Annotated in this window: 48 protein-coding genes (2 of these 48 running past the window's edge); 23 read left to right on the forward strand and 25 right to left on the reverse strand. The window is 35.7% G+C overall.

The window, feature by feature from the left end; translation table 11 throughout:
• From CG11_RS07295 to CG11_RS07315, 5 genes are all read left to right on the forward strand, one after another.
• On the forward strand, window positions 1-276 hold the final stretch of the coding sequence (locus tag CG11_RS07295) for an MBL fold metallo-hydrolase (RefSeq protein WP_052594634.1). The gene continues 384 nt to the left of window position 1, outside the view; 276 of the gene's 660 nt are visible here — the last part of the coding sequence; its start codon lies beyond the left edge, outside the window; its stop codon occupies window positions 274-276.
• 165 nt (window positions 277-441) lie between these two features.
• Window positions 442-1464 (forward strand): thiamine-phosphate kinase, encoded by a 1023-nt coding sequence (gene thiL / locus CG11_RS07300; RefSeq protein ID WP_052594636.1) that lies wholly within the window; start codon window positions 442-444, stop codon window positions 1462-1464.
• A 29-nt stretch (window positions 1465-1493) separates the two neighbouring features.
• Window positions 1494-1964 carry a hypothetical protein gene (locus tag CG11_RS07305; RefSeq protein WP_052594638.1) on the forward strand — a complete coding sequence of 157 codons (471 nt, stop codon included), beginning with the start codon at window positions 1494-1496 and terminating at the stop codon, window positions 1962-1964.
• Window positions 1965-2044: 80 nt separating this feature from the next.
• Entirely contained in the window at window positions 2045-3226 is a 1182-nt protein-coding gene (locus tag CG11_RS07310) for a hypothetical protein (protein ID WP_052594641.1), read from the forward strand.
• Between the two features lie 40 nt (window positions 3227-3266).
• A complete protein-coding gene (locus tag CG11_RS07315; protein WP_052594644.1) occupies window positions 3267-4337 on the forward strand; it encodes an IS4 family transposase in 1071 nt (356 codons plus the stop codon).
• Between the two features lie 70 nt (window positions 4338-4407).
• Here CG11_RS07315 and CG11_RS07320 read toward each other — a convergent pair whose 3' ends face one another.
• From CG11_RS07320 to sucC, 4 genes are all read right to left on the reverse strand, one after another.
• Window positions 4408-5175, reverse strand: coding sequence for a hypothetical protein (locus tag CG11_RS07320; protein ID WP_052594647.1), 768 nt, complete (start codon window positions 5173-5175; stop codon window positions 4408-4410).
• Window positions 5159-6034 carry a hypothetical protein gene (locus CG11_RS07325; RefSeq protein WP_052594648.1) on the reverse strand — a complete coding sequence of 292 codons (876 nt, stop codon included), beginning with the start codon at window positions 6032-6034 and terminating at the stop codon, window positions 5159-5161. Before CG11_RS07325 ends, CG11_RS07320 begins: the two co-directional genes overlap by 17 nt.
• 196 nt (window positions 6035-6230) lie before the next feature.
• Window positions 6231-8381 carry a M43 family zinc metalloprotease gene (locus tag CG11_RS07330; RefSeq protein ID WP_081909490.1) on the reverse strand — a complete coding sequence of 717 codons (2151 nt, stop codon included), beginning with the start codon at window positions 8379-8381 and terminating at the stop codon, window positions 6231-6233.
• Window positions 8382-8590: 209 nt separating this feature from the next.
• Entirely contained in the window at window positions 8591-9802 is a 1212-nt protein-coding gene (gene sucC / locus CG11_RS07335; RefSeq protein WP_052594652.1) for an ADP-forming succinate--CoA ligase subunit beta, read from the reverse strand.
• A gap of 1068 nt (window positions 9803-10870) precedes the next feature.
• Between sucC and CG11_RS07340 the strand changes: the two genes are divergently transcribed.
• From CG11_RS07340 to CG11_RS07360, 5 genes are all read left to right on the forward strand, one after another.
• Window positions 10871-13150, forward strand: coding sequence for a bifunctional (p)ppGpp synthetase/guanosine-3',5'-bis(diphosphate) 3'-pyrophosphohydrolase (locus CG11_RS07340; RefSeq protein WP_052594654.1), 2280 nt, complete (start codon window positions 10871-10873; stop codon window positions 13148-13150).
• 228 nt (window positions 13151-13378) lie between these two features.
• Entirely contained in the window at window positions 13379-13852 is a 474-nt protein-coding gene (locus tag CG11_RS07345; RefSeq protein ID WP_052594655.1) for a Fur family transcriptional regulator, read from the forward strand.
• 211 nt (window positions 13853-14063) lie between these two features.
• The gene (locus CG11_RS07350) at window positions 14064-14435 is read left to right on the forward strand and encodes an STAS domain-containing protein (protein ID WP_052594657.1); all 372 of its coding nucleotides are present in this window, start codon (window positions 14064-14066) and stop codon (window positions 14433-14435) included.
• A gap of 13 nt (window positions 14436-14448) precedes the next feature.
• A complete protein-coding gene (locus CG11_RS07355) occupies window positions 14449-15000 on the forward strand; it encodes a hypothetical protein (RefSeq protein WP_052594659.1) in 552 nt (183 codons plus the stop codon).
• A gap of 434 nt (window positions 15001-15434) precedes the next feature.
• Window positions 15435-16718: an adenylosuccinate synthase gene (locus tag CG11_RS07360; RefSeq protein ID WP_052594661.1), complete on the forward strand. Its 1284-nt coding sequence runs from the start codon at window positions 15435-15437 to the stop codon at window positions 16716-16718.
• A gap of 146 nt (window positions 16719-16864) precedes the next feature.
• On the opposite strand, the gene CG11_RS07365 is transcribed toward CG11_RS07360, so the two are convergent.
• The 3 genes from CG11_RS07365 to CG11_RS07375 all read right to left on the reverse strand — a co-directional run bounded on the left by CG11_RS07365 (window position 16865) and on the right by CG11_RS07375 (window position 19212).
• Window positions 16865-17989: a hypothetical protein gene (locus tag CG11_RS07365; protein WP_052594664.1), complete on the reverse strand. Its 1125-nt coding sequence runs from the start codon at window positions 17987-17989 to the stop codon at window positions 16865-16867.
• A gap of 135 nt (window positions 17990-18124) precedes the next feature.
• Window positions 18125-18433 carry a hypothetical protein gene (locus CG11_RS07370; protein ID WP_052594666.1) on the reverse strand — a complete coding sequence of 103 codons (309 nt, stop codon included), beginning with the start codon at window positions 18431-18433 and terminating at the stop codon, window positions 18125-18127.
• 167 nt (window positions 18434-18600) lie between these two features.
• Window positions 18601-19212: a phosphopantothenoylcysteine decarboxylase gene (locus tag CG11_RS07375; protein ID WP_052594668.1), complete on the reverse strand. Its 612-nt coding sequence runs from the start codon at window positions 19210-19212 to the stop codon at window positions 18601-18603.
• Window positions 19213-19360: 148 nt separating this feature from the next.
• Here CG11_RS07375 and CG11_RS07380 point away from each other — a divergent pair, with 148 nt between their 5' ends.
• Window positions 19361-20638, forward strand: coding sequence for an SH3 domain-containing protein (locus tag CG11_RS07380; RefSeq protein ID WP_052594670.1), 1278 nt, complete (start codon window positions 19361-19363; stop codon window positions 20636-20638).
• Between the two features lie 15 nt (window positions 20639-20653).
• Window positions 20654-21319 carry a DUF547 domain-containing protein gene (locus tag CG11_RS07385; protein WP_052594672.1) on the forward strand — a complete coding sequence of 222 codons (666 nt, stop codon included), beginning with the start codon at window positions 20654-20656 and terminating at the stop codon, window positions 21317-21319.
• Here CG11_RS07385 and CG11_RS07390 read toward each other — a convergent pair.
• The 5 genes from CG11_RS07390 to CG11_RS07410 all read right to left on the reverse strand — a co-directional run bounded on the left by CG11_RS07390 (window position 21306) and on the right by CG11_RS07410 (window position 28193).
• Window positions 21306-22628: an anthranilate synthase component I family protein gene (locus tag CG11_RS07390; RefSeq protein ID WP_063833041.1), complete on the reverse strand. Its 1323-nt coding sequence runs from the start codon at window positions 22626-22628 to the stop codon at window positions 21306-21308. The genes CG11_RS07385 and CG11_RS07390 overlap by 14 nt on opposite strands.
• A 157-nt stretch (window positions 22629-22785) precedes the next feature.
• On the reverse strand, window positions 22786-23544 hold the full coding sequence (locus CG11_RS07395; RefSeq protein WP_052594674.1) for a DUF4290 domain-containing protein: 759 nt from the start codon (window positions 23542-23544) through the stop codon (window positions 22786-22788).
• An 8-nt stretch (window positions 23545-23552) separates the two neighbouring features.
• Window positions 23553-25394: a glutamine--fructose-6-phosphate transaminase (isomerizing) gene (glmS, locus tag CG11_RS07400; protein WP_052594676.1), complete on the reverse strand. Its 1842-nt coding sequence runs from the start codon at window positions 25392-25394 to the stop codon at window positions 23553-23555.
• Between the two features lie 372 nt (window positions 25395-25766).
• Window positions 25767-27110: a DUF4270 family protein gene (locus CG11_RS07405; RefSeq protein WP_081909491.1), complete on the reverse strand. Its 1344-nt coding sequence runs from the start codon at window positions 27108-27110 to the stop codon at window positions 25767-25769.
• Between the two features lie 279 nt (window positions 27111-27389).
• Window positions 27390-28193: a glycogen/starch synthase gene (locus CG11_RS07410; RefSeq protein WP_052594679.1), complete on the reverse strand. Its 804-nt coding sequence runs from the start codon at window positions 28191-28193 to the stop codon at window positions 27390-27392.
• A 250-nt stretch (window positions 28194-28443) separates the two neighbouring features.
• Here CG11_RS07410 and panC point away from each other — a divergent pair, with 250 nt between their 5' ends.
• From panC to CG11_RS07450, 8 genes are all read left to right on the forward strand, one after another.
• Entirely contained in the window at window positions 28444-29295 is an 852-nt protein-coding gene (gene panC / locus CG11_RS07415; protein ID WP_052594681.1) for a pantoate--beta-alanine ligase, read from the forward strand.
• Window position 29296: 1 nt separating this feature from the next.
• Window positions 29297-33415 carry a DEAD/DEAH box helicase gene (locus tag CG11_RS07420; RefSeq protein ID WP_052594683.1) on the forward strand — a complete coding sequence of 1373 codons (4119 nt, stop codon included), beginning with the start codon at window positions 29297-29299 and terminating at the stop codon, window positions 33413-33415.
• A gap of 304 nt (window positions 33416-33719) precedes the next feature.
• On the forward strand, window positions 33720-34427 hold the full coding sequence (locus tag CG11_RS07425) for an inorganic pyrophosphatase (RefSeq protein ID WP_052594684.1): 708 nt from the start codon (window positions 33720-33722) through the stop codon (window positions 34425-34427).
• A gap of 169 nt (window positions 34428-34596) precedes the next feature.
• Window positions 34597-35406: an inositol monophosphatase family protein gene (locus CG11_RS07430; RefSeq protein WP_052594686.1), complete on the forward strand. Its 810-nt coding sequence runs from the start codon at window positions 34597-34599 to the stop codon at window positions 35404-35406.
• 141 nt (window positions 35407-35547) lie between these two features.
• Complete coding sequence (locus tag CG11_RS07435; protein WP_052594688.1) at window positions 35548-36519, forward strand: polyprenyl synthetase family protein; 972 nt, start codon at window positions 35548-35550, stop codon at window positions 36517-36519.
• Window positions 36520-36889: 370 nt separating this feature from the next.
• Complete coding sequence (locus CG11_RS07440; protein WP_052594689.1) at window positions 36890-37729, forward strand: hypothetical protein; 840 nt, start codon at window positions 36890-36892, stop codon at window positions 37727-37729.
• Between the two features lie 204 nt (window positions 37730-37933).
• Window positions 37934-38410, forward strand: coding sequence for an RNA polymerase sigma factor (locus CG11_RS07445; protein WP_052594691.1), 477 nt, complete (start codon window positions 37934-37936; stop codon window positions 38408-38410).
• A 21-nt stretch (window positions 38411-38431) separates the two neighbouring features.
• Complete coding sequence (locus CG11_RS07450; protein ID WP_052594692.1) at window positions 38432-39928, forward strand: hypothetical protein; 1497 nt, start codon at window positions 38432-38434, stop codon at window positions 39926-39928.
• 55 nt (window positions 39929-39983) lie between these two features.
• Here CG11_RS07450 and CG11_RS07455 read toward each other — a convergent pair whose 3' ends face one another.
• Together CG11_RS07455 and rplS are read right to left on the reverse strand one after the other, a co-directional pair.
• Window positions 39984-40400: a hypothetical protein gene (locus tag CG11_RS07455; protein WP_052594693.1), complete on the reverse strand. Its 417-nt coding sequence runs from the start codon at window positions 40398-40400 to the stop codon at window positions 39984-39986.
• 466 nt (window positions 40401-40866) lie between these two features.
• Complete coding sequence (gene rplS, locus CG11_RS07465; RefSeq protein WP_063833043.1) at window positions 40867-41295, reverse strand: 50S ribosomal protein L19; 429 nt, start codon at window positions 41293-41295, stop codon at window positions 40867-40869.
• Window positions 41296-41659: 364 nt separating this feature from the next.
• Between rplS and CG11_RS07470 the strand changes: the two genes are divergently transcribed.
• Window positions 41660-43009 carry a WD40 repeat domain-containing protein gene (locus CG11_RS07470; protein ID WP_052594695.1) on the forward strand — a complete coding sequence of 450 codons (1350 nt, stop codon included), beginning with the start codon at window positions 41660-41662 and terminating at the stop codon, window positions 43007-43009.
• Window positions 43010-43108: 99 nt separating this feature from the next.
• Here CG11_RS07470 and dnaK read toward each other — a convergent pair whose 3' ends face one another.
• Window positions 43109-45025, reverse strand: coding sequence for a molecular chaperone DnaK (gene dnaK / locus CG11_RS07475; RefSeq protein ID WP_052594696.1), 1917 nt, complete (start codon window positions 45023-45025; stop codon window positions 43109-43111).
• Between the two features lie 309 nt (window positions 45026-45334).
• Window positions 45335-46456 carry a hypothetical protein gene (locus CG11_RS07480; RefSeq protein WP_052594698.1) on the reverse strand — a complete coding sequence of 374 codons (1122 nt, stop codon included), beginning with the start codon at window positions 46454-46456 and terminating at the stop codon, window positions 45335-45337.
• 529 nt (window positions 46457-46985) lie between these two features.
• Here CG11_RS07480 and panB point away from each other — a divergent pair.
• Window positions 46986-47801: a 3-methyl-2-oxobutanoate hydroxymethyltransferase gene (gene panB, locus CG11_RS07485; protein ID WP_052594700.1), complete on the forward strand. Its 816-nt coding sequence runs from the start codon at window positions 46986-46988 to the stop codon at window positions 47799-47801.
• A 516-nt stretch (window positions 47802-48317) separates the two neighbouring features.
• Window positions 48318-49376, forward strand: coding sequence for an endolytic transglycosylase MltG (gene mltG, locus CG11_RS07490; protein WP_052594701.1), 1059 nt, complete (start codon window positions 48318-48320; stop codon window positions 49374-49376).
• 197 nt (window positions 49377-49573) lie between these two features.
• Here mltG and CG11_RS07495 read toward each other — a convergent pair whose 3' ends face one another.
• The 9 genes from CG11_RS07495 to CG11_RS07535 all read right to left on the reverse strand — a co-directional run.
• Window positions 49574-49909: a hypothetical protein gene (locus CG11_RS07495; RefSeq protein WP_063833044.1), complete on the reverse strand. Its 336-nt coding sequence runs from the start codon at window positions 49907-49909 to the stop codon at window positions 49574-49576.
• Window positions 49910-50257: 348 nt separating this feature from the next.
• Window positions 50258-50839: a DUF420 domain-containing protein gene (locus CG11_RS07500; protein ID WP_052594703.1), complete on the reverse strand. Its 582-nt coding sequence runs from the start codon at window positions 50837-50839 to the stop codon at window positions 50258-50260.
• Window positions 50840-50910: 71 nt separating this feature from the next.
• Complete coding sequence (locus CG11_RS07505; protein WP_052594704.1) at window positions 50911-51606, reverse strand: hypothetical protein; 696 nt, start codon at window positions 51604-51606, stop codon at window positions 50911-50913.
• 244 nt (window positions 51607-51850) lie between these two features.
• Window positions 51851-52288, reverse strand: a complete 438-nt coding sequence (locus CG11_RS07510; protein ID WP_052594705.1) for a cytochrome C oxidase subunit IV family protein — start codon at window positions 52286-52288, stop codon at window positions 51851-51853.
• Between the two features lie 60 nt (window positions 52289-52348).
• Complete coding sequence (locus CG11_RS07515; RefSeq protein ID WP_052594706.1) at window positions 52349-53356, reverse strand: cytochrome c oxidase subunit 3; 1008 nt, start codon at window positions 53354-53356, stop codon at window positions 52349-52351.
• A 55-nt stretch (window positions 53357-53411) separates the two neighbouring features.
• Window positions 53412-53990: a cytochrome c oxidase subunit 3 gene (locus CG11_RS07520; protein WP_231512767.1), complete on the reverse strand. Its 579-nt coding sequence runs from the start codon at window positions 53988-53990 to the stop codon at window positions 53412-53414.
• 3 nt (window positions 53991-53993) lie between these two features.
• Window positions 53994-54893: a heme o synthase gene (gene cyoE, locus CG11_RS07525; protein WP_231512768.1), complete on the reverse strand. Its 900-nt coding sequence runs from the start codon at window positions 54891-54893 to the stop codon at window positions 53994-53996.
• Between the two features lie 75 nt (window positions 54894-54968).
• On the reverse strand, window positions 54969-56822 hold the full coding sequence (locus tag CG11_RS07530; RefSeq protein WP_052594708.1) for a cbb3-type cytochrome c oxidase subunit I: 1854 nt from the start codon (window positions 56820-56822) through the stop codon (window positions 54969-54971).
• Between the two features lie 56 nt (window positions 56823-56878).
• Window positions 56879-57671: the 3' portion of a cytochrome c oxidase subunit II gene (locus tag CG11_RS07535; RefSeq protein ID WP_052594710.1), read on the reverse strand. 674 nt of this gene lie beyond the right edge of the window; only the last 793 of its 1467 coding nucleotides appear in the window; its start codon lies off the right edge, out of view; it ends in the stop codon at window positions 56879-56881.

A 57671-nucleotide genomic window follows, 5' to 3' on the forward strand; every position in this document is an offset into this window, starting at 1 on the left:
ACACTACATGTTTTGTTCACCCCTGGGCATTCTCCCGCCTCCGTTTCTTTTTATTGCAAAGAAGATAACTTTATCATTGGTGGAGATGTTTTATTTCAAGGTAGCATTGGACGAACTGATTTGCCAGGAGGTAATATGGACACCTTAATGAACAGTATTTTTAAGCACTTCTTGACCTTACCAGATAATACAACTGTTTACTCTGGTCATGGAAGCCCAACTACCGTTGGAGCAGAAAAGAAGCATAATCCTTTTATTTTGCAATATGCGAAATAGATTGTAGTAGATTAAAGTAGTAGTTAATAGTAGTTAGCTACGCTCATGAGGGCGCAAGCTTAGTTTTTTACTTTTTCACCAAAAAGACAAAAAAGCAACGAACTATTGAGTTAACTATGCTGCTAACTATTGTCAAAGAATAGAAATTATAAAATAAGAATAAACATGGCAAGAACAGAACTTAGCGATTTAGGAGAATTTGGATTGATAGAATTCTTGACCAAAGACGTCAACCTAAAAAACAAATCATCCATACGAGGTATTGGCGACGATGCCGCTATTGTCGATCATGGAACTCAAAAAACAGTTATTTCTACAGACTTGTTGGTAGAAAATATCCACTTTGACTTGGTGTACACACCGCTCAAGCACTTGGGATACAAAGCTGTCGTTGTAAATTTATCGGATATTTATGCAATGAATGCCCGACCGACACAAATTACAGTTTCTTTAGCAATTTCCAATCGTTTTTCCGTAGAAGCGGTGCATGAAATCTACAAAGGTATTCATGCGGCTTGTGAATTGTATGGTGTGGATTTAATTGGAGGAGACACTACCTCTTCCGTCCAAGGACTAACCATTAGTATTACCGCATTGGGAGTAGCCGATGAAGACAAATTGGTTTATCGAGATACGGCTCAAGTTGGTGATTTGGTTTGTGTAACAGGCTTTTTAGGAGGTGCTTATGTTGGTTTGCAATTATTGGAGCGAGAAAAACAAATTTATTTGGAAAATCCTAATATGCAACCAGACTTGGAGAATAAAGATTATATCGTTGGGCGTTTGTTGAAACCAGAGGCTCGAAAAGACATTTTTGAATTTTTCGAAAAAGCTAACTTGCTACCAACCTCCATGATTGATATCTCTGATGGTTTATCTTCTGACTTGTTGCATATTTGTCGCATGTCTGATGTTGGTGCTTTTATAGAGGAAAAAAGTTTGCCCATTGCACAAGAAACCTCTGTCAAAGCAATTGATTTCAAACTGCCTCCTACGACTTGTGCTTTGCATGGTGGCGAGGACTACGAGCTTCTTTTTACAATCAAACCTGAGGATGCTGAAAAGATTCGATATAATATGGACATTCGCATCATTGGAGAAATTACAAAACCTGAAGATGGCATCAATCTACATACATCAGGTGGAAGCATTAAGGAATTGATTGCTCAAGGATGGCGCCATCATTAGAGTAGTTTTTTAACAAAACCAACAAAAATATGTGTATATTTCATGTGACCAGCAACACGAATTCTTTTAAAGAATTCTTGGAGCAACACCCAGAATTACCTGTTTACCAATCGCATGAGAAAGGGGACAAACCTAAAATAGCCGCTCAAGACTCTATTCATACCGACTATGGATTTTCTTGCGAAGTTAGCGACCGTTCTTGGGATGATATGGAGGGACAAATTGTTGATATGATTAGTTTCTTAGAAGTCTATACTCCTTACTTGGTCAAATTGGGTCAGAGTCATCAAATTGACGACTGGCGCTTTGATCTTCCTTACGAATGCGAGTTAGAAGAAACAAAATTTACCCAGTGCAACTATTTACCCCCAAAACTAATTCGTTTAGCGGGTGCGCTCAATATTGGCATTGAACTATCTCTATATTGGCCCAGCAATGACAACATAGATGATATAGATGTAGAAGAAGAAGTTTCGGCTAACTCAAATACAGATGATTAAGTAATTTCATTCAAAATAAAGACAGCAAATAAGGTAGTTTCACTTTGTTTGCTGTTTTTTCTTTCACAACTCCACTTCGCATGACAAAGCTCTCTTCTGAAGAAATTTCAAAAATTCCTGATTTATTGCTTAGTTTGGATGATAATAACCAAAATATTGCACTTCAACTATTAGAATTACATCCTTATGCCATTCCTAAGCTGTTAATTCCTATCGAAGTTTTCCTCGCCTTTTATCCTGAATCCCAACTTATCAACCTTGTACAACAAGTACTTCCCAGCTTTCAATTAGAAAAATCGCCTATTTATCTACTTCATTTGATTCTAAATAATGGCGATTACACTCATACGGATAAGAATCTATTCAAACGATTTGCCATTAACGAACTTAATTATAGACCATGGCTGCTTAAAACACCCGCTAGAGCAGCTGTCTATGCAGAAGTTGGTACTATTTTTTGTCAACATAGCGATTTATTTGAAAAAGGACTACACTATTACGAATTGGCGATTAACAACGGTGCCAAAACTAGCCATATTATGCTCTGTTATTTAGCTTCCTTACAAGAAAAATATACTGCTAACTCAACATTAGAAATACACAAAACACAAATTATTACTCATTATAATCAAATTTATCAGGAACAGCCGCATCAAGATATTCTTTACAATTTAGCCTCTTTTTATCAACACGATTTGAATGATAAATTAGCTGCAATAGAAACATGGAAACGCTGCATTCAGCTTTACCCTAAGTTTAATCGTGCTATTTTTGCATTGGCTCATTTTCTGTTTGAAGAAAACAAATGGGAAGAAGCCAAAAATTTCGCTTTGAAGAGTTTACACCTTACCCTATCTGGTGTTTATTATAATTTAGATGAAACATATTATCTATTAGGAGCTATTGAATGGAAAGGCTTTCAGAACTTGCCAGCAGCAGAGACTTACTTTGAAAAAGCATTGGAAGAAAATGAATTTTACTACCAACCTCTACAAGCACTGATGGAATTATCCTTAGAAAATGAGGAGTATACGAAAGCCGTTCGATGGCACAAACTTGCCTTACAAGAAAGCCCTTTTGATATTCCATTAATGCTACAAATAGCTGAATTATACCTTGAAGTTTATGATTTGGAACAAGCAAGACTGTACTATTCTGAAATATTGGAACTCAATGCTGCTTATCCGCCCGCTTTAGAAGGTTTGAAAAAAATAGCTAAGTACAGGACAAAAAATGGAGAAATTGAAAAATTAGTAAATTAGTAGTTGCGAAATCACTATTTACAAACTTCAATAACTCCGAATGAAAGATACAGAAAAAGTTCTTAAAGATATATTATCTGATCATTTTGCTGGTCAAAGTCAGCGATTGACCATGTTGAGTAAGCTGGTTATTTCCATAATAAAAATGAGCAGCATTAGCTATGCTCAACTTTCGCTGGTATTGAACCCTTTTGCAAAACGAGAATCTAATTTCAAAAGGATTCAACGTTTCATGAAAGAATACAAATTCTGTCGTAAGTGCTATATTCAATTAGTTTGGAAACTCATTGTTTTTAGTAATCAGTGGGTAGCTCTGAGCATTGATAGAACCAATTGGAAATTTGGGAAAATCAACATCAATATTTTACTAATAGGTATTAGCTATAATGGAACAGCAATACCACTTATTTGGACTCTATTAGACAAAAGAGGTAACTCTTCTCAACAGGAACGGATAGATTTAATGCAAAGCTTGATGAGTCATTTAACAATAAAGCAAAAAGGGCAAATCAAATATTTGTTAGCAGACCGTGAGTTTATTGGTAATCAATGGATAAGCTATTTAAAATCTTTGCCTTTAATTTTTATTATTAGAATCCGAAGTAACAGTTTGATGCGAAAGTTTGGACAAATAAAAGAAGTAAAAGTTGGCAAATACTTTAGCCAATCAACTTTTAAAGCTTTGAGAAAACAAAGAATACTTTTCAAGCACCAACTTTATATTGGAGGTCAGAAACTAGGTAAATCTGAATGGCTTATTTTGATAAGTAACAAACCTATTTCAAAAGGTAAAAGAATTTATCAAGAACGCTGGGGAATCGAAGTTTTTTTCTCAGCTTGTAAAACAAGAGGATTTAATTTTGAGGATACTCATGTAACAGCACCATCTAGATTATCCAGTCTACTATTTCTTGTTGCAATAGCCTTTGTTTGGTCTTATAAAACAGGAGAATGGTTAATCAAAAGAGGGGGTAAAATTCCAATAAAAAAACTAAAAACTCGAAAAGCTAAACTCTTTAGTATTTTTAGATTTGGCTTAGATTATATCAAAGAACGTTTACTTAACTTTTTAACTTTATTTCAGGAATTAAAACTTTTGTCCTGTACTTAGAAAAAATAGAACAATTATGATTTCTGAGTCATAACCCTCAACTGATAGAAACCTAGTTATTCTAAATGCCTTACTCTCCTTCTTTTTTGATAAAATCTGAATTTAAAGGTGGATTTGGGGGGTTATTTTCTATTGCTTTATACTCAATTAATGATGTGGTGATTAGAACCAGCATTGGGCTTAAAACTAGATTTACTAATATAAAAAGAATGGGTGTTAAAACAATTTCACCAAAATCACTTCCAAAAATAAATCGGAAGCTCTCCATCAGACCATAAACAAAAAAGGACTGAAACTCTTGAATTAATGCAAACAAGATAATCGCTAAGAAAAATGCTTCTACCATCAGTTCAAAAAAAGGAATATTTTTATCCATTAACTGCCTGATTACAAACAACAAAATCAAGGCGACAGAAAAATTGCCCACAATTTCAACAAATCCTCCTACAGACATAAAAAAAGTATAACTTCCTAATGTATTTTGATAGGCAAATAATACAAAACAACCGACAACAATTAATCCTCCCAACAACAAAAAGACGCCCATATTTTGAGCTAATGTTTGCCAAAACTTCAAATTACTACGATGGTCTCTTTTTAAGGTTGCTACACATGGTAAGCTAAGTAGCAGTAAATAAGCATAGATATAATGTATGTTATCCAGCTCTGTCAATGTAATTAAAATATGCATATCAAAGAGATAAATTCCTCCTACAATCGACACACCTAAAAATAAACACAGTAATCCAAAGCTAATATAAAAGGCACTGTTTCCAATGTAACTGTCTTTATAGTTATCAACGACCTCCCTAAAGACATAATTAAGCTTCTTGTTCATTCTTAAAATAAATTAGGGTTTGAGAATAAAAAATACCAATCAATGTCAACCAAAGAAAGCTGTATAACAAAATACTTATAAAACCTAACAAAGCATTTATATTGACAACCTCTGCAAAAACGGCAATAATAACGGCTAGTACAGTGCGAATAATTCTGCCAACATACCTCCCAATACTAGGAAGAACAATCGCTCCGACAACAATCCCAATCCATTTCCCGTTTGCTTGCCAAAACTGTTCAAATGAAAGCCCTAACCATTTTAGGTACAATAACAACAATAATAAATAGGGTACCATTCCTAAAATCCAGTAATAAGTATACCCTACCAATATTAGTACATCGTACAAGAAGTTGCCAATGAGGTTACCAATTATTTGTATAACAATAAGTAATACAACCATCTGAAAATAACGAATGCGGACACTTTTCTCTATATATTGTAATACTTCTGTTAAACGCCCTTGTTTATGTTCTATTGGTACATCTAGTACATTATCCATACTAGGAGTACTATTCCTTGTACCTGTTTTTGGCAACCCTGTATGATGCCAATACACGCCTAAAAAGAAACTATTTAAAATCGTTAATTCATAAAAAAAACTTCGAGTCATGCCCAACAAGTAGATAATTACACTGTTCTCATTGTCAGAAAAATCTAGTATATCAACATCAACAATAGACTTGAAGCTATAATAATTATTAACATCAAACGCTAATAGCAATACACATTCATGTAAAAAGAAACTTTCTAATAAAGTGACTAAAATAATTTTTGCAATCAAACTTCTCGATTCTACAAGTGCTGCTTTCCAATGTTGAGTTGTTTTATTAAATCCTATTTTTAGGGCTGTTTTCATGTATTACTATTAATTTAGTAGTTAGCTACGCTGCTACTTCGTGGTCGTTAATTAGCTCCCTACGGTCGTGAACTCGCATAACTCGGTTCGCTGCTACTGCGTGGTTTCAACGAACTATTGTTAATTATAACGTTATGATTTTCCTAATCTTTAAATTTTCATGGCATTAATTTCCTTATCGAACAGCTTAATAAGCCTATTTCAAGACTACTTTTTGCATCATTCTTGTTCCTCCGCCTGCCACCTGTATGTAGTAAACCCCTGATGTCAAATCAGAAAGGTTTAATTTATAATTTCCACCAATCACATTTTCATCTCGTAGCTGCCCTACTTCTTGTCCTAAAGCATTGTACACCGTAATAACAAGAGCTGCTTGTTTGGGCAACTGGATATCAACATTTAATTGACCTGTTGTTGGATTGGGATATATATTTAGGTTGCCTTTAGTTTGGTTTAAGGTTGTTACGTTTAGTCCAGGCGTATTCGTAATGTTAATATCATCTACGTACAAATTATTTTCATAATCGCAAACATGCTCAAATTGAATTTGAACATTAGAGGCATTCTTATAAACCGACAAATCAATGGTTTCCTTCCTCCAATCTCCAGTCGTTGGAACAAATTCCGAGGCTTGCAGATTGGCAACAGTTGCTAAAGCAGTGCCTGCTTTTTCATAGATTTTCGTCCAAGTCTGCCCACAGTCATCAGAAGCCCAAAGACGCAAAGTATCACTAAAACCAGAGGCAGAATACAAGGCATAGGCTAATTCAAACGTCATGGTTACCGTAGATGAATTGCTCATATTAAGAGCAGGCAGTGAAATCCAATCTTTTTCACCATTGGCAGGATAATCCCAATTATCCATGAACATAGAAGCACCTCCTGTTTTTGATGCTACTGTTGTTCGTGCCCAAGTAACATCATTGTCAGGGTTAGATGCACTCCAACCTACAGCAGGAAAAGTAGCTCCTTCAAAACCTTCTGAAAACGGTAAGGCTAGTCCTCCAACAGAGACCGTAAAAGGCGTTGAGCTTTGGTCGTTATTCGAGTCTCCATCTGCATTGCCATTGGGCAAGGAAGTCCAAACGGTTATCATATGAGCACCATTTGTTACTGTTTGTTGTGGCAACTGAACCAAAGCCGTTTGTGTTGTTGGCAAATTTCCTGTCCAGTTTTGAGTCATCACCATGCCCCCATCAATTTGGTAGTTAATTACAGCAGAAGTCAAGGGAGATGCTCCATAATTTTTAATGGTCACCTCTGGTACAAAAGAATTCGTACACATTGCTCCACTAGGATGGTTAATGGCAGAAATTCCAGCATCATGGCTAGCAATAACACAAGCTTGTGATGTCAATAAGCCAGGTCGAGCAACAGCAATAGCAGCTCTCATCCTAGTTTTTTGTCCAGCAGTAAACGAATTCATACAATTGTCATTCACATAATCCATAAAGTTCATAAACATATCAGCAGATCCACAAGACGTAGCAGGGTGTGTGGGGCAACCACTGTATGCTTGATCTTGCAAAGGAGTATCGGTCACTCCATCATCTTGATTGCAGCCTCCATTTCCTGGTCCCCAAACATGTTGCAAATTCAACCAATGTCCTACTTCATGAGTAGTTGTTCGACCTCCATTGTAAGGTGCTGTTGCTCCTGTTTTACCAAAATATTGATATCCAATAACAACTCCATCGGCACCATTAGGTGCACTTCCGGGCGTGTACGTGAATCCCAAAACTCCACCGCCAAGTTCGCAAACCCATATATTTAAGTATTTATTGGGGTCCCATATATCGATCCCTCCTGCCGCTGTGGAGTAATAAGCACTACCATTGCCAATATTATTAACAGACGTTTGAGTTCGTGTAATCCCTGTTGTTGCATTATTGTTAGGATCTTTGGTCGCTAGACAAAACTCAATCTCTGTATCGGCGACAACCCCAGCAAAGGTAGTAGGAACATTACTTGCATCGGCGTTTGTTCTTCTATAATCTTCATTCAAAACCTGCAATTGTTCATAAACTCGTTGGTCTGAAATATTCTGTGCCGCTGTTCGGTATACGATGTGTACCACAACAGGAATAGTATAAACAGGTGGTGCATTTCTCCCTTTAAATGCAAGCTTTTCTTGCTCTATGTAGCGATTGATTCTTGCTTCTGTCACAGCCTTTCGTTTTCTAAGAACAGCATTTTTTTGAATAGCTTCTGCTACTTTTTCATTGGTAAAACAACGAGTAACTTTCTTAGACTCTGCTGCCAAAGTAGCAACAACATCGTTTGGCTGCCCCCACAATGAGAACGTCTGTAGGAATAGAATGCAAATAACTGGGAATAACTTTTCCATAAAATGCTCTGTTTAACAGTCGATAAGTAATTAATAAATGGCGGTCTATATATGGTTATTTTTTACAAAATAAGCTTTTTCATTCCAATAGCCTTTCTTTATCAAGCATTTTTTAACTTTAATACATTCTAAAAAGCTATTTTTTGTTCAAAAAAAAAGGTTGCTACCAATTGGCAACAACCTTTAATTTTTATTTTATTAGATTCTTTTTAACCTACCAATTCAGTTACTTTATCAGCAGCCTCTTGTAGAGTTACAGCAGAATGTACATCCAGCCCAGAATCGTCGATTAATTGCTTAGCGATTTCTGCATTAGTTCCTTGTAAACGTACAATGATTGGAACATTGATATCACCAATATTTTGGTAAGCATCAACAACACCTTGTGCCACACGGTCACAACGAACAATTCCACCAAAAATATTAATCAAAATTGCCTTTACATTTTCGTCTTTCAAAATGATACGGAAAGCAGTTTCAACACGCTTGGCATCAGCAGTACCTCCTACATCTAGGAAGTTAGCAGGCTCGCCACCACATAATTTGATAATATCCATCGTAGACATTGCCAAACCAGCACCATTTACCATACAACCTACGTTTCCATCCAACTTAATAAAGCTTAAGCCATGTTCTTTAGCTTCTACCTCAGCAGGATCTTCTTCGTGTACATCACGTAGAGCCGCCAAGTCTGGATGACGGAACAATGCATTTTCATCTAGAGAAGCCTTAGAGTCAGCAGCAACAATTTTGTTATCTGAAGTTTTCAAACAAGGATTGATTTCTACCAAAGAAGCATCAGCTCCTACAAAAGCTTTATATGTTGCCGCAACAAATTTTGTCATTGCTTTGAATGCATCTCCTTCAAGACCTAAATTGCTTGCAATATTACGTGTTTGGTACGCTTGCAAACCTAAATGAGGGTGAATATATTCTTTATGTACCAAATGTGGCGTTTCTTCTGCTACTTTCTCGATATCCATACCACCTTCCGTAGAATATACGATTACATTACATTTACGCTCTCTGTCCATCAAGATAGAATAGTAAAATTCGTTCACATCCATGTTACCATCCGCATCTGGATAATAAACATCCTCTGTAATTAGAATCTTGCGAACCAATTTACCCTCACCATCCATTCCACCAGGAGTTTGAGGTGTTTTTAACATCATACCTAAGATATTACCAGCATGTGTTTTTAATTCGTCCATGTTTTTGGCCAACTTAACTCCACCGCCTTTTCCGCGTCCTCCAGCGTGGATTTGCGCTTTAACAACACACCAACTAGTGCCTGTTTCTTCTTTTAATTTAGCAAATGCAGTTTCGATATCGTCTAGATTTTCAACGACAACACCGCGTTGGATAGGCACGCCATAACTAGCTAATAGTTCTTTGGCTTGATATTCATGCAGATTCATTGTGTAATGATTGAATGTTATTATAATAATGTTTCAATTGCTCAAATCTAAAAGTTTTTCTAAGCTTATTCAAATTAGTATAAAGGTTTTTCTAAGAATACTCTATTCATTTTTATTTTTTGGTCATTTATATCCACCTTTCTTTAATTTAAAGCTCTAGCAATCAAACTTCAATCTACTTTTGTTCCATCTTTTTCCTTTTGCATTCAACATTTCTACGATTTATGAATGTCATTGCATTGAATATAAAAAGCCAGCAGTACAAAATATATTTTCAGGATTATACTTGCTGCTGGCTATACGAATAGAATCATTTAAAAATGATTCTAACTAAATTTTAAAGGTCACTACGCTTCAAAATTTAGAAGCAAATTACACATCTTTAATTTTGGAGTTAAAAGCAAGTGCTTTTATTCCTCAATAATTGATCACTATCTATTCAGTAGTTCAAAGATAGCCTAGCTATTTTACTTTGGTCTTAACAAAAGATAACGCTGCTCTACTTTTTAGAGATTGTCAAGAAAAAAGCAATTTGTATGGAACGATTCCTTAATATCAGGCTCAAAATTTGGAGAAAAATAGGAATAAAGCTAACTTTCATATTAGTCATTCGTAAAATGAATAGAAAGTCATTTACAAATTTTGTACAATACATTCTTTTACAAAAAACATCCTTTAATTAATAGGCATAATTAAACAAATGCTCTAATAGTTGAAGATGCTCAACATGGTTTTAGCAGGCTATTGCCATTTTATCAAGCAAAAAAAATACTTTATTAAAAAAAGTAATTCGTTGATTGTTTCATAAACAGCTCTGTGGTTTTATTAAAACAAGCCCATTCAGCTATCAATTTAGTTAGATGCAACTGTTGCTGTGTGGTATTTTAGAAGTGTTGCACAATTGATAATTCAAAGCTTAATATGAATCAAACAAAACTAACTTATTTACCAACGGCGCAGCACTCAAGTAGTAGCAACCTAACTAACCAAAAGCAAAGCGCTTACGAAGTAAACGAGTAAGATTCCTCAACGAACTATTCTAAAATAGACAACAGGAGTAATATATACATGGAGACAAATTTTAATATAAAATTCCCCTACGAAGAAGACATTACCCAAGAAGAAGACAAACAAATTCATCTAGCTTATCGAAAGATGTGCCGTTCTATTCGAACGCCATTAAATGAAGAACACAAAGCTTCTATCAAAAAAGCATACCTATTGGCTCGTCTTGCTCATTCTCAGCAGCGCAGAAAATCGGGCGAGTTGTACATTTTTCATCCCATTGAGGTAGCACGAATTTGTGCGGCAGAGTTAGGGCTAGGTCCAACATCCATCAAAGCAGCACTCTTGCACGATGTTGTTGAGGACACGCCTGTTAGTTTGGAAGATCTAGCCAGTGAATTTGGCGAAAATATAGCCATGATTGTTGATGGATTAACAAAGTTTAGCAGCTTGGCAAATGTCAGTGAAGAAAATATACATAGTCCACAAGCCGAAAATTTCAAAAAAATCTTGCTGACCATCTCAAAAGATGTTCGGGTTGTTTTGATCAAAATGGCTGATCGACTACACAATATGCGTACATTAGGTTCCATGCCTCAACACAAACAGCTAAAAATAGCTTCCGAAACATCCTTCATTTATGCTCCTTTAGCACATCGACTGGGTTTTTATAATATAAAAAATGAGATGGAGGACCTCTGTTTAAAAATAAAAGAACCAGAGCATTATGAGTTTATCATTCAAAAATTGCAAGAAACAGCCAACGAGCGGGAGCAATATATCACACAATTTTTGAAGCCGATAAAAAAAGCAATCAAGAAAAAACACAACATTCAGAATTTTAGAGTTTTTGGTAGAGCCAAGTCGGTCTCTTCTATTAGTAATAAACTAAAAACAAAACAGGTTCCTTTTGAAGAAATCTATGATTTGTTTGCCATTCGAATTATTGCTGATGTTCCTATTTCTGAAGAGAAATCAATTTGTTGGAGTATGTATTCTATTATAACAGATAGCTATACTCCCGTTCCTGAACGATTGAAAGATTGGATTTCAACACCAAAATCAAATGGTTACGAGTCCCTGCATACGACTGTAATGGGACCGCAAGGTCGTTTTGTAGAAGTGCAAATCCGAAGTGAAAGAATGGATGAGGTTGCCGAACGTGGTTATGCGGCACATTGGCGTTACAAAGGCATCAAACAACAAGAAAATATTTTCGAAAATTGGCTGAGTAAGGCAAGAGAAATGCTAGAAAATCCTGACAATGATGCCATCGACTTTTTAAATGATTTTAAATCAAGCCTCTTTGCCGAAGAGGTCTATGTTTTTACACCTCAAGGAGAAATGCGTTTCTTCCCCAAAGGGGCTACTGCTTTGGATTTTGCTTTTGATATCCACACTGAGGTTGGTTACCATTGTAAATCTATTAAGGTCTCACAACGTATTGTTCCTTTGAGTTACGAGCTAAAAAATGGTGATCAACTCTATATTATTACTAGTTCTACTCAAAAACCAACAGAGGATTGGCTCAAAATTGTCAAAACAGGAAAAGCTCGTTCTAAAATTCGACAAGCGCTAAAAGAAGAGAAACTAAAATGGGGCTCTTTGGGGAAAGAAACATTGGATCGAAAGTTCAAGTCCCTAAAATTAACAGAACACGTAGAGGACAACATTGATACTTTGGTCAAATACTTTGGAGCATCCAATCGTTTGGATTTATATTTTGGAATATATTCTGAACAATACAACCTGAACGAAATAAAGTTGTTAAAGTTAGAGAATGGTAAATTGTTTCCCGAAAAAGCAGAATCTGACGATAAAGCTAATTCTGAACAACAAACCAAAATAAAAACAAAGGTTCCTTTAAGGGCTCGACGAAATTTTAAGGGAACGCCCAAACTCTTGATTGACGGTCAAGATGCCAGTAATTTTGTCAATTCTTTGGCTACTTGTTGTAATCCTGTGTTGGGGGATGATATTTTTGCTTATGTGACGTCTAAACATGGTATTAAAATTCACCGCACGACTTGTCCCAATGCAGAGTATCTACAAGCTACTTTTGGTTATAGAATCAAACGTGCCGAATGGGTCGATACAGCCAATACATCGTTTATTGCAGAACTTCTAATTACGGGGATGGATGATATGGGCGTTGTTCAAAGTTTGTCTAGTATTATCACGGATAAACACAAACTAAATATGCGTGGATTTTCAATGAATGGAAAAGAAGGGCACTTTGAGGGCAAAGTTACTGTTGTAGTAAAAAATAAAGATCAATTAAACGAATTGATTATTGAATTAAAAAAGTTAAAACAAGTAAATACTGTCGCTAGAATTCAATAATACTGACATTTTGTCTATCTTAATCGCAAGTGGTATTGTTTTTTAGACAAGAATATGAAATACGCTTGAGCTATATAAACTAGATGCTCTACAAAAATATTTGTAAGGGCACAATTATCATTGTTTGAGTATTTGTCCAAAAGTTATCATACTAAAAACCTTTGTTCTAGAACATGGTTTCTTTTGAGCAATCACTTAAATATATAGCTTATACCTAAATAAAATATAATGGCTAGCAATCAAAAAGACTCAAAAATAGTAAAAGAAGTCATCAAGATATTTTCTCAATATCTCGAAAAAAATGGCTTGCGCAAAACACCCGAACGATTTGCAATTTTGGAAGAGATCTATAAACGGGACGATCACTTCGACGCAGAAGCGCTCTATATCCACATGAAAACCCAAAACTATCGTGTTAGTCGTGCTACGGTTTACAACACATTAGAATTATTGGTTTCTTGTGATTTGGTACGCAAACATCAGTTTGGTAAAAATTTAGCTCAATACGAAAAATCCTATGGATCCAAGCAACACGACCATGCGGTTTGTATCGAAACAGGGCAAGTTTTTGAGTTTTGTGACCCTAGAATCCAACAAATCAAAGAAATGGTTTCTGAAATTTTGGGCTTTGAAATCACGCATCACTCCCTGACTTTTTATGGATACAGCAAAGAGGCAAGAGAAAAACTAAATAGAAAATAAATTATTATTCCGACCTTAGTTCCTTTTAGGGTAAATATTGCATCGTTTTTCATAGAGGCTTTCTACTGATTTCCAGACGTTTTATCGTTGTACTCTTAGTACAAGTTGTATCGTTTTCTTGAATAATTAGGATACTTTATAAAAAATCAATTTTACATACTATTACAGCTTTAAAAGGAGCTAACTACATACAGAATGCAACAAACAAGACATGGCATATACTTTTTTAGAAAAAAATGGCGTACAAATTTTACAAGTAGATAACTTACTAAATCCGTTAGATAATCAAGAAATTATTCGAGCAATTGAGGAAAAAATTGAAGCGAGTTATACAGAATTTATCGTTGACTTGGAGCAAATGGACTTTATGAATAGCACAGGCTTGACTTTTCTTATTTCAATCCTTACTCGCTCTAGAAGTGCGGGCGGAGACGTAGCTATCGCTAATCTTTCTGATAACATCAAGAAAATACTCTTGGTTACTCGACTTAACTCAGCTTTTAGTGTGTTTGAAAATGTTGATGATGCATTAACCCTGTTTATTAAAGAGAATAAAAATGATAAGAACTATGTTAATGAGTAACTAAATTACACTTATGAATATAAACTTAAAGCTACTAGTCATTAGCAGTCTCATAGAAGCAAATGAATTAGACTACGAAGAAGAATATTGTGAGGAGGTATTTGATAAAATAGATGAAGACGAAGTTCTTTCTGAAGATATGTATGGACTGCCTATTCCAGAGTTAGTCGACTATTTTGCCCAACTTGATCTCACATCATACCTTAATAAAGTGAATAAAATATCCTTAGATGGCGGTCGTGCTATTTATAGCATTGTTTCGTATTCTTGGGACGGAGAAGATGATGCGTTTAATATTACTTCTCTAGACGGTATTGAAGCACTTCAAAACCTTGAGGTTCTAGATGCCAACACGATGCTTGGTGCTTCGGTTTCATTACAACCTCTTGCCCAACTTCATAAGTTACGTCAAGTAAGTTTGAATTATAAGAATTTTGTTGATTACGAGGTCTTACAAGCAATTGAATCTTTGGAAAGTGTTACCTTAACATTTACTGCTGGAGCCGATGTCTCTGCCATTACCAATCCGCTTGTAGCCAAAGGAGTCAATGTGGATGTCTGTTAAGAATTAAAGCCACAAGCATCTCCCCCTTATACAACAGTCACTGAGTAACGCAATCTCTTATACTTTTCTATAAAAAGTTAAAATAAAACACAACTAACGATAGGTTATAGTTGTGTTTTTGTATTTTTGCGGCATATTAAATTGCAAGACAGTTAATTCGTGTTTTTTAGAATGTTCTAAAACCTCAAAAAACAAAGGTTTCTATCAGTATCTTTCTAAAAATCAATTGCTAAGGATTGGAACATATTTAAATTCTATGTTCAAGTTACAAATGCTTGATTTTGCCTCTATCGGCAGCTTTTTTAAGTACTAAAATCAAATCATTTGTGCCAAGACCATTGGTTTTGAAGAATATAAATTTCAAACCTATTCTTAGGCAAATACACACGAACAAAAAATATTAACCGATTAAATTATTAAAATCACTGTTAAACATGGTAGATGTATTATTAGGTTTGCAATGGGGAGACGAAGGAAAGGGTAAAATCGTTGATTATTTAGCGTCTAAGTACGACATTGTTGCTCGCTTCCAAGGAGGTCCCAATGCTGGTCACACATTGTATCTAGATGACAAAAAGTATGTATTGCACACCATTCCTTCTGGAATCTTTAGAGCCGATGTTCAGAATGTTATTGGAAATGGTGTCGTCATTGATCCAACAATCCTTTGCAAAGAAATTGACCAACTATCTACTGCAGGAGTGGAATTTTTGAGCCGCTTGTATATTGCCAGAAAAGCACACTTAATCCTTCCTTCTCATCGCTTCTTAGATGCAGTGATGGAAGCTGCAAAAGGTGATGGAAAAATTGGTTCTACCCTAAAAGGGATTGGTCCAACCTATACGGATAAAATTGCTCGACATGGTCTTCGCATAGGAGATATCTTTTTATCTGATTTTCAAGAACGTTATAACAAACTTAAAGAAAATCATTTGCGTATGGCTTCTGCCTATCCTTCTGTTGATTTTGACTTAGAGGGAGAAGAAAAAGTTTGGATGGCGTCTATTGAGCGTTTAAGAAAATTGCAATTTGTAGATTCTGCCTATTTTATTAACAAAGCAATCAAAGCTGGAAAAAAAGTATTGGCAGAGGGTGCACAGGGTTCTATGCTAGATATTGATTATGGTACCTATCCTTTTGTAACTTCATCTAATACAATTACATCTGGTGTTTGTAATGGTCTGGGAATTGCGCCTCAAAAAATTGGTGAAGTGATTGGTATCACCAAAGCCTATTGTACTCGTGTTGGAGGTGGACCTTTTCCAACAGAACTACACGGTGCAACAGGTGAAGAAATTAGAAAAGCTGGTGGAGAATTTGGAGCTACAACAGGACGTCCTAGACGCTGTGGTTGGATCGATTTGCCTCAGTTAAAATATACTATTATGATTAATGGTGTTACTCAGTTAGTCATGACCAAAGCAGATGTGTTGGATAAATTTGATGAAGTGTCTGCTGCAACGGCTTACGAAACAGAAAATGGGATCACCGATGAATTGCCATTTGATATGGTTACGAATTGTCCTAAACCTGTCTACAAAGCTTACAAAGGTTGGAAAAAAGACTTGACAGGAATTCGAAACTTTGGAGATTTTCCTACAGAATTACAAGAGTACGTACAAGAGATGGAAAGTATGTTAGAAATACCATTTTCTATTATCTCTGTCGGTCCAGGAAGAGAACAATTGGTCTTAAGACCAGAAACTACAATGGCTTAAAGAATTGTTCAAGGCTCTGGCACTAAACAAAACTATTTTTATGGTGCGATTTCTTTTGATCATTGACAAAAATTCTATTAGTCCTTTGTAGACATAAGAAAAGTCCCTCGTGAAAAAATTCAGGAGGGACTTTCTGCTTTTATAAACTAGGCAACCTTTTTTTGTAGAATTTGGTTGACATACTTTGCTTTAAACTTTTTGGGTCCAGTTTTTTTCAAAACATACGAAGTGGCTTTAAACAACAAGGCTTGCTTTGCCTTTTTTCTTCGTTTTTTATTCATTAAGATAACATCTTTGATGATCTTTTGAATGTCATTCACTTCATCAGAGGTAGCAACTCGCTTTAGTTTTTTCTCATAATAAGAATTCGCTAAGGTTTCTGCTAAGCTTTTCTTACTCTGTTTGGTTGCCAAAGATAATTGATAAAACTTCTTTTTATTTTTTACCAACTCCTTATAGGACTTGTTAAATTTTTTCTGAATTTGCTTCGCTGTTTTTTTATACAACTTTTCGGTAGATGAAAAAACTTGATTCAATTCTTTCACCCTTTCCAAGTCTTTTTTTGTAGTTCTACCCTTTTTGATATTTTTTGCTACTTTCTTCACCGAATCACTGGAAGATAAAGCTTTAAGGTCCTTAAACTTTTGCCCCAATTCCTTTGCCTCATCTTGCTTTTCCTTCTTATATTTTTCGACTACCTTCTTTTTCTTTTCCTCTGTTACTTTAGGAGTTGTCCCTGTTTCTGGTTGAGTAGAAGAACCAGTATCCTTTGTCTTAGTTTCTTGCTCAGGCTGTTTGCCATCGGATACACCTACAGCTCCTACAACCGTCTTGTCTTCTCCTCCATCTTTGGTACTAATTGTAATCTTGGGATTCGCATTTTTAATAGCGTTATCCAAATAAGCTTTTGCCTTAGGAGGAATTTTGCTCAATCCTTTGCTTCGATTAATACTTAACATCAAGTGATCTCCTTGACGCGTGCAAGTCCCCACCACCATAAAATCCTTTTGTTTCTTTCCTGGCGACACTTCCGAGTCTCGGAATTTTTTCCAAGTAGCTTCTCCATCTTTGGGTTCACCTAATAACAAGAAAGGCAATTTGGCGCTCTTTTTTTCATCTAGTCCCGCATAAACATGGTTCAACAAAAGCGAAAAAGGCACGGTTTCACCATCTTTCAGTTTCTCTTTTAAGATCACTTTCAATGCTTTCGCATAAATCTGAGCTTTAATGGTTTTTAGCTTCGCTACCGTAAAAGGATTTCTTACAGGCATAATATTGATATAATTGGAGCAAATACTTAGAATTCTCACCTAAGATCACTCTGTGATGGATTAAAATTTAACGTATGAATATCTAACGCAATTTAATAAAAATATTAGACTTGTGCAAACAAGAATTCAACTGAACTATTCCATTTCTGTACTATCTGGCTCTTCTTGGTTCTTGTTCCAGTATTTTTTGAATTTATCGGATGCTTTTTCAACCAATTCAGTTCCCTTTTCTGTTGCCTTTTTATTGGCATATTCTTTTAAATGAGCCAATTCAGCTCTGTATTCTGTCTCCCACTTTTCTTGAAGCACCTCATAATGCTTCCTCGCTTCTTCTTTAGCGGCCTCTATTTTCTGATCAACATAATAATTTACCCCAATAAGACACACACACATCGTTACCAAACAACCTACTATCAAACCTATAATAAAACTTTTTTTATCCATTTCGTACTTTGTTAACAAGACCATTACATAATACACACAGCCATTACGACTTCGCTGTTAGATAAACTTCTCTTCTCTTAGAATGGTTCCTATTTAGCGAATAAAGTACTTATATCTTTGAATGCTTTAAACTCTAAAGCATTTCTGGAAGGATCTAAAAAATGGGTTTATTTTAGTCTCAAAATTTCTTCGACCAAATAATTTAGAACGTCTAGCCGATTGCTGGACTCTATCAATCGTTCGTTGTTGGAATTGACCAATAAATTGTATCGAGTCAGCGTATCATTGGCCAATACCAAATCTCCTTTAGATTCTGACAGCATTCTATAAGCAGCAGCTTGCTGTTGGTCGGGACTAAAACTAGTTGTTGTTTTGAATCCAACTAAAAATAGATCTGGACGTTGTACTTTTATATTGGCAATGAGTTTATCACTTGCCGTTAACTCCATCTGTTGATTGCCTTCTCTAGATTGCAACCGCTGAGCATGTTTACCAGAAGCCACCGTTCCTATCCTTCCCTCATAATCACACAAGGCAACATTCATAATAATACCATCTAAAGTTGTATCTTTTAGGGCATCATTTAGGAACTCCTTTACATCTTCATTCGTTTCCAAAGCAGAAGATGCCTCTGCCATTTTGGTTAACATCAACTTTGAATTGGGTAAATGATCATGCAACCAACGTGCTGTTGTACCAAAAGCAGGGGCGGCAATTGACAAATGATTTCGAACATGATAAAAGGTACCACCACCCAAAATTAAAATAGATTTACTCATAATTTTAATAGTTTGAATTCTTTATGAACCATGTCAACTAGTTGTTATTATCAACGTACTTATTTTCCTATAAAAAGGGCATCCCATACAATTTTCATGAACAAGATGAAGTTTGTATCTTTACCAAACACTCTAAATATAACTAATAATGAGAACATCCTACGTCCGATTCTTCTTTTTTATTGTACTCTCTATTTATTTCTACTCTTGTGACAATCAAGAAACTACACCTTTGACCAATACACAAACACCTGTAACGCTAACTCAAGAAGCCCCCCCTCGTCGATTTATGGAAACCATAACCCGTCGATTGAGAGTTCGAGAAACGCCCGACTTAGAAGGAACGGTACTCCATATTTTGAGTGATGGTGTTTTAGTTGAATTTTTATACGACAGCACCAATTTTACCACTGAAATTATTTACAATCGTAAAACCTACAACGCCCACTGGTACAAAATACAGACAGAAGAAAAAATAGAAGGTTGGGTCTATGCTGCCTTTGTTCAATTTCTTCCCAAAGAACAAAATCAAAAGGTAGTTATTCAGCGAGAGACAGCCGAATTATTAGAAGCAGCTAATGAGGAACGTCCTGAATTTACTAAAAAGCAGCAAAAACAAATGCAAGAACCCGTTAATGAAGGGTCCATTACCAACTATAAAAATTATCTAGCAAATTTAGATCGCAGTAATCCTAACTCTATTGGTCAAGCAATTAATCGTTTTACAACCTTGTTTATCAATCATACCAACGAAAATACACGTGATGCTGCTTATATTGCTTTTCATAACTTTTATACAAATGTCCTAAAAACGCTGCAAAATTCTACCAATATGAACCAATATCAACATTTGGCGACAGAAATAAAACGTTACCAACGTGCTACGATGCAAAGCGATGCTTTTACACGTAGTCTTGCTGCCAATGGAATCAATTTTGGGCTTAAAAATGGACAGGTAGTATTAGCAGAGGATGTCGATTTTTTATATCGAGTTTTTTATAGAGAGTGCTCTATTCCCATGCGGGCATATATGAATCAATATCAATTGGAGGTTCCTAACTTTTGGTTAGACAATGAAACATTATTGATTGCACCTAAAGAATTGGCTCGATGGACTTTATCTTGGAATTACTTTGTTGCCACTTATCCAGATTTTGTTTGGCATGCTGATGCCAAGCGACGATTAGACAAACAATTAAATATTTTATTGCAAGGCACCGAAAAAACGCCCGCTTTTGATCCCCAAACCTATATCCTAAAAGCTGAATTCCTACAAGCTTATCGACACATTACAGACAACTATCCAGAATCTAAAATAGGTCGTACCTTCACGGAATATGTCCAAACATTAAAACGCAACGACTGGAAAATATCATCTACTGTTACAGAAGCACAGAACAAAGTGCTTCGATTATTGGTTTTGTAGAAAAAAGATAGTGATATGTTTCAGCACAAAAAGTTCTCTCAAGATTTTAAACGATTCAAAACCCAATATCTAGATGGAGAAACTCTAGATCAAAACACGATTCAAGAATATCTAAAGACCTTGGCAACGGTAAATTTGAAAACACTTCAAGAAGATAAAGCTAAAATTGCCTTTTGGATCAATGTTTACAATGGCTTAACTAATTATTGGATTATCAAAAAAGGCATTCAAAAAAGTATGTTAGAAAAGCCATTTTTGGTAATGCGTTCAAAAGTAATTATTGGCGGGCATTCATTTTCTTTGGATGATATAGAGCATGGTATCCTACGAAAAAATCGCAAATCTTTGTACAAACTATTCAAGCAATTTTCTGGGCGAGATTCTCGCCGAGAGTTGATTGTTGATCAACTAGATTATCGCATTCATTTTGCTCTAAATTGTGGTGCAAAGTCGTGTCCTCCTATTGCTTACTATGATGAACATTTCTTAGATCAGCAGCTAAAAATAGCCGAGGAAAGTTTTGTTGAACAAGAATTTTTGGTTGATACCACTTCTAAAACAATTCATTGTTCCAAAATATTTTGGCTGTACAAAAAAGATTTTCAACAAGTTTATATCAATGCTCCTCAATATAAAAATTATAAAATTCGTTACCGAAAATATGATTTTAGTGTACACTAGAAGTTGTTCTATCCAAGGTCGAAATCCCTAATGCTTCTAACATCGTTTTAGCTTTTAACAAACACTCCTCATACTCTGCTTCAGGTTCTGAGTCGTATACAATTGCCCCACCAACTTGAAAAGATAAATACTGCTTGCTGCGATTATACAACAAGGAACGAATAACCACATTAAAGTCAAAGTCTCCATTAGGGGTAACATAACCAACCGCGCCAGAATAAATGCCTCGTTTCGTTTTCTCATATTCCTCTATCAATTCCATACTAATCACCTTTGGAGCGCCAGTCATAGATCCCATCGGAAATGTTGCCTCTAATGCATCTACCCAGTTTTTATGCTCCTGCAACTCACCTACCACTGTCGAAATCATTTGGTAGACTCTCTCGAAACCATAAATTCCAAATAATTCGGCTACTTGAATTGTTCCCGTCTGACAAACTTTGGTCAGGTCATTTCGCACCAAATCTACGATCATGACATTTTCTGCTTGATCTTTGATACTTGCTCTCAGTTGGTGCTTCAATACTTCATCTTCTTCTTGACTTTGTCCCCGCTTAATCGTTCCTTTAATGGGCTGAGAAATTAACTGATTCCCTCGTTTACACAAAAATCGCTCTGGGCTTCCACAAAGCAAATGTTGGTCTTTTATTTGATAATAGGTAGCAAAAGGAGCCTTTGCAATTTGATTCATTGTATCGAAAAGCCTCACAGGGTTTATAGACACATTTTCTGCAAAAAACTCTTGGCAAAAATTCATCTCATAAGTATCACCATCTATAATATGCTGTCGAATTTGATGAATGGTATCCATATACGCATCCTTTGAAAACATTTGTTGAATAGAAATCATTGAATTCTCAGCATTATCATCAGTACTAGAAAAATCTTTAATCGCCTTCCAAATCTTTTTTGGAGATTCTTGTTTAGATAAAATTTCTAAAGTTCCGTCTTGATTAAAAAGAAACAAATAACTAGGCACAAAGAAATACAATTCAGGAAATTCTAAAACATCTTTATTTTGGGATGTTAATGCTTCTACGTCATTTTTCAAATCATAACTCAGATGTCCAAACAACCATTCTTGATTCTCTTTGGCAAAAGCTTGCAAGCACTGAAAAGCATTTCCTGATCTTTTAAGGCAAAGTTCTTTTTCTGCCCCAACAGCAATTAAAGCCTCGTAGGCACTATATTGATCGGCTTGATAATAATTACTATCTAAGTAGCAAATAACTTCGGACTGTTTTTCTGCCCATTTCAAAATTTGGCGTTTGACTACTATTGTCTCTTTAACTGTTAATACCATTGTCATAAAGTGCCTGTTATAGAAAAAGCTACTTCACGGTTTGAAGTAGCTTTTAGTTTATTTTTACATTCGTTCATCCTCTTAGGAAAACATACCTGAGCAACAAACTGAATTGATGAGTCGTTTTGAACTCAATCTTTTAAAGAAGATAATAACTGTTTAGTTAACGTTTTCTATTACGCTGATTTTTGCTTTTACTACCATTGGTAGACGTTCGTCTAGAATTTTTGTTTTTACTAGAGTTACTTTTTGAGCTTTTTTTAGAACTTGTATGACGACTAGACTTGGTTCTTCCTGTATTGTTGCTTGCTCCGCTATTCCCTCCTGTTTTGGTTTTGCGAGGAGAAACCAAAGAATCAATATTAGTACCTTTGGGTACTTCTAATTCTCCCTTTGCCAATCGAGCAAATTCCTTAAAAATCACCTCATCGTTAACATTCTCTCTATTCCAAGTTTTGTATGACATTTTCATGTAAGCAGCGATAACCGTAATATATGCCTCTTGTTTTTCTTTGTCCTCCATTTGCTTGGCCTTCTCAATCATAATCCGAACGTTTCGACCATAGTGACGCAAACGCTTGGTATTTTGTGGATAAGCTACTTGGTCTGGCTTGCGTTTTGTTCGTGCATCAGGCAAGTTTTCTGGCAGATCGACATCTAATTCATAATTTGCCATCTTTAAAACATGTGACCATACTTTTAATCTGTAATCATCCAAATTTCTAGTATGAGGATGCATCGCCATAATCAAGTTAACTACTTTTTCGATGTACACTTGACGTTCTTCTCGATCTTCTATTTGCTTGGCTCTATTAATCAAGTTTTGAGTATTACGTCCATACTCTCGGATCAACAGATTTTCTTTTTGAGTATTATAATCAGCCATTTTTTTGGCTGTAGGTATCTTATAGTCGTTGTTCATAATATTTTTTATTCTACCGTAACGGATTTTGCTAAATTTCTAGGTTGATCAACATTGCAACCTCTTAGAACAGCAATATGATAGGCTAATAATTGTAATGGGATAACAGATAGTAGAGGCACCAAAGGTTCTGCTGTTTGCGGAATTTCAATAACATGATCTGCTATTTGAGGGATATGATCGTCACCTTCTGTAATAATAGCCAATACTTTACCTTTGCGAGCTTTTACTTCTTGGATATTACTAATTACTTTTTCACGAGTACTACCATTCGTTGCAATAATGACAACAGGCATATTTTCATCAATCAAAGCAATAGGACCATGTTTCATTTCTGCAGCTGGATATCCCTCTGCGTGAATATACGAAATTTCTTTCAATTTCAAGGCTCCCTCTAAAGCGATTGGGAAATTATAACCACGTCCTAGATAAAGAGCATTTTCTGCATCCTTCCATAAATTAGCAATATACTTAATTTTGGCATCTTGCTCGACTACTTTTTTCAATTTTGCAGGTAGCGTATCCAACTCATTCAATAATTGAAAGTAGTAGGACTGAGAGATGGTTCCCTTATTGTGTGCCAATTGAAGTGCCATCAAAGTCAACAGAGTTACCTGCCCTGTAAAAGCTTTAGTCGAAGCCACTCCTATTTCTGGTCCTGCATGAATATAAGATCCTGCATTCGTAATTCTAGCAATAGAAGAACCAACAACATTACAAATACCATAGGTCAATGCTTCTTTTTCTATCGCCAAATCCAATGCTGCCAATGTATCCGCAGTTTCTCCAGATTGAGAAATAGCAATTACAACATCTTTGTTGGTAATAATAGGATTTCTATACCTAAATTCCGAAGCATACTCCACTTCTGTTGGAATACGTGCCAAGTCTTCGAACAAATATTCTCCAATCAAACCTGCAATCCAAGACGTCCCACAAGCAATAATAATTAGTCGATCCGCATTTTTGATACGATTCTCAAATTCAGCAACGCCACCTAATGTAATCAAACCTTTTTTGACGTTCAAGCGACCACGCATAGCATCTGCCATTGTAGTAGGTTGCTGGTGAATTTCCTTAAGCATATAGTGCTCATATCCACCTTTTTCAATCGCCTCAATTTCCATATTTAGATGCTGAATAAAAGGCGTTTGAATTTCGTTGTCAATAGTTTTCAAAGTCAATTCACCTGCTCTATTCAGCGTAACAATTTCTTCTTCCTTAATGTAGACAACATTTTTGGTGTACTCAACAATTGGAGAAGCATCTGAAGCTAGAAAAAATTCTTTTTCTCCAATTCCCACTACCAAAGGACTTCCTTTTCTAGCAGCCACAATTTTATTTGGTTCTTTCTTACTCAAAACCACAATCGCATAAGCGCCTACAACTTTTGTCAAAGCAATACGAACAGCTTCTGCAATACCTACATTTTCTTTCGCTTGAATTGTTTCGATTAAATGCACCAATACTTCTGTATCTGTATCAGATGTAAAGGTATGTCCCTCCTTCTCTAGGGCTGTTTTAATCGAGTCATAATTTTCAATAATTCCATTGTGAATAATAGAAATGTCTCTATCTCCTGATAAATGAGGATGTGCATTTACATCATTCGGTTCTCCATGTGTTGCCCAGCGTGTATGCCCCATACCTACTGATCCTGATACATCTTTTCCTTCTGTAAAAGCAATTAAATCGTTTACTTTACCTTTTTTCTTATAAACGGTTAATTCTTCGTCTTTTAGCAATGCCACTCCAGCGCTATCATACCCTCTATATTCCAATCTTTGCAAACCTTTAATAAGGATCGGATAGGCATCTCTAGCGCCTATATAAGCTACAATTCCACACATATTTTTTTATTTAAAGTGGTTGGGACAAATCAGACTAATGAAGAAGTTTGTCCAAATTTTAAGTAAATGCTCTAATCGTTGTTCTTTGTCCGTTGGCAACAATAATTATTGCCTTGTAATGTCTTGGTTTTTCCTATCAATTTATCGACTTGCATTGAAATCCAAATCCCATATTGGGCTACAACGGACAATATTCTACCATAAACACTTTTTCTCAAAAGAGCTTAAATGCAAAGTTTGATCCTATCAAGAAAATACTTTAACAATTTATTTATAGTAGAATTTATTGAAAATTTTTCTTCAAACGAAAAACTCTAATGAGAGCCTATTAAACAGTTTTTTTGCTCAACAAGTTTAATAGGCTCTCAAAAACTATTGGATTTTGGTATAGGTCAAATAAAGCTTAGCTCCCTTAATGCTTTTTTCATTCATTAACGAAACACGTTCAGGATCTAAAGCAGATGGAAGTGTTAAATAAATTGCACGTTCCAATGTTGTTCCATTTACAATGGCTTGCATTTCTTCAGAAATAAACATTCTGTATACAAGATTTTTATTTCCCGTATCTTCTAATACGCCACCAAACAAGAAATAAGATTGAGCACGATTGATAGAAGTTACAATATCATCAACAACAACCAAATTACCACCTAAATCTTTGATTTTGGCAACTAATTGAATTGGTTCTGGAAAAGCATTTGTTCCAGTATCTGCAACAGGGAATACAAGCTCTGCTTTGTTGATAATAACATTTCCTAAATTCCCAACGTAAGGGAATACTACTTTAGTATGCAAACCGTCCAAACCTTGTACATAAACTACTGTATCTGTTGTCAAATTGTCTGTCAAGGTAGTTGGGTGCGTATGATTAAAAGAAGAGACAACTTCTGCATCTTCATTTGTCAAAAACTCAAATGTTTTTGCAACACTTCCTGAGTTTGAGGTATCGGTATAATGCAAGGTTAATTTTGTCAGAGCATTTTTCGACTTAAATCGAATAATACTTGCATTAGTAGGGTTGTTACTTGAAGGGCGAATGTGTATTCCTTTAAACCAATCCTTAAATTTGGTATTGCTCTCATAAATATCAACACCTGTACTTTGTGGATTTAAAAATAGTTCTCCCAAATCAATTCCTGCTTGATCATCCAAACGAATTCTCAAATGAGGATCTAGTGTAGTACTACCAGAGGTAATTTTAAGGGTATCGTTAGGTTTAAATTGAAAATTTGATTTCAACAAATTTCCATCTGTCATAAAAGTTTTGTCCGATTTATAAACCGTCCCTTCTTCTATATTTTCCAATACACGAGCAATCTCCCAACTTTGTGTAACCGTAGCTGGCTTATTGGTTCTAAATTCACCATAGTGCCCCACATCCTCATATGCCAATGACAATACTAAGGAATCAAAAACAGCATTAGGGAAAACCGCCCCCGTGTTATTTAGGCGGAAATTCATATAAATAGAAGCAACCGATTCGCCCCACTCGGTATCTGTATACGAACCACATGTCATGACGGTTCTATTCGAGGTTTCTATTGGATCTGCTTCTTGTGTAGTTAATTTGATTGTACAGGTATCTGTATAAAGAATATCTGATTGTTCTTGTTCTACTAGTGACAAACCTATTTCGCTAGACTTGCTACATCCCATAGCAGAAAATAACCCTACTGCCAACATACTGTACAGTAGGGATTTTAGATTATATTCCATGTAATTTGTAAGAATTTTTTTGATTGAAAATATTGGGGGTATGTTTATCTACCTAGTATAACGGTTCTACTACAAAGAGTAGTTGGTTTTCTCCAATATTTTAGGTATAATATTAACATTCGTTTTTGACTTGCATCGTATTATTAAGTATCATAATACCTCATAAATAAGCAATCTAAAAGATTTGGTTGGCCAGACATCGTTTCTGTCTATGCTTTCTTTTTAACAACTATTTACTTACATCAAGTCTCTTGAATCCAATTGATTCTCAATGTATAATTATACGTTTTCTTCTGTTGCTCCCAATAATTCTTCGTAAAATTCTAAATATCTATTCGTCAATTCTGCTTGATGGGGCAAGAATGGCTCTGCGATATTGTCAGTAGGTACATCTTCTAGACCAATAATAGTTCCTTCTGCAAACTTAGATGCTCCTGCATTCAAATCTAAAACGCCATTGATTAAGTACGCATCTGTAATATCGCTCAAATGATTGACATCCATTTTCTCTTTGAACGCTGGTGCAAATGCTTGATTTGCTTGGTCTGCATGGTAAGCAGAGTACACCACTTGTGCGTTTTGGAAAATTGGTTCGTTTTGGTAAGTAGTTTTTAGCAACGCTGGCAATAAGCTAGTCATCCAACCGTGTGCATGAACAATATCAGGAGCCCACCCAAACTTCTTCACAGTTTCTACTACTCCTCTACAGAAGAAGATGGTGCGATCTAGATTATCTTCAAAAAACTGGTCTTTTGCATCATTAAACACTTGCTTGCGTTTAAAGAATTCTTCATTATCCAAGAAATACACTTGCATTCTTGTTCCTGGCAAAGAAGCTACTTTGATAATTAGAGGATAATCGTCATCATCTACATTAATATTCATCCCTGACAAACGAACCACCTCATGAAGGCGATGTCTTCTCTCATTGATAGTTCCAAACTTAGGCATCAAGATTCGAACCTCCACTCCATTCTCTTGAATAAACTGAGAGTACTCGCGTACAATTTCAGATATTTGAGAAAGAATTGTATACGGTTTCATCTCTTGAGTTACTATCAATATTCTTTTCTTATCAGCCATAAAACTACTCGTTCTAAAAATTTAGTAAAAAAATCTTTCAAGAAAACACAAAAAGAATCTGTTTCTCGATTTGCAAATTTACGAAAAAAATACCAATTTGCCCCATTAAACCTGTTTCTTATGGTTTAATTAATTAATTTTCCCCGTTTTAAGACCTTCTTATCCTTTGTTTTTGGGACAAAAAGGAACAAAATCAACACATTTTTATTATATTCTTTCAAATAGCGTCCCATAATTTTCGCTTCTCCTTATGTATATTTTTAAGACGGTTCAAGATTTACAACACTATATACGCACACAGAAAAAACAAACAAAAAAAATTGGATTGGTTCCAACAATGGGAGCTTTGCACTTAGGGCATTTAAGTTTAATTCAAAGAGCTTTTCAAGATTGCGACCTTGTTGTTTGTTCTATTTTTGTTAATCCAACTCAGTTTGGCGATGCAGAAGATTTGGAAAAATATCCTCGCCCTATAGAAAGTGATATCGAAAAATTAGAAAAAATAGGCTGTTCTGCCTTATTTTTGCCTGATGTAACAGAAGTTTATCCCAAAGATTTGATTTCCCCAACTTTTGATTTGTCAGGATTAGACAAAACGATGGAAGGGGCACACCGACCTGGTCACTTTGCAGGAGTAGTCGAAGTCGTGCATCGCTTGTTGGATATTGCACAACCAGACTACTTGTATATGGGACAAAAAGATTATCAGCAGTTTGCTATCATCAAACACATGCTTGGGCTGATGAATTCCTCTATTCAGTTGGTCAGAGTGCCTATTGTAAGAGAAGAAGATGGTTTGGCAATGAGCTCTAGGAATGTTCGGTTGAGTCCTGAAGGAAGAATCAAAGCACAGCTAATTTCCCAAATGCTATTTGAAGCCAAGAAACATGCTATCCATATGTCTCTTGAAGAAGTCAAACAACAAGCATTGGCATTTATCAACCAACACCAATTAGAAGTTGATTATTTTACAATAATAGATGGAGACAGTCTCGAAATCATTGATTCTTTTGATAAAGCTACTATAGTTACAGCTTGTACTACGGTTCGTGTAGATGGTGTTCGGTTATTGGACAATATAATCCTCAGAGAAAGTATCTAATATGATGAGTAAGATTGAAGACATTCGCAAAAAATATCAATCCCTAAATAACACACAAAAAGACTTGGTCAAACTACTGGCACTCATTGACAGTCCAGAAAACAAAGCCAAGATTTTGCAGATCTGTTTGAAGGCAAAACTAAAAGCCACCAATAAACAATCTTACAATGTAATTACTTTGGGACAAAGCCTAGAATTGTTAAGAGAGGCTCATTTGATTAAGAAAAACTTAGATCAAAAATTCCAAATTCACCCAGAAGTTTATCATTTTGCCATCCAGCAAGCAATAAGCGATAAGCGACTCAATGCGTTACGCAAAGCGGTTACCGATGTTTTCCCTGGTTTAGAAAACCCTTATCAAGCTTATCGATATCCGAACGAGGTTATCCGAGATGCCTCCTTTGCATTGTATCAAGACGATTATTCAACTTTTCAGAAAGCTGTTCAAACCTTACAAAAAGATAGTTCGTTTTATATCGAAACACTTTACAAGAAATTATTTATTGAGCGGTATGGTATTAATAACATTCCAAACCTTTCGCCTAAATTTCAATTCGAGTTCTACAAATCTCAATTGGGAGCAATGATCATTGCCCTAAAAGATGTTAACGAGCCGCTCAAAAACATTCAAAAAATTGCTTCTACCCTAAAAGGTAAAGACTTGGACTTAGTCTACCATTACCTAAGCTTACATGCCTTGTTAAAAGGCGATTGGGCAACAGTAAAAAAACTATGGGAAGGCAAAGATTCTATCAACGCGCTTAAGTTCAAAGGTTGGCTGTATTTTGCTCAAGGATACAACATAAAAGCGCTCAATAGGTATGAAAAAGCCTTAAAAGATTATCGCAAAAAAGAAAAATCGTTAAAAACTTACTTTGACGACTACCATGGTGTCATTTTTATTCTAGCACTATTAAAGGATCACAATACCAAACACATTCCAATGATTAAGAACTTTTTTAAAGAAGTTTTTTCTCATAATATTAGTAATGTGTACCTCTATTTAGGAGCCATTGTTGATAACTTACAAGAGAATCCTACTAGAGCACAAGAATTATTCGAGCAAGAGCATTTGTATTATAACTTACACGGATTGCTCTACCTTTATGCACAGTATTGGACACAAAAGTTTGCCCCAAAATGGGAGAACTATGCCCTTACGCTACAACACAAAGCCATTAAAAATGGATACTATTGGGTGGCTTACAACGTAGCGGTACTGATGCAAGAAATTAGCACCAATCGAAAAGAGTTTTACGCAACCAAGACAGAGGAATTGCAAGAGATTTTAGGTCCTGTTCCATCTTTAATGGATGTTATTGGTCTTCAAGAAGATTGGGAAGTTGCCTTACAGGCACTAGAAGCACTTCATGGACAAAATGTTACTACACAAACACATTTGCAAAGTCGGTTGATTTGGTTGGTTGATTTTGAACGGGACATTATACAACCCAAAATACAGCGTATCAATAAAAATGGAAGTTGGTCAAAGGGACGGAATGCTGGCTTAGATAAACTGGTAGAAGGCTCTGTCTTGGAAGCGACCCCACACGATATGCGGGTTATCAATACCATTACCAAGTCTTCGGGCTATTATAATAATAGTGCCTATGGCTTCCACTCTCCTTCCAAAACGTTTATGACCTTGGTTGATCATCCGCTATTATTTTTATACAAATCTCCTGATGTCGCCTGTGAATTGCGTCAAGGGTTGGTTGAATTGGTTGTCAAAGAAACAACCGAAGGTTACTCTATTAGCCCTTCCATTAGTATCAAACACGAAGGCGTTTATATTGTCAAAGAAACTCCTACTCGCTATCAGTTGATTCAAGTCAGTGAAAAACAAGTTCAATTAGCCCAAGCTATTGGAGGTAAAAGTTTGGAAATTCCTTTTAAGGGTAAAGAACAATTGGAACGCACGCTATCTGGTTTGTCTACCATTATGCCTCTACAATCGGACTTAGAGTTTCAAAATGACAACATACCTTCTGTTGAACCTGACCCTCGTATTTATGTACACTTATTGCCTGTGGGCGAAGGTTTTGATGTAGAGTTCTTTGTCAAACCGTTTCAAGTCGCTGCTCCTTATTTTAAACCTGGCAAAGGCTCTGCTCGTGTAGTGACTAAAATAGAAGCGATCCGCACACAAACAAAACGGGATTTGGAAGCAGAAATACAAGCATTAGGTACCTTAATTGACGCCTCCCCAACATTAACGAACAACAAGCCTATAGAAGATAACTTGTGGCAGTTGGAAAATCCGCATAGTTGCTTAAAACTGTTGCACGAATTAGAACCGTTTAGAGCGGAGAATTTGATTGTGATAGAATGGCCAAAAGGAGAGCAGCTTAAAATTAAGCAACAGATTGATTTTTCTAATGTCAAGTTGACAATTAGCAAAGAAAATGATTGGTTTGGCATTTCTGGTACGGTTCAGGTAAACGAAAATTTGGTATTGGATATGCGTCAATTGCTCAATATGATGCAGCAGCAACAATCAGAGTTCATTGAATTGGATGATGGGCAATTTTTAGCTTTGAGCAAAGAGTTGCAAAATCGCTTAGATAGCATTTATAAATTTACAGACGATGAAGGGAAAATACATCCATTGGCAAGCTTTGCGTTTGAAGATTTAACTGACGAGATTGAAACTATTGATATTGATAATAGTTGGGTAGACCATATTAATCGTTTAAAAAGCATTGAGCAAAAAACATTTTTGCCACCACAAGATCTTCAGGCAACGTTACGAAGTTATCAAACAGAAGGATTTCAGTGGTTGTCAAAACTAGCAGAATGGGGAGTCGGAGCTTGTTTGGCCGATGATATGGGACTTGGAAAAACCATCCAAGCATTAACCGTCATTTTAAACCGCAGTAGCAAAGGACCTAGTTTGGTCGTTGCACCTGCTTCCGTTTGCCGAAACTGGATTAAGGAAATTGAAAAATTTGCCCCCAAATTAACTCCTATTCTTTTTAGTGAGAGTGACCGAAAACAAAGCATAGAAAACGCTTCTGCTGATGATGTTTTGATTACAACTTATGGATTGTTGCAAACAGAGAGTGACTTATTTAGCACTCGTACATTTGAGACCATTGTTTTAGACGAAGCGCAAGCAATAAAAAATAGCAATGCAAAGCGCTCTCAAGCAGCTATGAAGTTGAAAGGTAATTTTAAAATTATTACCACAGGTACGCCTATTGAAAATCACTTGGGTGAGTTGTGGAATTTATTCCGCTTTATCAATCCTGGCTTGCTTGGTAGCTTAAAAGGTTTTAGAGATCGTTTTGCTATTCCTATAGAGAAAGATAGAGACACCGATACTCAAAAACAATTGCAGTTATTGATTCGTCCATTTATTCTTAGACGACACAAAAAAGATGTCTTAACAGAATTGCCCGAAAAAACAGAAATAGTACTAAGTGTTGACTTGTCTAAAGAGGAACAAGCGTTTTATGAAGCCTTGCGTAGAAATGCTGTGGAGAGCTTAGAAAAAGATACGCAACAACAAGCAGGAACGCAACACCTCAAAGTCTTGGCTCAGATTATGCGCTTGCGCCGTGCCTGTTGTAATCCTCAATTAGTAGATCCTAATTCTAATTTAAAAAGCTCAAAATTAGAACTCTTTGGAGAAATTGTAGAGGAATTAATCAGCAATGGACACAAAGCATTGGTTTTTAGCCAATTTGTTGGACATTTACAACTAATTGAACAATACGTTCGAGAGAAAAACATTAGTTATCAATATTTGGATGGACAAACTCCAACCAAAAAACGACAAGAGCGTATTGATGCTTTTCAAACAGGCGAGGGCGAGTTGTTCTTAATTAGTCTAAAAGCAGGAGGAACAGGATTAAATTTAACCGCAGCAGACTATGTAATTCACATGGACCCTTGGTGGAATCCTGCGGTCGAAGATCAGGCTTCAGATAGAGCCCATCGTATTGGTCAGCAGCGCCCAGTAACAGTTTATCGCTTGATTACTGAAAATACAATCGAAGAGAAAATTATCAAGTTGCATGAAGACAAAAGAGATTTGGCAGATTCCTTATTAGAAGGAACAGATGCTAGTTCAAAACTCTCAGCGGCAGACTTATTAGATTTGATTAAAAATAATTAGGTATCAAATATTTCTTACTGCTTACTAAGTAGAGAAATTCTTTTTGCCTAATACTCAAATATTTCCGATATAGAGTACAAATCCTGTCTGTACTCTATTTTCTATCAAACTGTTACAAAAAACAATAAGCTTTTAGATATAGTCTAAAACAAAAATTGTAAATTTGCAAATTGAGACGGGGCTTAAATCGTTTTAGATTGAGGAATTTTATAAATAGAATTTCCTTGATGCTTATACTTTCTAAACAAAATGCCCCTCTTTAAATTATTTTATAGCACAGATACTTTAAATTTTATTGAAAATTATGGCTAACGATAAGCTCCACGATATTTGGAATAGATTTGGAAAACGTTACAAAGCACATCCTTGGCATGGTGTTAATATTGGAGCAGGCGCTCCTGAAGTTGTTCGTTGCTACATTGAGGTAGTTCCTGGAGATCAAATGAAATACGAAATTTGTAAAGAAAGCGGTTATTTAATGATTGACCGCCCTAATAAATTTTCTAACAATATTCCTGTTCCTTACGGTTTGATTCCTCGTACTTATTCTGCTGAAGCGATGGCAGAATTTTGCATGCAGCAAACTGGTAGAACAGATATTGTTGGCGATGGCGACCCTTTAGATGTATGTGTATTGATGGATAGAGCCTTGACACACGGTGATCTATTGTTAGATGCTATCGTTGTTGGTGGTTTCCGTATGATTGATGGTGGCGAAGCGGATGATAAAATTGTTGCTGTGTTAAAAGGTGATCATACCTACGGTGACATCAAAGACATCAAAGATTGTCCAGAAAAACTAATCAAACGCATCAAACATTACTTCTTAACGTATAAAGAAGATCCTGATAATAAAGATAGCGTTAAAGAAGTAGAAATTACACATACCTATGGTAGAGAAGAAGCTTTAGAGGTTGTCCGCAGAAGTCAGCAAGACTATGAAACACACTTTGGTTCTTTGGATCAAGATTTAGCCAAAACATTAGCCGAAGCATTAAATGTTAATGCTTAGTTCTTAATAAAGATTAATACAGATATTTAAAGAGTTGTTCTATATTTTTAGGGCAGCTCTTTTTATTTTTGATTATTAGCGGGTCATAAACGATTACTTATAATTTGAAAGGAATGCCCTAATCTCATTTAAAACAATTTGCATTCTAACCTTACAAACAAATCATTCAATGAACTTAGAAAAGATTTGCCAACAAACTTGTCAATTAAGCCTTGAAGTAGGGAAATTCCTACAAGCAGAATTGGGAAAAGTCAAAAGTCAAGAAATTGAACACAAGCAGTTGAATCACTTAGTTAGCTATGTTGATAAAACATCTGAACAGAAATTGATTGATGGTTTGAGTCAATTTTTGCCAGATGCTGCTTTCTTGGCTGAAGAAGAAACCGTGGCACATGAAGACAAAGACTGGCAATGGATTATTGATCCTCTAGATGGCACGACCAACTTTTTGCATCAGTTGCCTTTTTTTGCCATTAGTATCGCATTGCAGTACCAAAAAGAAACCGTTTTAGGAGTCGTGCATGAAGTCAATCATCAAGAGACATTTTATAGCTGGAAAGGGGCAGAAACGGCATTTTTAAATCAGCAAAAAATCAAGGTTAGCACCACCTCAACCCTAGAACAGTCTTTATTAGCAACAGGTTTTCCTTATTATGACTTTGAGCAAATGGACGCTTACTTAGCCATGATAAAACCTCTGATGTTGGGAACAAGAGGATTAAGGAGGTTTGGTTCTGCGGCATTGGACTTGGCATATGTTGCCTGTGGGCGTTTTGATGGTTATTTTGAATATAGCTTATCGCCTTGGGATGTTGCAGCAGGAGCTTTCATTGTCCAACAAGCAGGTGGTTTGGTTGGCGACTTTTCAGGCGAGCAGAACTTTATTTATGGAAGGGAAATTGTAGCAGGCAACCCTATGATTTATCAACATTTAATTCATGCAACTAAAAAACACTTCAAGCCCAACCTGCCTGCTTAAGCATTGGTCTGTTAGATTGAAATTAGCTATAAATAAAAAAAATTCTTAACTTGTTTTATCTTAAAACATCTTGTGCTAATTCTTAAAAGGAATACGCCTTAGTTAACCATAAATAATTTTCACACCAGCAATTTTTAAAAAATGGATATACATCAGTTGTTTAAAACCTACCAAAAAGACAATAATTTTGCACAGCACACCCCTAGAGAACTTTACGAACCCATTGATTACATTTTGTCTTTAGGTGGCAAACAAATCCGTCCACTTTTAGCATTAATGGCTTGTCAATTGTTTACAAAAGAAGTTAGTGTAGCCCTCCCTGTTGCCTATGCCGTTGAGATTTTTCATAATTTTTCGTTGGTACACGACGACATTATGGATGAATCTCCAATCCGAAGAGGTCAACCTTCGGTTCATAAAAAATTTGATACCAATACGGCTATTTTAGCTGGTGACGTTATGTTGGTCTATGCTTACGACCACCTTAGCAAAGTAGCTCCAGAAATTCTCCCCACCCTCCTTCCTGTCTTTAACGAAGTAGCTATTGGGGTTTGTGAAGGGCAACAAATGGATGTTAACTTTGAAACGCAACCTACTGTAAGCCTTCCTGAGTATACAAAGATGATTGAATTAAAAACATCTATTTTGCTATATGGAGCCATGAAAATGGGCGCTTTAGTAGGTGGTGCTTCGCTAGAAGAAGCAGAACTGATTGGAGAGTTTGGACGAAATATGGGCATTGCCTTTCAGATGCAAGATGATTGGTTGGACACCTTTGGAACTCAAGCAAAAGTAGGAAAACGCATTGGTGGCGACATTATTCAAAATAAAAAAACGGCTTTGGTTATTAAAGCATTAGAACTAGCAGACAAAGCAACTCAACAAGAATTGAATCAACTCTTATCTAGTACACCTAGACCAGAAAAAGAAGCTGCCAAAATAGAACGTGTAACAGAAATTTTCAGAGCATTAGGTATTCCTGATGAGATGAAAAAAATTATGGCTATTTATAAAGAAAAGGCGATACACAATTTAAACTTGCTGAAAGTTTCAGAGGAAGCCAAAAAACCTTTGTATGCTTTCTTGGATATGTTGATGGAGCGAGAGCACTAAAACGCAGGTTCTAACCCATTTTTTTTGCAAGATCTAATCTAGCAGATAAGCTATTTTTATCAAGAATAAAGAAACTCTTTCCAATAATGTTGGGGAGAGTTTTTTGTTTTTTGTCAAAACATGATCAGAATTTTTTACTACCTAAATACATTTTTCTTAATTTTTTTGTCACACTGTCTACCTTATTGAGATATAACTCAATGAAAAGGCCTTTTCGATATACATAATTTAATAACGTAAACATCAATGAATTTTAGTTCATAATTTTAATGGTTATCAAGTTTGTTTTGTTGGGTTATTCTCCTTTCAAAATACCTTTTCTATTAAAAATTTGCTACTCAAGTTTTTTAATCTAAGTAAAATTCAAATCATGAATAATTTTATAGTTTTATCCAAAGGGCTAGTAACAATATTTTTATGTTCCTTTTTAATATTTTCCTGTGATCCCAATGCAGATTCCATAACAATTACAACCGATTGTCCAGCTTTTCAAGCTAATATCGGAGATCCTTGTACAACTCCAGCTGGTGATCGAGGAACGTTGGATTCTAATTGTAACTGTATAACTACAATCACTTACGATTGTCCTACCTTACAAGCCAACATTGGGGATCCATGTACGAATCCTGCTGGCAATATAGGGACAATTGATTCTAGTTGTAACTGCGCAACAACGACAACTACTTATGACTGCCCTAATCTGCAAGCTAATTTTGGTGACCCTTGCACAACTCCTGCTGGTGCACGAGGGACAATTGATACTAATTGCAACTGCATCACCACCACGACAACCTATGACTGTCCTACACTACAAGCTAATTTTGGTGATTCTTGTACTGATCCTGCTGGTAATATAGGAACTATAGATACAAATTGTAACTGCGTAACCAATACGACTACTTTTGATTGTCCCACCTTACAAGCCAATATTGGAGATCCTTGCGTAACGATCAGCGGCAATGTAGGAACACTTGATGCTAATTGCAACTGTGATACCAACCCTGTTTATGATTGTCCTAACCTACAAGCCAATTTTGGGGATCCTTGTACGACTCCGAGTGGAAATCAAGGAGTTTTGGATTTACTTTGCAACTGTGTGAGTAGTTCGAATTTTGACTGTCCTTCTTTCTTAGCTAACATTGGAGATCCTTGTACGACTCCTGCTGGAGTCAGAGGTTTTTTAGATGCCAATTGTAATTGTGTACCTTAGTTTTACTGATAATAAGCGAGTTTATGGAATAAACCTCCATAAACTCCTCATTCTTTATCAGAAAAAATGATTAATCATATAGATACTACTTGCTGTTTTTTTTTAATATACATAAGATAAGTGCTAAAAGATAAAGTAAACATACAATTAATCACTCAATGCCTAAATGGCAATAGAAATAGTCAATTTAAATTGTATAATTTAATGTTGCCTTATCTTAACCCCATTTGTAGAAGATATCTAATGGATCAAAATAACCTAAAAGACGTCTTACAAGATACCTTTATCAATATATTTAAGAACCTCCACTTATTTGATCCTAAAAAAGCTAGCATAGGAACTTGGGCTACAAAAATCACCATCAACAACTGCCTAAAGTACAATGCAAAAACGTCCAAAAAAACAATCGAACAACTAATCGTTGATTTTCACAGCGCACCAATTTCTCCTACTGCTTTTGATAATCTAACAGTCCATGAAGTATTGAAATATCTAAAACAGATGCCTCCTAATCTCTATGAAGTGTTTAACCTTTTTGTAATCGATGAGTTTTCTCACGAAGAAATTTCATCGATGCTAGGAATCAAACCTTCCTTATCTAGAAAACGCTTATCTAGAGCTAGAGAATGGATAAAAAAAAGAACTGAATCAGATTCAGAATTTCACTTTAACTTAGTCTAACATTAAACGACTCATTTGGGTATGGATTTAGAAAGAAAAATAAAAAATCATCTAAAAAACACTAGCTCTTTAGAAGGTCTAGATGTAAATGATTTATGGAACAATATCGAAAAAGGACTAGAGGAGAATAAAGTGAAACAGTCCTCTCTTCTTTCTAATAAGAATCTTTTATTAGGAGCATTAATACTGTTGTTTATTCTAAGTGGAATTTTATGGATTTTATTTTACAACAACTCTAATACATTTGATAATAGCCGATCTACGCTGCATCTAGAAACCAACGTTCCTTCTAATCATTCATATATCAATCCAATAGCTACACTCGCTAAGCAAGCTTCAAACTTGCCTATCGCCCACAATACTAGCAATAACCAGCTAAACAATAACTTATTTATTCCTAAAAACACGGCTTTCCCTAAGAATCAATCTACTCAGATAGTACCTTCTACTTCTCACAGCACAAACGTGAACCAACTAAACAATCAGCACATATCTACGCTCCAAAATAGATCCACTTCTAAGGGGAAAACTTCTCAGAAAGCACCTTCTGCTTCTTATAATACAAAACTAAATAATTATCATACCACTACTCCTAAAAACACGACTTCTTCTGAGGATCAATCTACTCAGATAAACTCTCCTACTTCTGATAATACAAACGAAAGCCAACTAAATAATCATAGTTCATCTACTATTAATAAAAATGCTGCCGCAGAGACACTCAATTGGAACAAAGGCAGTAAAAAAATAAAAACACTAGATATACAAAACCTATCCATCCAACTCCCACTAGAGCAAAAGCATACTACCCCTGAGCTAACAGATGCATTTTTTCTAAACAAAAGAACAAATAGAACAAAGTTCAACATCGGTTCTTTCTTAGGACTACACACGATCAAAAACATATTCTTTGCTCCTTCAAACAGTAACAATATAGGTCATCTTTTAAACGAAGGATACCAATACGAACTAGGCACTTCTATTGGGGTTGAAGTAGAGTTTTATTTTTACAAAAACTTATTTGTCCTGACAGGATTTGAATACAACCAATCTATGAGCGAATTTAACTCAACTCAATCGTGGGGCATCACTAGAGCCAACCCTATCTCTCCTACTGGTTATTCCAACGCCACAGCAACAAGAGTGGTCAAACATCATAATAAAATGACTTATTATGCGATTCCTTTGTTCTTGGGGATACAAAAATCTATTGGTAGATTAAACTATGGAATTAGTCTTGGTATCCACTTTAATTTCACACAATCTCAAAAGGGAAAAACATTAGATCAATATAATAACATCGTCATGTTAGAGACAGAAGCAACTCCCTTTCCTGTTTCTAAATTCTTTATTTCCTACAGTTGCCGCCCTTTCATCAGTTACAAAATCAATAAAAATATTACGATTCAACTACGAGTAGATGGAAGATACCAAAACTATGGTTTTTCAGATTTATATCAACTGAATCATGCGGCGGTATACATGGGCTTAGGTCTTGGTGCTCAGTTTAAGTTTTAAGAGGTAAATAGAGTAAAGATGTTTTTTTGTTGTGGGAAGTCTATTTTTATATTCTTTAGCGAGATCCTAAATGAAGTATTAGCTTCCCACACATAATAGGAGTATTAGGAGCCGCTTCATATCTAAATTGTTTAACACACCGCATAAGCAAATCAATAGTTTCTTGACTTAGAGAATCAACCTCACTTTTAACAAATTTTACACGTTCTACAACGCCTTCTTCGTTTATACAAATATCAAGAATAGCTTTATTTGTTGGCTTTCGATTCAGTTCATTTTGATATTCCTTGCACATTTGTATTACCTTCCTAGATCCACTTTCTTGTCTTTCTTTTTCATTTTTTACATCATAAATAACGACTTCTCCTGGCAAAGTAATATTCATTTTCTTCTTCGTAGTATCTTCAACGACAACTATCTCTTTTTTTATGACATTTCCATCTTTTTCTTTTTTGAACTTTAGAATATTCATTCCTTTCCTAAGGAAATTTTCGTGTAGATATCTTTTTTTATCTCTCCCCAATCAGATTCATTTAGAACTAAATAGCAATCTTTGTTTGTTTTTATAAACCAAGTAACAAGTTCTCGCGCATTCTTTTCGATACAAGAGGGATCCTGTTTCACTATAATACCATAACTCATTAAAAACAATGCAAGAAATAATAATTTCATATTTAGGTGTAAAAAACATTAGTTACTCGTAACCTAGAGTGTGTGCTAGGTTTATAAAGAATTTAATGTAATAAGTAATATTCAATAACTAGTAAGTACCCTCGTCCCTATTTCTCTATCTAAAACCCACGGTTATTGCCCATACCTCCAACCAAAAGAAAATCTATCCCAATTGAATCTACTTCATTATTGGCTAAGGTATAAACAGAAAAAGCTGCTCAGAAATTCATCTAAGCAGCTGTATATTTTTAATACAATAAGTAGTCTTATTTGTATACTTTTTCTTCCCAAGCCCAAGTAGCTCTACGAGTCTTACCTTTCATGCTGGCATCCAATTTTTTAGTAAATTGCTTTTCTCTAATACGAGCAGATTTACCTGTCAATTCACGCAAGTAGTATAAACGTGCACGACGAACGTTTCCTTTTTTCAAGTTCTTAACAGAAGCAACTGCTGGAGAATTGAAAGGGAATACACGCTCTACACCTACACCATGAGAGATTTTGCGAACTGTAAATGTCTTAGAAGTTCCAGAACCTTTAATTTGGATAACATCTCCACGGAAAACTTGAATACGTTCTTTACTTCCCTCAATAATTTTATAGCTTACAGCAACAGTATCACCTGATTTAAAGAAATCATAATCAGTAATATCACGAGCTGTTTGTTTTTCTACGAAGTTGATTAAATCGTTCATTACAATGTATATTTATATTGCTAGTTTTTCTAGTCTTGTTTACAAAAGCGTTGGCAAAGATAACATTATTTTTTAAACTCTCCTTATTTTATCGAAAAAAACCCTTGTTTTATATACTTTTTTTTCAATCCTTTAGCTTATCTCAGCATGAACCTTAGTATATCAATTATTGAAAACAACCTGCTATCTTCTGAACCCTTCTATTCAAATTACAACAACACATTACTTATCAAGCCATTAAGACAAAAAACTACTTTATGAACATCACTAAATTAAGTAAAAAGAGCTTTTGTAAAAAGAGCTAAACTACTTATTTTTATTAGACGTTATTACAAATCTATTTGCAAAACCAAAATTGTTAAAAATGTCTACGGATTTATATGGTGTTAGAGTGTTGCGTTCATCTCCACAACAGAAAGAACTTACCCTCAAAGTCATTGTCATTTATTATCATGTTGCTAAAAAATACTATATGCCTCTACCTACAGACTATAGTTTTTTTCTTAGAGTGCTAATGAATACTGCTTCCGAAAAGGATGCCATCAAACAAGAAATTAGCATTGATAATATTTGCAATGAAGCATGGGTCAATAAAAATACTTCTCAATTTATCGCCAAGGTGCATCAAACCAATAAACTCAATGACAACATAAAAAGCTACAAAGGGTACTCAGACTTTTATCATGTACAAGCTGGTGGAAACTGGCTTCAAGAAGAAAAGCTAGTCCAAGCTACTTATACCATCCAAGTATCTGATGGTAAGTACATCGAGCACTTAACAGAAGGCATGACATGGGATACGACTGCCTACGATACCAATAGCTCTAATACGCCCAAAATTCCTTATACTCACCAATCAGATCATCTGAATGCTTTTGCTCCTGACTTATCGTCTTCGCTTCACACCCTCATTCCATTTAATCATTCAGATGATGGCGACATTGAGTTAACAGATTTTTCATTTTCGCCTGATGGAGCAGTACTTTTTGCTTATGGTGAACAATTCAATCTTGCATCTAGAGAACGTACTTATTTTCTAATTGCTTACAATACGCAAACATGGACAGAAGAGTCTCGAATAAAAATTAACAAAGAAGATCGAAAAAATATTATACCATATAAAACATATGCTATTTGGGCACCTTATAAAATTCAAATGATATGGAAAGATGCCGCAGAGGCTACTCTACCCAAAGCAAAAAAGGTAGATTACATATCTTCTTCTAAGCAATACATTATGAGTGCCCATGGCAAGTACCTTCAATTATACGACTTAGAGGGTAACAAGACAATTCAAATACCTCAAAAGAAAAAAAGTACCCATGCCACCTTCTCTCCGCAAGAGCAGTACATTGCGCTTGGTGGTGAACACAATCAAGTATATGTTTATGACTTAACAACGCATGAAGAGCTCGCTTGTATTAGCATTCCCCAAACCAAAGCCACTAGGAAAAGAACTAGATCCTGTGCTTTTGATTCAACAGGGAATTACTTGATGGTTGTTTCAAATGATCAAAAAAAGATCTTTATCTATGACTGGCAACAAGGAGAATTGGTATTTTTCTACGATAGCCAAGGTTCTGATTATATAGAAAAAGCAACTTGGTCTCCCGATGGGGCATACATTGCCGTTCAAAGTACCTATAATAATTACTACACTTCACCGAATCCATCAGGTCCAGCGGGTTATATTCAAATATTTAAAAACAAATAATTTTTATACAAACGTCCAATACACACTTTGTTGGTCATATCAATAAAAAAGCGACTATTGATCTTTCAATAGTCGCTCATTTTATTTAGGACAACACTCTTAAGAGTTTTTATCGTTGTCTACTTCTTCAAATTCTACATCTGTTACATCCTCTCCATCTTGGTTACCACCTGTATTGGTATTGTCAGCAGTTGGATTTCCTTGAGGACCTTGTTGAGCATTTGGATCCATGTTTTGAGTAGCAGCAGCCCAAGCAGCATTAACAGCTTCTAATTCACGGTTGATTGCATCAACATCTTGGCGTTGGTGTGCTTCTTTCAATTTAGCCAAAGCACCTTCTAAATTTGATTTAGCGTCAGCAGGAATTTTGTCTCCATATTCTTCCAATTGCTTTTCAGTTTGGAAGATAACAGAATCCGCTTCATTGATTTTATCAACAGTCTCACGTGCTTTTTTATCTGCTTCAGCATTTGCCTCTGCTTCATTTTTCATGCGTTGGATTTCATCCTCTGTAAGTCCTGTTGATGCCTCAATACGAATAGACTGCTCTTTTCCTGTTTTATTTTCTTTTGCAGAAACTTTTAAGATACCATTCGCATCAATGTCAAAAGTTACTTCGATTTGTGCTTCCCCACGACGCATTGGAGGGATGCCATCTAAGTTAAATCGACCGATAGAACGGTTTTGATTAGCCATTGGACGCTCTCCTTGCAATACATTGATCTCTACAGAAGGTTGGTTGTCTTGTGCTGTTGAGAAAATTTGAGATTTACTAGAAGGAATCGTTGTATTAGCTTCAATTACTTTTGTAAATACACCACCCATTGTTTCGATACCTAAAGACAAAGGCGTAACGTCTAGCAATAAAACATCTTTTACATCTCCAGTCAATACACCGCCTTGAATGGCAGCACCCAAAGCTACTACTTCGTCAGGATTAACGCTTCTGTTTGGTTTTTTGTTAAAGAATTTTTCAACAGCATCTTGAATAGCAGGGATACGAGTAGATCCACCTACCATGATTACTTCGTCAATATCAGCCAAAGACAATCCTGCATCTTCCAATGCTTGTTTACAAGGCTCAATAGTACGTTTTACCAAACCATCTACCAATTGCTCGAATTTAGAACGGCTCAATGTTCTTACCAAGTGTTTTGCACCTGATGGTCCAAAAGAGATGTATGGCAAGTTAATGTCCGTACTGTTAGCAGAAGAAAGCTCAATTTTAGCTTTTTCAGCAGCATCTTTTAGACGTTGCAAAGCCTCTGCATTTTGAGAAATATCTTCTCCTTCTTGCTCTTTAAATTCAGCCATCAACCACTCCATGATCACACGGTCAAAGTCATCACCACCTAAATGCGTATCACCATTAGTAGATTTTACTTCAAATACACCGCCACCCAATTCTAGGATAGAAACGTCAAAAGTTCCTCCACCTAAATCGTAAACAACGATTTTCATATCTTTGTCACCTTTATCTAAACCATAAGCCAATGCAGCAGCAGTAGGCTCATTGATGATACGGCGAACTTTCAAACCAGCAATTTCACCAGCTTCTTTGGTTGCTTGACGTTGAGAGTCGTTAAAGTAAGCAGGTACTGTTACAACTGCTTCTGTTACTTCTTGTCCCAAATAGTCTTCAGCAATTTTTTTCATTTTTTGCAACACCATAGCAGAAATTTCCTGTGGTGTATATTCTCTGTCGTCAATTTGTACACGAACAGTATCGTTATTACCTTTCTTTACTTCATAAGGCATTTGCTCTGCTTCAGTAGAAATTTCGCTGTAGCGAACTCCCATGAAACGTTTAATAGACATGATTGTGCGTTTTGGATTTGTGATCGCTTGACGCTTTGCAGGGTCTCCGATTTTACGCTCACCGTTATCCAAAAAACCGATAATAGAAGGAGTGGTACGTTTACCTTCGTTATTGGTAATCACCACTGGTTCGTTTCCCTCCATAACAGCAACACAAGAGTTGGTTGTTCCTAAGTCAATACCAATGATTTTGCTCATAATTTATTATTTATTTATTAAGTGTTTTTAATTAATGTCGATTCTTTTTGAACAAGATTATTTTTTTGCTCACTCCTATATAAACAAGGGATATACCATTCTAAAAAAAATGTTAAATTGACATATTTAGAATCTATTGAGGTATATTTTGTCCGATTTACGTCTGTCAATATGTCAAAATGTCTAGCTAACATGCTCTAAAAAGAGGAAGCCATTTGCAAGAATTTCTCACAAATGGCTTCCTATAGAACACGAATACTAGTGTTTAAAATTCGTGATCTACTATTTTTTTATTAAAACTCCTTACAATTAAAAACAAGGAGAACTTGATTCGAATCCTAGTTTTCGGGTAAGATCACTGTTACTCAAGTATTCGTAAGATAAATTAGACATTCTCATTAATTTAGGATCAGAAGGTCGATCAACACGCTCTACACGATCAGAGGTGGCAAATACCCCATATCCATCTTGAATATTAGAATAAGGCTCTGATGGGTACAACCCTCCTGTATATCCTTCATTTGCTTTTCTAGCTAGAATATAGTCTCTCAAACTAGCAGAACCTCCATCAATATAAACTTCCAAATATCCAGCACAACGTCTTATGCTTGTTCCTGTAACATCGGATAAAGTTCTCTCTAAAAATTGATAAAAGGCTTCCCCATTAATAACTTGCTTCGTTTGGTTTGATACCACAGGAATAAAATCACTTGCCGCAACCCACTCAACACTTTTACTAACAAGTGTTCCTGGTACTTGCGCACCTTGATTGTCCACTTCGTACTCTTTGTAATGAAAACGGAATTTGTAATCATAAATAGAAGCAAAACCATTTCCTGTCATTTCTACTGTCAAAGAATTAAATACTTCTTCGTTCTGATTATTAAAACCTCTCCAAGCAATAGGTTTTAAAGGCACTAAAGAATAAGCTGGAGTGGTAAAAATTCTAGTACTCTCTCCTCTAACCGACTCTGAACTAGCATAAAAAACATTTCCAGTCTTCTTATTATCGATTTTCAATAATAAATTATGACCAGTTGTTCCTGTTGTTTTATAAGCATAACTTGGATTGTTTTGGAATATCCCATCTTCTCTGCTAATACCTTCATCTGCTAAGTTTACTCGAACAAGAGGTCTAATCCATGGCAATGTATCTCCTGTTGTATTATTGATATAATATAATTCGATGTCCACTTCATTCGGGTCGAAATATAAAGAATCTGCTATTTGGGCTACTTCTAATGCACTTTGATTAGGTGGCAAATACGCCCGCTCTACTCGAATATAATGCACTGAATCTTGACGATTAACCACACCATAAACAACCGGAATATCTTTCCAAACTCCAATCACTTCAACTTCATTTGAACAACTGTACTGTGTACATAGTACAACTCCTACAAAAAAAGCAAATACAAATTTCAACTTCATTTCATTTCATTTAAAAAACTAAAAAATAGTGATGTACTGTAATATTATATTAAGTGAGGACAATTTACGAAAGTGCACAAAACTAAGGAATATCTTTCAAGATTAGGGTATGATTGTGCAATAATAGAGTAATATTTGTCCAGCCAACAATTAATTCTCATCTTTACAGTACAAAGAGTACGTTCAAAATTATTAACGATGATAACCAAACGTTTAGAAACTTAAAATTATCATACAATGATATTAGTAGATAGCATTTTAATTTGGACTTGATGCTTTAGTTTGTTTAAACATTCTGCCTACATTCAAGCAAAAAAAATTAAACCTTTGATTATCATTACTTTTTTTTTTAAAACTTACTCTAAAATAATCATCTAAGAAATTATTTTGAAAGCTTCTTTATTATAAATAGCTACAAAATAAGTTATTTTAAACTATTACAACAAAACATTTAGAAAGCTCTTGTATGATTTAAACGTATTCAATAATACACATAGAGGGGTTGACTACAACTATTTAACTAACTATCATGTCTGTTCATAAACCAATAAAGAAAATAACAACGCATGTTTTGCTTGCGATGAAACAACGCCAAGAGAAAATATCTATGCTTACAGCTTATGACTACTCAATGGCGCGTATCCTTGATGCCGCAGGAATCGACATCTTACTAGTTGGTGATTCTGCCTCTAATGTTATGGCAGGTCACGAAACAACATTGCCAATTACATTAGACCACATGATTTATCATGCTCAATCCGTTGTTCGTGCTATTAATCGTGCATTTGTTGTTGTTGATTTACCCTTCGGATCGTACCAAGGAAACTCCAAAGAAGCTCTAGCCTCTACCATTCGCATTATGAAAGAATCTGGCGCCCATGCTGTAAAACTAGAGGGAGGAATTGAAATTAAAGAATCCATTACACGTATTTTGAGTGCTGGCGTACCTGTTATGGGACACTTGGGACTAACCCCTCAGTCTATTTATAAATTTGGAACGTACTCTGTTCGTGCCAAAGAAGAAGCTGAGGCAGCACAATTACTTGAAGATGCCAAACTTCTAGAAGAATTAGGTTGCTTTGCCATCATCTTAGAAAAAATTCCAGCCAAACTAGGCAAACAAGTTGCTGAGTCCGTTTCAATTCCAGTAATTGGCATTGGTGCTGGTCCTCATGTAGATGGTCAAGTACTAGTAACACACGATATGATGGGGATTACTAAAGATTTTCAACCTCGTTTCTTAAGAAGATACTTGGAGCTTTTTGATGATATGAAAGAGGCGACAGAACGATATATTAGCGATGTCAAAAGCGGCGATTTTCCAAACGATAAGGAACAGTATTAAAAACTGCTTGTAGCTCATGCCGCTATAATAACTTATCATGTTCTCAAATAGTAGTTCGTTGATTACTTCGTGAGGTTGCTATTCGCTTACGTTATTTACTTTTTTTAACAAAAAGATAAAAACAACATTCATATTATTTTTCAACGACCACGTAATAACAGCGCAGCCAACTATTGAAGAGAGACATCTAAAATAAAATTAAGAAAGGTGCTGAGGCAATCGGTCAATTGGAACATTAAACGCAACAATTTTCTAGTTGACCGATTATCTTAAACTACCTGTACCCATACACTCTAGATCTTAACTCGTCAAATATTCGGTTATAAATTGACTTGTATTGATTTGTCAGTGGTGACCTACCATTATTTATTATAAGCGATTACTTACTTATCAATAGTTTGTTGAAACCACGCAGTAGCAACATAGGCAACTTGCTGATTAGAGTTGTCCACGCTACCACACACAGTAGCACCGTAACGAATCAACGAACTACTAATTCATATTACTATTTTTCAAATGGAATCAATAGATGTAAAGCCTAAAAGAAAGTGGCTTAAATTATTATTAGGCTTTTTTTTACTCCTTTTAATCATTGGCAGTGCGTTGGCGTATTATTTTTACAATCAAATTTTTGGGACTAATATACAACTCAGTGAGAATGTAGTCTTAACTATTCCTAAAAGCAACCAGTCTATAGACGAACTTGCAGAGTTGCTACACCAACAAAAGATTATTCAAAACAAAGGAGGATTTGTTTTTACAGCCCAACAAATGAACTACAAAGTTAAGACGGGTAAGTACGAAATTCCAACCTCTGTTCGTAGCAATCGCGATTTAGTTCGCATTCTTCGTGGACGTCAGTTGGCGGTACGCTTAACCTTTCACAACTTCCGACTAAAACAACAAATTGCAGGCTATGTCAGTCGACAAATAGAAGCCGATTCATTAGAAATTATCCAATTATTAGAAGATGCTGACTTTTTAGCACAATCTGGCTATACTCCCGACAATGTAATGGCTGCCTTTATTCCTAATACCTACGAAGTTTACTGGAATTGCGATGCTCTAACATTTTGGCAAAAGATGCTCAAAGAGAACAAAAAATTTTGGAATGATGAACGACTTGCCAAAGCTAAGGATTTAGACCTCACTCCTATCGAGGTTTATACATTAGCGTCCATTGTAGAATCCGAAAGTCAATACAAGCCTGAACGACCTAGAATAGCAGGGGTCTACCTCAATCGATTGCGCAAAGAAGGCTGGAAATTAGAAGCAGATCCAACTGTTATTTTTGCTGTAGGGGACTTTACAATTAAGAGGGTCTTAGATGTTCATTTGCAAACAGAATCACCGTACAATACTTACAAATACGCAGGTTTGCCTCCTGGTCCCATTTATATGTCCTCTATCAATGCTATAGATGCTGTTTTAAATGCAGAAGAACACGAATATATGTTCTTCTGTGCCAAACCACCGCAGGAAGGAGAAGCACCTAATATGCATGCATTTGCAAAAACACACCGAGCACATATTAACAATGCCAAACGCTACTGGAATTGGATTCGCAAACAATAGTATTGGTAAAGTATCTTTTTATTCCTAAATCTCCCAAGGTTAGTTATGAAAGGTAAAACTAAAACTGCCAATAAATAAACTAGCTCTCTCTAAAATTATTAGAGAGAGCTAGTTTATTATAGAAAAGCTTTAACGCTCCTTAAGCACATAATTGCACCTAGACTTAAAAAATTCTATTTGGTTATAAAAGTGAGCTTTTAGATATCAACTGTTTCGTTAAATTCTGTGCTACTGATAACCATGTCGTGAGGCTCTAGCAACGCACGAATATCTTCTTCCTGCTCTTGTTCTTGAACCATTTTTCGGTTTCGCCACCAAAGATACCCTACAATACTCATCATAATATAAGGTCCTATTAATAGGTAAATAATTCCTTTGTTTAATCCAGCAGCAGCCGTACCACCATTATTGAGATTAGATTCTGCCGACATCTTACACATTGGACATTGTGCCTCTGCCCAAAGAGTTGTCATTAAAATAATAACAAGGGTTATGCCTAGCAATTGAATGATTTTTAAAGTTGTATTTTTCATTATTTCTTGATTTCAATCTGCATTACTTCGTAAAAAAATCGTATTAATTTGATTATCAATAGATTAATACTTTTGCCACTTGATTTATTAAAGAATTGATAATCAACGGCGAAGCCCTCACACGGTAAACTGATGCAAAGATGCTTTTTTAGTTTTTTACAAAAAAGCTAAAAAACTAAGCTTGCCGAGTAGGCTTGTGCTAGTAGCACAAAAGCCCAAGTTCATGACCAGAGGGAAGTAGCAGCGCAGCTAAGTACTAAATCTATACTTTCCAAAATGATTTTAATTGGGATTGAGATAGTATGAATATGTCTTACAAGTTTGTTAGTTACGACAAGATAATGATTTTTATGCATAATAAGGAGAAATCATAAGATAACAAATTACTCCTGTAATAGAAACATATAACCAAATTGGGTAACTAAATTTTACAATCTTCTGATGTTTTTCAATTTGCCCTGTATAACCGTATAAAAAAGCATATAGTACAAAAGGAGCCTGAATTGCAGCCAACAAAATATGTGTCAACAATAAAAAGAAGTAGATATAACGAATTGTTCCCTCTCCTCCAAACTTAGTATGCCCTGCGGTAGTATGATACATAATATAAACGACCAAAAACAATAACGATAGCCCCATTCCTGCATAGATAAGTTTTTTATGCAAGTCAATATTTCTTCCTTTCACAGCAACTAATGCCCCAATTAATAACACAGCTGTTGCACCGTTCAAAATCGCATTAATCAAAGGCAATACGTGTACATCAAATGGCCAAACAAAATCTGTAAATTTAAATTGAAACATAGCTCCAACAATCAAAGGGAGCGCTACAGAGATAACATTCACTAACAAGCGCAATTTCTTATAATTGGCTGTTTCTCCTTTTGCCAACTGATCGGCATTTTCTGGTGTATTTAATGTTTTATTCATAATTGATTATATTTTATATTTTGAACGCTTTGGCAAACTAAATCTAAATCGCTTGTTTAGTCCCTGCGTACTTAATACAGTTTCTCTTCTTGTTTCCATTCTATCTTCTTGCGTTGTTTGGCAGGCATTATAATTGCCATATGACGCAACAACTGCTTGACAGCTTCTGTATCTTTTAGATTATAATAATCACACAACAAAGGTCCTTTTTTATAATTTTCAGAATCATCTTTTCGACTAACTCGCCCATCTAAAACAGCAATGTTAAAACAATTTTTTTCAGATGCCATCTTATAGCGTCCTCTATCAATTCCCATGGTAAATTTCCAATCTGAAGTATCAATATTCCAAGCATCTACGTATTTTCCCAATGCCCAAGATGAATCTTGACGAAAATCTTCTGTATGAATAACAAACAAAATTTTACCTTGATCTTCTTTGTTAAAATTACTTTGAAGACTTTTTAGAGAATCGACAAACGCGCCAATTTGATCTTTACAGGCATAATCCCAAAAACCAGCGATCACTAGTTTTCCTTTAATCAATTCGTTGGTCAAAGGCACATCCCAATAAGTAGACAGGTGATCAAAATCAACTCGGATAGAGTCTCCCAAAAACTGCATTTCACTTCGTATTCCCTTGTATTTATCCAATCCTGTTTTGGAAAAAACAACCGTAATAACAGGCAAAACCACAACAAACATTAGGAAAATAATTGCTGCAATTGGATTTTTCTTCTTCTTCTCAGACATATTACTTTGCTTCATTTACGCAATTCTTTACGCAAATACTTTTTTATTTTTAATAATAACAGATCATTCATCGCTTCATAATTGGAGAAATCGTAGAGATTCTTTGTATCGAAAAGACGAATTCTGCACTTGTTGTCACAAAAGTAATACATCTTTAGTTCAAGTTGGTAGCTATAAAACAAAAAAAGTGTTCTAAGGCTTACTTAGAACACTTTTAAATAACAAATTTTTATTTTTAGCTGTAACAACTATTCAATAGTTACGATTGAAACGACAATTGTGTTGGTAAATCGTCGATAGATCTCATACTAGTTTCTTTAGAGGTCTCTTTGGCAGGAGTCTCAGCACCTGGACGTGCATCCATGACAGCATTTCTATTGGTTCTAGCATAATTACCTTCCCACAAAAATGCAATAACTGCCCAAATTAAAAGAGCCATTGGCAATACAATCGTTGCAGCCATTCCTCCTACTTCTGATCCTAAATGCATAAATATGCTAACAATATAATAAGCTTTGTACAAACTTAGTGCAATCATAGATAGTCTTACTACTAATCCAGGTAAAAGATCTTTTAGAAATAAAGCAATTGCTACCTCAGCAAAAGTTACTAACAATAAAATCCAAAATCCTTTAACACCTACTTTTATATCTTCTTTTCTTTGCTCTTCGACACTTAGTCCATGTGAATGTCCCATGATATATATAATTTATTATTGATATTTTTAATTATTGATATTTCGTTGACTTTTGATAGATTATAATAGGTAGAATGCCAAGAATACAAATACCCAAACTAAATCTACAAAGTGCCAATAGAGACCAACTTTTTCAACCATAACATGCCCATTGTTACGTACTCTATAGAATCCAGACCAAGAGTTTAGAGCAATAACCAATAGAATTACCAAACCAGAGAATACGTGAAATCCATGGAACCCAGTGATAAAGAAGAACAATGTCCCAAATGCTGTTGGTCCCATTTCTTCTGCCATCAATGTTCCAGCTGTTTTGTAAGCACCTGGGAAATACTCCCCATCGTGGTAAGCAATCAAATAAGGTTCACCAACCTCAAAAGATTCACCAACTGCTTTTTTAGGCGCTTCGCTTCCATGTCTATGGAAATAATGGTGGTCGAATTTTTCAAAATATTTTTGATCATTTTTAGCATCGTACAAATAAGGCAACGCCTCTTCACTATGACCAGCATCCGAATGGATAGAAACCATCATGGTTTTCTCCTCCAATTCAGGATTCAATTTCTTTGCTTCCGCTAATGTCACATACGTTCCATTATCTAAAGCCGAACTAAATGGGTTGTTATAAATAGTTACGCCCTCTGCAGCAATCAAGTTCGTCCATTCCCAAGCTTGACAACCCAAAAACATACCACCACCAATAATCGTGATGAACAACCATTTTACAACACCGTGAACATTTTCTAATTTTCCTTCTTGAACAGCTCTAAGAACAGTTACTGAACTTACAATCAAAACAAAAGTCATGAATGTAACAAAAATAAGAGGAGCACCTTCTATTCCAAAAGGAGCTGTGCTAAATACATGATCTGGTACAGGCCACGCATTCATGCTAAAACGCAAAGATCCATAAGCGATAAGGAATCCTGCAAAAGTGAAAGCATCAGAGAGTAGGAAATACCACATCATTAATTTTCCATACTCCGAGCGAAACGGAGAATCTCCTCCATCCCACAATTCTTCCATTCCGATTTCGTTTTCAATTTCGTGAACAGTATCAGTTGCCATTGTTACGACTTTAATTTTATATGAATATTAATTTTTATTTAAAAACTATGGTGCACTATTGTTGTATCCACAAGAATAACAATAAGTACAACCACAAAATATCGACAAAGTGCCAATAGGTAAATGTTAATTCTAATCTTAATTGTCCTTTAGGAGTCCATGCTTGAGTACTGCGTTTCAAGGCATATATCCAACTAATCATTAGGGCTGTAATTCCTCCGATAACATGCAGTGCATGAGCACCAATTAACAAGACGAAAAAGCTACTAGATTGATTGGTTGAAATAAAAATTCCCATGTCATTCAGTGCCAACCATCCCATGTATTGCAAGGCAACAAATGAAATTCCCAATACAAAACCTACTGTTAACAAAACCTTGTATAAACCATAGTTTTTTGCCACAAAAGCTTTGTATGCAACGTGTAAGATAACACTACTTGACAGAATAACTCCAGTACTATAAAAGAACTCTTCTACTATTGGAAACGAAAGCCAATTCCCTGCTGCTTTTCGGACTAAGTAAGCACTCGTAAATGCTGAAAACAGCATAATCATACTCACCATTGCCGTCCACAAAGCAAATTTTTTGGGATGGATTCGTTTTATCTTTTTTGGAGATGCAACCATTTCCATATGTTAGATTTTATCAAGAACTAAAACAATCAAAACAACTGGTAAATAAGCAAAAGACGCGAACATCAATTTTCGAGCTGCTTGATCGTTACATTCTAAGTATAATTTAATGGCATAAGTTAGATAAAAGATACCCATTATCAACATAACCACACAAGCAATATAGCCTGCAATATTAAAATAAATTGGCAAAAAGCTCATTGGAAGTAAGCACAAAGCATAAAAAATTGTTTGTAGTGCAGTACTTTTGTCTCTTCCATCTACTTTTTTGGAAGGCAACAAATAAAAACCTGCCTTTGAATAATCTTTGTAAGCTACCCATGCAATCGCCCAGAAATGAGGAAACTGCCAAAAGAACTGAAGACTAAATAAGAAAATAGCCTCTGGTCCCAAGTTGTTTCCCGCAGCAACCCAACCAATAGCCATTGGCAAAGCTCCTGGTATGGCACCAATCCATACTGCAACTGGAGAAACACGTTTCATTGGTGTATAAATAAAGGAATATGAAACTAGAGATAAAGCTCCTAAAACTGCGGTCATAGGATTAAAAGAAGATAGTAATAACAAACCTGCTACGCTTAACAAACCTGCTATTAACACCGCTTCTGATGTTTCCATTCTACCTGTAGCAATTGGACGATTTTCTGTTCGCTTCATCAACCTATCATAGTCTTTCTCCAAGACTTGATTTAGTGCATTTGCAGCTCCTGTTACAAAAAAACCTCCAAGACCTAGTATTACTAAGGCTTGCCAGTTAAATGTGCTCGCTCCCAAAATGTAAGTAATACAAGCAGAAAAGACAACCAACCCCGACAATTTCACTTTAGTCAAAAGTTTGTAGTCATTAATCTTCTGTTTCAAAAAACTTCCTGTACTTACCGTTTTACTATTTGTTGTTGCCAACTTTCTGATATTTATAAGATACCAACAGCAGTTTGTCGTTCACCAACAAACTGCTGTTGGATAAATACGTTATTATTAATGACCTCCATCTACTTCACCTTCTGCTAAAGGCTCAGTTTGAAGGATAAACTCTCTACCGTGACGTCCCAAATCATAAGGCCAACGGTATACATGAGGAATATCTCCTTCCCAGTTTCCGTGTCCTGCATTTACAGGAGCTGTCCATTCTAAAGTTGTTGCTCCCCAAGGATTCAATTCTGTTTGCTTTCTTCCTTTGTACATAGAGTAGAAGAAGTTGATCACAAACAACAACTGAACAGCAAATGTCAAAATAGCTGCAATTGTAATAAATTCGTTCATACCACCGAATTCAGCAAACGCTTGGAAACCATCAAAACGGTAGTAACGACGAGGTACACCAGCCATTCCTAAATAGTGCATTGGTCCAAAGATAGCATACGCTCCAATCATTGTTCCCCAGAAGTGGATTTTTCCTAGTGTTTCGTTCATAAAACGACCATACATACGAGGGAACCAGTGGTAAATACCAGCAAACATACCAAAGAAAGCAGCTACCCCCATTACAATATGGAAATGGGCTACTACAAAATAAGTATCGTGTTGTTGAATATCGATGGCTGCGTTTCCTAAGAAGATACCTGTCAAACCACCAGAGATAAACATAGATACAAAACCAATAGAGAATAAAGAGGCAGAATTGATGCGCAAGTTACCTCCCCATATTGTTGCAATCCAGTTAAATACTTTTACAGCTGAAGGAACCGCAATAATCAACGTAAAGAGAACGAAGATATTTGCGATGAATGGGTTCATTCCTGACATATACATGTGATGCGCCCAAACTAAGAAGGACAAGACACCAATTGCTAAGATAGAAAATACCATTGCTTTGTAACCAAAGATTGGCTTACGTGCATGTACTGACAATACTTCTGATACTAGTCCCATTGCTGGCAAAATAATAATGTATACCTCAGGGTGTCCTAAGAACCAGAATAAATGTTGGTACAAAATTGCTGAACCACCCACTCTTGTTGTCAAAGCTTCTCCAGCAACATAGATTTCATTTAAGAAGAATGATGTTCCCAAAACACGGTCAAAAGTCAACATAAAGAAACCTGATGCCAATACTGGGAATGATAACAATCCTAAAATTGCTGTCACGAAAAACGCCCAAATTGTTAGAGGCATTCTAAACATATGCATCCCTTTGGTACGCATATTTAATACAGTAGTAATATAGTTGATTCCACCCAATAGTACGGATACAACAAAGAATACCAATGACAACAACCATAAAGTTGCTCCTGCCTTTGATCCATCTGATGCCTGTGGCAACGCAGATAAAGGAGGGTATCCTGTCCATCCACCAGAGAATGGTCCTGTATTTAAGAACAAAGAAATTAATAAGATAAATCCTGCCAAGAAGAAGAACCAATACGATAACATGTTCATCATTGGCGAAGCCATATCTCTTGCTCCTAGTTGCAACGGAATCAAAAGGTTACTAAATGTTCCTGATAATCCTGCTGTTAATACAAAGAATACTAAGATTGTACCATGCATTGTTACTAATGCATAATAAAAATCTGGGTCAATTCTACCAACTCCTGTTGTTGGATCAATATTAATCCATCCACCCAACAAAGGTTGTAGCCAAGCCATGTTTGCATCAGGAAATCCTAATTGCAAGCGGAAAATAATCGACATTCCAGCACCTATGATTGCCCAAATAATTCCTGTAATCAAGAATTGCTTTCCAATCGTTTTGTGATCTTGGCTAAAAATGTATCGATCTACAAAAGAAGACTGATACTTGTCACCGTGATGGCCGTGGTCATCATGTCCATGGTCATCGTGGTGTCCGCCATGCTCTAATTCTTTTTCTATGATATTAATATCTGCCATGATAGCTTATATTTAACTATTGATATTTATAATTTCTTCTAATCTCTTATACTCTCTTAGTTACCTGTAGTGTCTTGTACTGTTGAATCAACAGATACTGATACAGGCTCTTTTGGAGTTATTTTAACACTATTAGCAATTGCTTTAGCTTCTTCTAATTTTGCATTAGATTCTGCTACTGATGTTGTTGTACGAGCTACTTTTTGAATAGGTTTTAGTTGATTCATTGCAGCTTCTGCATTGTTATAATCAGCAGATCCTAATTCAGCATTATTTCTCATTTCTCTCATCTTGTTCATGTAAACATTGACACGAAGCTTGTTTTCTACTAATTTTTCTAAATCAGCAGTTTTACCTTTTAGAGGATCTTTGTCTGTGTTAAAAATTTTAGAGAAGTACTGAGATTTTACAGAACCTGGTACATAAGTATAAGTTGTTTCACCACCATTTGCAGAATCTACAACCTCTTCCAATTTACCACCTTCTTGCTCATCCAACCAATCCAAGTATTCTTCTTCAGAAACAATTTTAACCAAGTTTCTCATACTGTAGTGGCCATTACCACAAAGCTCAGCACAAGCTAACTCGTAGTTAAACATTTCCCAACGTTGCTTTGTATCGTCTTTTTTGTCTGGAACTTGCCACTCTGGCTGTTGACTCAAACGACGACGCATAGAATCTGTTGTTACGGTTGGTGTGAAGTTAAAGTAAGTTGGCATACCAGGAACAGCATCTGTTTTAACACGCATATCACGGATGTAGAAGTTGTGCAATACATCACGAGCAGTAATGCGAACGCGAACAGGTTTTCCTACAGGAAGTACGATCTCAGTAGTCATGAAATCATCC

The organism is Aureispira sp. CCB-QB1 (assembly GCF_000724545.1).
Classification (GTDB): Bacteria; Bacteroidota; Bacteroidia; order Chitinophagales; family Saprospiraceae; genus Aureispira.

What these genes read in the sequence shown, in the direction of transcription:
- thiL (WP_052594636.1), top strand. Translation starts at nt 442, where the DNA reads ATGGCAAGAACAGAACTTAGCGATTTAGGAGAATTTGGATTGATAGAA.
- CG11_RS07305 (WP_052594638.1), top strand. Translation starts at nt 1,494, where the DNA reads ATGTGTATATTTCATGTGACCAGCAACACGAATTCTTTTAAAGAATTC.
- CG11_RS07310 (WP_052594641.1), top strand. Translation starts at nt 2,045, where the DNA reads ATGACAAAGCTCTCTTCTGAAGAAATTTCAAAAATTCCTGATTTATTG.
- CG11_RS07315 (WP_052594644.1), top strand. Translation starts at nt 3,267, where the DNA reads ATGAAAGATACAGAAAAAGTTCTTAAAGATATATTATCTGATCATTTT.
- CG11_RS07320 (WP_052594647.1), bottom strand. Translation starts at nt 5,175, where the DNA reads ATGAACAAGAAGCTTAATTATGTCTTTAGGGAGGTCGTTGATAACTAT.
- CG11_RS07325 (WP_052594648.1), bottom strand. Translation starts at nt 6,034, where the DNA reads ATGAAAACAGCCCTAAAAATAGGATTTAATAAAACAACTCAACATTGG.
- CG11_RS07330 (WP_081909490.1), bottom strand. Translation starts at nt 8,381, where the DNA reads ATGGAAAAGTTATTCCCAGTTATTTGCATTCTATTCCTACAGACGTTC.
- sucC (WP_052594652.1), bottom strand. Translation starts at nt 9,802, where the DNA reads ATGAATCTGCATGAATATCAAGCCAAAGAACTATTAGCTAGTTATGGC.
- CG11_RS07340 (WP_052594654.1), top strand. Translation starts at nt 10,871, where the DNA reads ATGGAGACAAATTTTAATATAAAATTCCCCTACGAAGAAGACATTACC.
- CG11_RS07345 (WP_052594655.1), top strand. Translation starts at nt 13,379, where the DNA reads ATGGCTAGCAATCAAAAAGACTCAAAAATAGTAAAAGAAGTCATCAAG.
- CG11_RS07350 (WP_052594657.1), top strand. Translation starts at nt 14,064, where the DNA reads ATGGCATATACTTTTTTAGAAAAAAATGGCGTACAAATTTTACAAGTA.
- CG11_RS07355 (WP_052594659.1), top strand. Translation starts at nt 14,449, where the DNA reads ATGAATATAAACTTAAAGCTACTAGTCATTAGCAGTCTCATAGAAGCA.
- CG11_RS07360 (WP_052594661.1), top strand. Translation starts at nt 15,435, where the DNA reads ATGGTAGATGTATTATTAGGTTTGCAATGGGGAGACGAAGGAAAGGGT.
- CG11_RS07365 (WP_052594664.1), bottom strand. Translation starts at nt 17,989, where the DNA reads ATGCCTGTAAGAAATCCTTTTACGGTAGCGAAGCTAAAAACCATTAAA.
- CG11_RS07370 (WP_052594666.1), bottom strand. Translation starts at nt 18,433, where the DNA reads ATGGATAAAAAAAGTTTTATTATAGGTTTGATAGTAGGTTGTTTGGTA.
- CG11_RS07375 (WP_052594668.1), bottom strand. Translation starts at nt 19,212, where the DNA reads ATGAGTAAATCTATTTTAATTTTGGGTGGTGGTACCTTTTATCATGTT.
- CG11_RS07380 (WP_052594670.1), top strand. Translation starts at nt 19,361, where the DNA reads ATGAGAACATCCTACGTCCGATTCTTCTTTTTTATTGTACTCTCTATT.
- CG11_RS07385 (WP_052594672.1), top strand. Translation starts at nt 20,654, where the DNA reads ATGTTTCAGCACAAAAAGTTCTCTCAAGATTTTAAACGATTCAAAACC.
- CG11_RS07390 (WP_063833041.1), bottom strand. Translation starts at nt 22,628, where the DNA reads ATGACAATGGTATTAACAGTTAAAGAGACAATAGTAGTCAAACGCCAA.
- CG11_RS07395 (WP_052594674.1), bottom strand. Translation starts at nt 23,544, where the DNA reads ATGAACAACGACTATAAGATACCTACAGCCAAAAAAATGGCTGATTAT.
- glmS (WP_052594676.1), bottom strand. Translation starts at nt 25,394, where the DNA reads ATGTGTGGAATTGTAGCTTATATAGGCGCTAGAGATGCCTATCCGATC.
- CG11_RS07405 (WP_081909491.1), bottom strand. Translation starts at nt 27,110, where the DNA reads ATGGAATATAATCTAAAATCCCTACTGTACAGTATGTTGGCAGTAGGG.
- CG11_RS07410 (WP_052594679.1), bottom strand. Translation starts at nt 28,193, where the DNA reads ATGGCTGATAAGAAAAGAATATTGATAGTAACTCAAGAGATGAAACCG.
- panC (WP_052594681.1), top strand. Translation starts at nt 28,444, where the DNA reads ATGTATATTTTTAAGACGGTTCAAGATTTACAACACTATATACGCACA.
- CG11_RS07420 (WP_052594683.1), top strand. Translation starts at nt 29,297, where the DNA reads ATGATGAGTAAGATTGAAGACATTCGCAAAAAATATCAATCCCTAAAT.
- CG11_RS07425 (WP_052594684.1), top strand. Translation starts at nt 33,720, where the DNA reads ATGGCTAACGATAAGCTCCACGATATTTGGAATAGATTTGGAAAACGT.
- CG11_RS07430 (WP_052594686.1), top strand. Translation starts at nt 34,597, where the DNA reads ATGAACTTAGAAAAGATTTGCCAACAAACTTGTCAATTAAGCCTTGAA.
- CG11_RS07435 (WP_052594688.1), top strand. Translation starts at nt 35,548, where the DNA reads ATGGATATACATCAGTTGTTTAAAACCTACCAAAAAGACAATAATTTT.
- CG11_RS07440 (WP_052594689.1), top strand. Translation starts at nt 36,890, where the DNA reads ATGAATAATTTTATAGTTTTATCCAAAGGGCTAGTAACAATATTTTTA.
- CG11_RS07445 (WP_052594691.1), top strand. Translation starts at nt 37,934, where the DNA reads ATGTTGCCTTATCTTAACCCCATTTGTAGAAGATATCTAATGGATCAA.
- CG11_RS07450 (WP_052594692.1), top strand. Translation starts at nt 38,432, where the DNA reads ATGGATTTAGAAAGAAAAATAAAAAATCATCTAAAAAACACTAGCTCT.
- CG11_RS07455 (WP_052594693.1), bottom strand. Translation starts at nt 40,400, where the DNA reads ATGAATATTCTAAAGTTCAAAAAAGAAAAAGATGGAAATGTCATAAAA.
- rplS (WP_063833043.1), bottom strand. Translation starts at nt 41,295, where the DNA reads ATGAACGATTTAATCAACTTCGTAGAAAAACAAACAGCTCGTGATATT.
- CG11_RS07470 (WP_052594695.1), top strand. Translation starts at nt 41,660, where the DNA reads ATGTCTACGGATTTATATGGTGTTAGAGTGTTGCGTTCATCTCCACAA.
- dnaK (WP_052594696.1), bottom strand. Translation starts at nt 45,025, where the DNA reads ATGAGCAAAATCATTGGTATTGACTTAGGAACAACCAACTCTTGTGTT.
- CG11_RS07480 (WP_052594698.1), bottom strand. Translation starts at nt 46,456, where the DNA reads ATGAAGTTGAAATTTGTATTTGCTTTTTTTGTAGGAGTTGTACTATGT.
- panB (WP_052594700.1), top strand. Translation starts at nt 46,986, where the DNA reads ATGTCTGTTCATAAACCAATAAAGAAAATAACAACGCATGTTTTGCTT.
- mltG (WP_052594701.1), top strand. Translation starts at nt 48,318, where the DNA reads ATGGAATCAATAGATGTAAAGCCTAAAAGAAAGTGGCTTAAATTATTA.
- CG11_RS07495 (WP_063833044.1), bottom strand. Translation starts at nt 49,909, where the DNA reads ATGAAAAATACAACTTTAAAAATCATTCAATTGCTAGGCATAACCCTT.
- CG11_RS07500 (WP_052594703.1), bottom strand. Translation starts at nt 50,839, where the DNA reads ATGAATAAAACATTAAATACACCAGAAAATGCCGATCAGTTGGCAAAA.
- CG11_RS07505 (WP_052594704.1), bottom strand. Translation starts at nt 51,606, where the DNA reads ATGAAGCAAAGTAATATGTCTGAGAAGAAGAAGAAAAATCCAATTGCA.
- CG11_RS07510 (WP_052594705.1), bottom strand. Translation starts at nt 52,288, where the DNA reads ATGGGACATTCACATGGACTAAGTGTCGAAGAGCAAAGAAAAGAAGAT.
- CG11_RS07515 (WP_052594706.1), bottom strand. Translation starts at nt 53,356, where the DNA reads ATGGCAACTGATACTGTTCACGAAATTGAAAACGAAATCGGAATGGAA.
- CG11_RS07520 (WP_231512767.1), bottom strand. Translation starts at nt 53,990, where the DNA reads ATGGAAATGGTTGCATCTCCAAAAAAGATAAAACGAATCCATCCCAAA.
- CG11_RS07530 (WP_052594708.1), bottom strand. Translation starts at nt 56,822, where the DNA reads ATGGCAGATATTAATATCATAGAAAAAGAATTAGAGCATGGCGGACAC.